General features: G+C 42.0%; 31 protein-coding genes, 1 tRNA gene and 1 pseudogene (1 of these 33 only partly in view). 22 read left to right on the top strand and 11 right to left on the bottom strand.

The genetic code is table 11. The annotated features are described in order from the left end of the window. The 5 genes and pseudogenes from kdpB to BACCELL_RS08700 all read left to right on the top strand — a co-directional run. Positions 1–1,271 carry the 3' portion of a potassium-transporting ATPase subunit KdpB gene (gene kdpB, locus BACCELL_RS08720; protein ID WP_007211344.1) on the top strand. It extends 781 nt beyond the left edge of the window, so only the last 1,271 of its 2,052 coding nucleotides appear in the window; its start codon lies beyond the left edge, outside the window; its stop codon occupies positions 1,269–1,271. A 12-nt stretch (positions 1,272–1,283) separates the two neighbouring features. Further along, positions 1,284–1,859, top strand: coding sequence for a K(+)-transporting ATPase subunit C (locus tag BACCELL_RS08715; protein ID WP_007211343.1), 576 nt, complete (start codon positions 1,284–1,286; stop codon positions 1,857–1,859). 128 nt (positions 1,860–1,987) lie between these two features. After that, positions 1,988–2,738: pseudogene (locus BACCELL_RS08710) on the top strand (TorF family putative porin). 117 nt (positions 2,739–2,855) lie between these two features. Further along, a complete protein-coding gene (locus tag BACCELL_RS08705; RefSeq protein ID WP_007211340.1) occupies positions 2,856–3,980 on the top strand; it encodes a sensor protein KdpD in 1,125 nt (374 codons plus the stop codon). Between the two features lie 21 nt (positions 3,981–4,001). Beyond that, positions 4,002–5,441 (top strand): ATP-binding protein, encoded by a 1,440-nt coding sequence (locus tag BACCELL_RS08700; protein WP_007211339.1) that lies wholly within the window; start codon positions 4,002–4,004, stop codon positions 5,439–5,441. 68 nt (positions 5,442–5,509) lie between these two features. Here the strand turns inward: BACCELL_RS08700 and BACCELL_RS08695 are convergent, their stop codons facing one another. From BACCELL_RS08695 to BACCELL_RS08655, 9 genes are all read right to left on the bottom strand, one after another. Then, positions 5,510–7,504: a beta-L-arabinofuranosidase domain-containing protein gene (locus BACCELL_RS08695; protein ID WP_007211338.1), complete on the bottom strand. Its 1,995-nt coding sequence runs from the start codon at positions 7,502–7,504 to the stop codon at positions 5,510–5,512. Between the two features lie 45 nt (positions 7,505–7,549). Continuing rightward, positions 7,550–10,315, bottom strand: a complete 2,766-nt coding sequence (locus tag BACCELL_RS08690; protein ID WP_225979546.1) for a DUF5695 domain-containing protein — start codon at positions 10,313–10,315, stop codon at positions 7,550–7,552. A 29-nt stretch (positions 10,316–10,344) separates the two neighbouring features. Next, the gene (locus BACCELL_RS08685) at positions 10,345–11,964 is read right to left on the bottom strand and encodes a RagB/SusD family nutrient uptake outer membrane protein (protein WP_007211336.1); all 1,620 of its coding nucleotides are present in this window, start codon (positions 11,962–11,964) and stop codon (positions 10,345–10,347) included. Positions 11,965–11,983: 19 nt separating this feature from the next. After that, on the bottom strand, positions 11,984–14,986 hold the full coding sequence (locus tag BACCELL_RS08680; RefSeq protein WP_044153723.1) for a SusC/RagA family TonB-linked outer membrane protein: 3,003 nt from the start codon (positions 14,984–14,986) through the stop codon (positions 11,984–11,986). Between the two features lie 208 nt (positions 14,987–15,194). Beyond that, positions 15,195–18,062: a two-component regulator propeller domain-containing protein gene (locus BACCELL_RS08675; RefSeq protein WP_044153721.1), complete on the bottom strand. Its 2,868-nt coding sequence runs from the start codon at positions 18,060–18,062 to the stop codon at positions 15,195–15,197. A 179-nt stretch (positions 18,063–18,241) separates the two neighbouring features. Next, on the bottom strand, positions 18,242–20,494 hold the full coding sequence (locus BACCELL_RS08670; RefSeq protein ID WP_007211333.1) for a S9 family peptidase: 2,253 nt from the start codon (positions 20,492–20,494) through the stop codon (positions 18,242–18,244). 13 nt (positions 20,495–20,507) lie between these two features. Further along, positions 20,508–22,913, bottom strand: coding sequence for a glycoside hydrolase family 127 protein (locus tag BACCELL_RS08665; protein ID WP_007211332.1), 2,406 nt, complete (start codon positions 22,911–22,913; stop codon positions 20,508–20,510). A 22-nt stretch (positions 22,914–22,935) separates the two neighbouring features. Continuing rightward, entirely contained in the window at positions 22,936–25,338 is a 2,403-nt protein-coding gene (locus BACCELL_RS08660; protein WP_007211331.1) for a family 43 glycosylhydrolase, read from the bottom strand. Between the two features lie 67 nt (positions 25,339–25,405). Next, positions 25,406–28,132 (bottom strand): retaining alpha-galactosidase, encoded by a 2,727-nt coding sequence (locus BACCELL_RS08655; protein ID WP_044153528.1) that lies wholly within the window; start codon positions 28,130–28,132, stop codon positions 25,406–25,408. A 917-nt stretch (positions 28,133–29,049) separates the two neighbouring features. On the opposite strand from BACCELL_RS08655, the gene BACCELL_RS08650 reads away from it, so the two are divergent. The 9 genes from BACCELL_RS08650 to BACCELL_RS08610 all read left to right on the top strand — a co-directional run bounded on the left by BACCELL_RS08650 (position 29,050) and on the right by BACCELL_RS08610 (position 47,913). Then, on the top strand, positions 29,050–31,485 hold the full coding sequence (locus tag BACCELL_RS08650) for a glycoside hydrolase family 127 protein (RefSeq protein ID WP_007211328.1): 2,436 nt from the start codon (positions 29,050–29,052) through the stop codon (positions 31,483–31,485). Positions 31,486–31,553: 68 nt separating this feature from the next. Then, positions 31,554–34,682 carry a SusC/RagA family TonB-linked outer membrane protein gene (locus BACCELL_RS08645; protein WP_007211327.1) on the top strand — a complete coding sequence of 1,043 codons (3,129 nt, stop codon included), beginning with the start codon at positions 31,554–31,556 and terminating at the stop codon, positions 34,680–34,682. Between the two features lie 25 nt (positions 34,683–34,707). After that, positions 34,708–36,489 carry a RagB/SusD family nutrient uptake outer membrane protein gene (locus BACCELL_RS08640; protein WP_044153527.1) on the top strand — a complete coding sequence of 594 codons (1,782 nt, stop codon included), beginning with the start codon at positions 34,708–34,710 and terminating at the stop codon, positions 36,487–36,489. Positions 36,490–36,580: 91 nt separating this feature from the next. Continuing rightward, entirely contained in the window at positions 36,581–37,909 is a 1,329-nt protein-coding gene (locus tag BACCELL_RS08635) for a DUF6055 domain-containing protein (RefSeq protein WP_007211325.1), read from the top strand. Positions 37,910–37,919: 10 nt separating this feature from the next. Next, entirely contained in the window at positions 37,920–38,831 is a 912-nt protein-coding gene (locus tag BACCELL_RS08630; RefSeq protein ID WP_007217238.1) for a DMT family transporter, read from the top strand. Beyond that, complete coding sequence (locus tag BACCELL_RS08625; RefSeq protein ID WP_007211323.1) at positions 38,828–42,802, top strand: hybrid sensor histidine kinase/response regulator transcription factor; 3,975 nt, start codon at positions 38,828–38,830, stop codon at positions 42,800–42,802. Before BACCELL_RS08630 ends, BACCELL_RS08625 begins: the two co-directional genes overlap by 4 nt. A gap of 80 nt (positions 42,803–42,882) precedes the next feature. Next, on the top strand, positions 42,883–46,131 hold the full coding sequence (locus tag BACCELL_RS08620; protein WP_007211322.1) for a S41 family peptidase: 3,249 nt from the start codon (positions 42,883–42,885) through the stop codon (positions 46,129–46,131). Between the two features lie 124 nt (positions 46,132–46,255). Then, on the top strand, positions 46,256–47,074 hold the full coding sequence (locus tag BACCELL_RS08615) for an MBL fold metallo-hydrolase (protein WP_007211321.1): 819 nt from the start codon (positions 46,256–46,258) through the stop codon (positions 47,072–47,074). Positions 47,075–47,160: 86 nt separating this feature from the next. Next, the gene (locus BACCELL_RS08610; protein WP_007211320.1) at positions 47,161–47,913 is read left to right on the top strand and encodes a NigD1/NigD2 family lipoprotein; all 753 of its coding nucleotides are present in this window, start codon (positions 47,161–47,163) and stop codon (positions 47,911–47,913) included. A 78-nt stretch (positions 47,914–47,991) separates the two neighbouring features. On the opposite strand, the gene BACCELL_RS08605 is transcribed toward BACCELL_RS08610, so the two are convergent. Both BACCELL_RS08605 and BACCELL_RS08600 read right to left on the bottom strand, forming a co-directional pair. Then, complete coding sequence (locus tag BACCELL_RS08605; RefSeq protein WP_007211319.1) at positions 47,992–48,843, bottom strand: urea transporter; 852 nt, start codon at positions 48,841–48,843, stop codon at positions 47,992–47,994. A 747-nt stretch (positions 48,844–49,590) separates the two neighbouring features. After that, positions 49,591–49,664 (bottom strand) — tRNA-Met (locus BACCELL_RS08600). A 487-nt stretch (positions 49,665–50,151) separates the two neighbouring features. Between BACCELL_RS08600 and BACCELL_RS08595 the strand changes: the two genes are divergently transcribed. The 8 genes from BACCELL_RS08595 to BACCELL_RS08560 all read left to right on the top strand — a co-directional run bounded on the left by BACCELL_RS08595 (position 50,152) and on the right by BACCELL_RS08560 (position 57,664). Beyond that, the gene (locus tag BACCELL_RS08595) at positions 50,152–51,183 is read left to right on the top strand and encodes a response regulator transcription factor (RefSeq protein WP_033160759.1); all 1,032 of its coding nucleotides are present in this window, start codon (positions 50,152–50,154) and stop codon (positions 51,181–51,183) included. Positions 51,184–51,312: 129 nt separating this feature from the next. After that, complete coding sequence (locus tag BACCELL_RS08590; RefSeq protein ID WP_029429197.1) at positions 51,313–51,549, top strand: NVEALA domain-containing protein; 237 nt, start codon at positions 51,313–51,315, stop codon at positions 51,547–51,549. Next, positions 51,518–52,591 carry a BF3164 family lipoprotein gene (locus BACCELL_RS08585; protein WP_044153525.1) on the top strand — a complete coding sequence of 358 codons (1,074 nt, stop codon included), beginning with the start codon at positions 51,518–51,520 and terminating at the stop codon, positions 52,589–52,591. The genes BACCELL_RS08590 and BACCELL_RS08585 overlap by 32 nt, the downstream gene beginning before the upstream one ends. Positions 52,592–52,853: 262 nt before the next feature. Beyond that, positions 52,854–53,135, top strand: a complete 282-nt coding sequence (locus BACCELL_RS08580; protein ID WP_007211314.1) for an NVEALA domain-containing protein — start codon at positions 52,854–52,856, stop codon at positions 53,133–53,135. Positions 53,136–53,251: 116 nt separating this feature from the next. Then, entirely contained in the window at positions 53,252–54,442 is a 1,191-nt protein-coding gene (locus tag BACCELL_RS08575) for a 6-bladed beta-propeller (protein ID WP_085961925.1), read from the top strand. Next, entirely contained in the window at positions 54,439–55,317 is an 879-nt protein-coding gene (locus BACCELL_RS08570) for a DUF1573 domain-containing protein (RefSeq protein WP_007211312.1), read from the top strand. Before BACCELL_RS08575 ends, BACCELL_RS08570 begins: the two co-directional genes overlap by 4 nt. A 282-nt stretch (positions 55,318–55,599) precedes the next feature. Next, the gene (locus BACCELL_RS08565) at positions 55,600–56,619 is read left to right on the top strand and encodes a BF3164 family lipoprotein (protein WP_007211311.1); all 1,020 of its coding nucleotides are present in this window, start codon (positions 55,600–55,602) and stop codon (positions 56,617–56,619) included. A gap of 160 nt (positions 56,620–56,779) precedes the next feature. Continuing rightward, positions 56,780–57,664 carry a hypothetical protein gene (locus tag BACCELL_RS08560; protein ID WP_157133895.1) on the top strand — a complete coding sequence of 295 codons (885 nt, stop codon included), beginning with the start codon at positions 56,780–56,782 and terminating at the stop codon, positions 57,662–57,664. Positions 57,665–57,671: the final 7 nt, after the last annotated feature.

Below are 57,671 nucleotides of genomic sequence, written 5' to 3'. Positions count from 1 at the left end.
TTGTTTGCCTGATACCGACTACGATCGGTGGCCTACTTTCTGCTATCGGCATTGCAGGTATGGACCGTGCGCTTCGTGCCAATGTGATAACGAAATCGGGTAAGGCAGTGGAAACGGCCGGTGATATTGATACGTTGCTGCTGGATAAAACGGGAACTATTACAATCGGTAACCGTAAAGCTACGAAGTTCTATGCAGCTCCCGGTGTGGACGAACGTGATTTTATTGAGGCTTGCCTGCTGTCTTCCATCTCAGATGAAACGCCGGAGGGTAAATCAATTATAGAACTGGGACGGGAAACAGGTCGCCGTATGCGTGACCTGAATACTACGGGTGCCCGAATGATTAAGTTCACTGCTGAAACAAAGTGTTCAGGCGTGGATTTGCAAAATGGTACTCAGATACGTAAAGGTGCTTTCGATGCTATCCGTAAGATTGCAGAGAGTGCCGGAAACAGTTTCCCGAAAGAGGTGGAAGATGTGATTGCTGCAATTTCAAGTAACGGCGGTACACCGTTGGTAGTGTGTGTCAACCGGCAGGTGGCCGGCGTTATTGAGTTGCAGGACATCATCAAACCAGGTATTCAGGAACGTTTCGAACGCCTTCGCAAGATGGGAGTGAAGACGGTGATGGTGACTGGAGATAATCCGCTGACAGCAAAGTATATCGCAGAAAAGGCTGGTGTGGATGATTTTATAGCTGAGGCTAAGCCGGAAGATAAGATGGAGTATATCAAGAAAGAGCAGCAGTCCGGTAAACTGGTGGCAATGATGGGAGACGGTACAAATGATGCTCCGGCATTGGCACAGGCAAATGTGGGCGTTGCTATGAATAGCGGTACGCAGGCTGCAAAGGAAGCCGGTAATATGGTGGACTTGGATAATGATCCTACGAAGCTGATTGAAATTGTGGAAATCGGTAAACAGTTGTTGATGACGCGCGGTACGTTGACCACGTTCTCTATAGCAAATGACGTGGCTAAATACTTTGCGATTATTCCCGCTTTGTTTATGGTAGCCATCCCTCAGTTGGCACCGCTGAATATTATGGGGCTGCATAGTCCTGAGTCAGCCGTCCTTTCAGCTATAATTTTTAACGCTATAATTATTCCTATATTGATTCCGTTGGCACTGAAAGGAGTACAGTATAAACCGATTGGTGCCAGTGCATTGCTTCGCCGCAACTTGCTGATTTATGGCTTAGGCGGTGTCATTGCACCCTTTATCGGAATTAAATTAATAGATATGATTGTCAGTTTATTCTTTCAATAAATAAAAACAGTAATGAAAACATTATTCAAATCCCTTAAAATAACACTTGCATTTTGCGTGTTCTTCTCTGTATTCTATATCCTTATCCTGTGGATATTTGCCCAGGTGGCAGGTCCCAATAAGGGTAATGCGGAAGTAGCGACTCTGGATGGTAAAGTTGTCGGTGCCGCTAATGTAGGACAGATGTTCACAAAAGACGTCTACTTCTGGGGACGCCCTTCCCATGCCGGTGACGGTTACGATGCTACCAGTTCTTCCGGTAGCAACAAAGGCCCTACCAACGAAGAATATCTTTCGGAGGTAGAAGCCCGTATCGATACTTTCCTCGTACACCATCCTTATCTGAACCGTAAAGACGTTCCGGCAGAAATGGTAACTGCCAGTGCTTCGGGGCTTGATCCGGATATCACTCCCGCCAGTGCTTATGTACAGGTGAAACGCGTGGCCCAGGCACGTGGCATGGACGAGGCACAAGTAAAGACTCTCGTAGACAATGCAGTACAGAAACCGCTTCTCGGCCTTTTCGGTACGGAGAAGGTGAATGTTCTGAAACTGAATATCGCACTGGAAGAAGCAAATAAGAAATAACTTTAGGTTGGTAGAGAGGCGGACAGATTCCATTCATATTTTGCCATGGTGATGTCTAAAACAGGGTGAATGGAACGCTGCCTCTCTTTTTTAAAGACAACCTTACTTTTAAAAAGATTGAATGAATTATGAAAAGATTAAGAAACAATATTTTTGCGACAGCAGCAGTTGCTGTTGCCTGTATTTTAGGAACTACAAGTGCAAAGGCTCAGGAATTTACTGTGCAGGGTGATTTAGTCAGCTCTTACGTCTGGCGTGGTGTTTATCAGACCGGAGCAAGTTTCCAGCCGACTTTAGGATTCAGCATAGGTGATTTTTCTGTGACAGCCTGGGGCTCGACAGACTTCGATGGTAATAAATCTTCAGAAGGACTGGCAAGCAAGGAGATAGATCTGACGGCTGCTTATACTTTAGGTGAATCAGGGCCCACCACTGTCCGTAGCAAGTCTATGGTGGGCAGGTCAGGGAGCCGGGAAGTACTTCAACTTCAAGAGCCATGAAACTGCTCACTTCTTTGAAGCAGGTTTGGCTTATACGTTGCCTTGTGAGAAACTTCCTTTGTCTATGGCATGGTATCTGATGTTTGCCGGTGCCGATAAGAATGAGGAAGGTAAGCAAAATTATTCTTCCTATTGCGAGCTGAACTATCCGTTCAGTGTGAAGTCGGTAGATTTGAATGCAACCGTAGGATTCGTTCCTTATAAAACTTATACAGTAGGATATGGAAATTCCGGTTTTGCTTTTACCAATGTAGCGTTGAAAGCTACCACGGCTATCAGGATAACAGATTCGTTTTCATTGCCTATCTTTGCGCAAGCTATCTGGAATCCATGTTTGGAGGATGCTCATTTGGTATTTGGTATAACGTTGAAACCGTGATAACTAAAGATTAGGCACGGATTACGCGGATTACACGGATTCTTGTTCTGTAATACAGCGTAATAGCGCAGCCTTTAATCCGTGTAATCCGCGTAATCCGCGCCTAAAAATGAAAGTATGAACAGAGAAGAAAGTGTACAGCACTTCCTCGACCTGATTAAGAAGTCCCGTCGTGGAAAATTCAAGATCTACATCGGCATGATTGCCGGTGTAGGTAAGTCGTATAGGATGCTTCAGGAAGCCCATGACCTTTTGGATAATGGTGTAGATGTACAAATCGGTTACGTCGAAACCCATGGTCGTGCCGGGACGGAAGTATTACTGGAAGGACTCCCTGTCATTCCGCGGCGGAAGATATTCTACAAGGCAAAGGAACTGGAAGAGATGGATTTGGAGGGTATTATCCGTATCCATCCCGATATTGTCATTGTAGACGAACTGGCGCATACCAACGTAGAGGGCAGCCGAAACGAGAAACGCTGGCAAGACGTGATGGATTTGCTGGACGAAGGTATCAATGTGATTTCCGCTGTCAACATCCAGCACATTGAAAGCGTCAACGAAGAAGTTCAGGGCATCTCCGGCATCGAAGTCAAAGAGCGTATCCCTGACAGTGTATTGCAGGAAGCGGATGAAGTGGTGAACATCGACCTCACTGCCGAAGAACTCATCACCCGCCTGAAAGCCGGTAAAATCTATAAACCGGAGAAAGTACCCATGGCGTTGAATAACTTCTTCAAAACCGAGAATATCCTTCAATTGCGTGAATTGGCTTTGAAGGAAGTAGCGTTGCGTGTGGAGAAGAAAGTGGAGAATGAAGTGGTCGTTTCCAGTGTAGGAGTCCGGCATGAGAAGTTTCTGGCATGCATCAGCAGTAAGGAGAAGACGCCTCGACGCATCATTCGTAAGGCGGCACGTCTGGCAACCCGTTACAATACTTCTTTTATAGCCCTATATGTACAAACACCCCGCGAGAGTGCTGACCGTATCGACCTGGCAAGTCAGCGCTATCTGTTGAATCACTTTAAGTTGGTCACTGAGTTGGATGGTGAAGTGGTTCAGGTACAATCCAAAGATGTATTGGATGCCATCATCCGTACTTGTAAAGAGAGACAGATCACTTCTGTTTGTATGGGCAGTCCTTCTTTCCGTTTACCTCAATCTTTGTTTATGGTGTTGAAATACAGAAAATTTGTGAATGATTTAGCTCAGGCAAACGTAGATTTGATTATACTTGCATAAAATTTAATTCATCAGTGCATTATGAATATTCGTACTAAATTAATACTCAGTGTAGGCATTCTGGCTGGTATGATCATTCTGCTGGTTGCTCTCTCCGTAGTGAATCTTCAGATACTGACAGCTACCGAACCAGACAGCCCTGCCGCCATGCCCGGACTGGAACGTGCTTTGCTGTGGATTTCCGTTACAGGTGCTATTTGCATTCTTGCCAGTATCGTGTTGCTGGTCTGGCTTCCCCGTTCCATCAACAAGCCTATTCAGGAATTGACGCGTGGTATCCTTGAAATTGCCAATCATAACTATGAGAAACGTTTGGATATGAGCGGACACGAGGAATTCCGTCAGGTGGCCGATAGCTTCAACAGTATGGCTGAGCGCCTGACTGAATATCGTGCCAGTACGCTGAACGATATTCTTTCTGCAAAGAAGTTTCTTGAAGCCGTTGTGAACAGTATTCATGAACCTATTATCGGCCTGAATTGTGAGCATGAAATACTCTTTATCAATAAAGAAGCACTCACCGTATTGAATCTGAAACGTGAAGATGTAATCCGCCACTCTGCCGAGGAACTGTCCTTAAAGAATGATCTCCTTCGTCGTCTGGTTCGGGAACTGATTACTCCGGGTGAGAAGAAAGAACCCTTGAAAATCTATGCGGATAATAAGGAAAGCTATTTTCAGGCTTCTTACATCACCATTATAAATACGGATGCCGATACGGATGAACCGCAGAACTTGGGTGATGTGATCCTGCTGAAAAATATCACCGAATTTAAAGAGTTGGATTCTGCCAAAACAACCTTTATCTCCACCATCTCCCATGAACTGAAAACGCCTATCTCAGCTATTCTTATGAGTTTGCAGTTGCTGGAGGATAAGAGGGTAGGAGCTTTGAATGATGAGCAGGAACAATTATCGAAAAGCATTAAAGAAAATGCCGACCGCCTGCTGGGTATCACTGGTGAACTTCTGAATATGACACAAGTAGAAGCCGGCAAGCTCCAGATGATGCCGAAGATAACCAAGCCTATCGAACTTATAGAATATGCCATTAAAGCCAATCAGGTTCAGGCGGATAAGTTCGGTATCCAGATAGAAGTAGAGTATCCGGAGGAAAAAATGCCGAAACTGTTTGTGGATAGTGAGAAGATAGCTTGGGTATTGACGAACCTTCTGAGCAATGCAGTCCGTTATTCAAAAGAAAACGGGCGTGTCGTTATTGGTGCCAAGCGTGAGAAGGAGTTTGTTGAACTGTATGTGCAGGATTTCGGCAAAGGTATCGATCCCCGTTATCATCAGAGCATTTTCGACCGTTATTTCCGTGTGCCCGGCACAAAGGTGCAAGGCAGTGGACTGGGACTTTCCATTTCAAAAGATTTTGTGGAGGCACATGGGGGAACACTGACGGTGGAAAGCGAATTGGGGAAAGGAAGTAAGTTCATTATGCGACTGAAAGCATAAACGAATAAGCCCCTACAACTATCATGGGAGCATTTCATGATTGTTTGCAGGGGCTAATTTATTCTTATTTACTTTGTATCTATGTTATACAGCCAGATTCCATACGTGAAAGCGTTAGCATATTTCTGTGGCTTTATTCCATCCGGGCGGAACCATTGCCCTATGTTTGCGAACGGAGTGAGAATCACATCTACCTCACTACCTTTATATAAGGCTTTCGTTTGATAAACCGGCCCTAACATATTGTTATCAGGCTTATTGATCAGTGTAGGTTTCATCGTTGTATTCATCCGTATATCCTGATCCATATTCACATCATCGTTGCAAAGCTGCTTATTCCATACCATGTCCAGTGAGTAAACAATCGGACCGCGTACAAAGGCATAAGGAATTCTATCAGTCGGTTCTTCCTTATACATGATTTCCCCACCTGCTAGTTTATAGGAAACATATTTGCTATGATGACTACGTGATACCCATTTCTCTTCCATAGGGAAAGTGATACTTACTTTATCCCCTTTTGTCCACTTGCGTGATAATTTCAGGTAAGCACCGGGCTTTACATCTGCGATGTTTTCACCGTTCACCTTTATTTCCGGATGTTCACACCAGGAGGGGATACGTAGGTTTAATGTTTTGTTTTTTGCTTTCTCTGAAACAATGGTCAGCTGCATATTTTCGGATTCCGGATAGTTTCCGGTGATTTCAAATGCGAAATCCTTTCCGGTATATTGCGAGGGGATGTATTGATTGATATAAAACTCTTTTCCTTTTTCTGCGTAAATGAAGGTGGGTAACATTGAGATAATCCGGTGTCCGCTTGCTGTGCAGCAATCCGGCCCATGGAAATAACCGTCAGGCTTACTTCCATTCGGAGCTGTATGATATCGACAAACTCCGCTTTCACAATCCTGGGCGGCAAATACATGGTTAATCATCAGGCGTTCCATGGCATCCGCATATTTGGATTCTCCGGTTAATTCCAACAACTGTTGTGTGAGTTGCATCCATGACATTGTGGCACAGGTTTCCACGATATTACCTGAAAGTGGTTTCACATAGTCGTGTTCATAATGTTCGGCAACACTTACACCACCGGTGATGTACATCTGGCGTTCATGAATGTCGTCCCATGCTCCGGACACTTTACGCAGCAATGTTTTATCACCGGTGATACGATACAGTCGCAAGAAGCCCATAAAGTTCATGTGGAAAGTATGCGAATGTACATAAGGTTGAAGTTTATCCACCCCTAAAGTACCGTCCGCAACGGAATCCAAACGGGAGAATGCATCCCATCCACTCCATTTGTCGATGTTGCTGACTACCCATTGGCTCCATTCCAGATACTTCTTCTTTCCTGTCAGTTCATATAGTCTTGTTATGGGGTCACAAAGTAAAGTACCTTCCCAAGAATAGTGTACACTATGCCCTGCAAAGTCTGAGTGTCCGTCCAGATGTTTTTGTTTGTTTTCAGGTGCTCTCAGATCAGAGGGCCAGAATTCCAGTTTACCCGGTCCGAAATATTGCAAGAAATAGTCTGCCAATTTCTCTGCGGCAGTTAGTGCTTTTTTATCTCCTGTTTCTTCATATACTGTGATAAAGGCATGGAAAACAAAATATAATTCGTAAGCGTCCATTCCTCTGACTGGTCTTTCGGGAGACCGGAAACTCTTGGCTGTGGCTCCTACATAACCGTTTGCTTCCTGTGAGTCAATGATGCGATTCAGTACGCTTTCAGCTTTAATTAGTAATTCCTTGTCATCACCCTGAACTGCCGACAGATAAGCTGATTCTATCCACTTTCCATGCTGTTCTGCCTGTGTCCAGTCCCAAGCCGAATGTTGCCTGTTTACAACAAAGTCCACATATTTATCTATTGGAAAGTGTTTCAGGTAGGCATTCCGGTTAACTTCCATACGATGTCCGAAGAATCCGGTTATATTTCTTACAGAAGAAACAGGTACCGGCTTTTCCAGTAATCCTACTTTATCGTGATTCTGAGCATTAAGCTTCGTCATCAAACTGGCAAATACTAAAATTGCAATAATCTTTGTTTTCATACTTTGATATGTTAATAATGAATTGTTTTTAATGGTTTATATGCATTATTTCCACCATATTGTAATTTCTTCGGTGATTTCACTTACTGGTAATCTCACTTCCCATCCGACAGTACATTTCTGCATCGTACAAACTTTCTTACCCACTTGTACTTTGTAAGGAACAATTTTGTCTGCTCTGATTTGTAATAATGTTGAATGCCCAGATTTAGATGGCTTAGTACCCATAGCAGTATTAATTTTATTTTCCAGCATAAAATGCGATTGTTTCCCCTTTCTTTCAATCTTTATTGGTGCTTCTGGTAGAAATCCGTCTCTTGACAAAGTGAGATGATAGCGAAATTCAGAAGTTATAAAACTGAATTGCTGTCTTACCCCGTCACGCGGAATAACAGACAGGGAAGTTTCCTCTTTGCTCAATACCCCACCATAGGCATGGAGACCAAAGATTGAATCCTGTATTACAATTGTGCGGGCAGTATGAAAGGCCGCGCCATATCCTAGGTCTATCTCTCCATCATAACGCCAAGGGCCACGCTTTTCATTTCTATGCAACCATGTATATCCATTCTTTGCACCTACAAAACACCATCCGGTGGCTCCGTCTTTTTCTTTTCCCGGATACCAATAGCCATAGTTGGATGTCTCGTTTCCTGTATTCATTAACGACCATGAGCTAAGGAAAGAGTTATATCCTAATTCGATCCAATCAGGGTTCTTCGAGTAAAGCAGACCATAGTCCAGTACAGACCAACCTCCCATCATGGCCATATAAGACATGTCGCCCGTATGTTGCTTGAATGCGCAATCTGTGCCGGACAGGTAATATTTGGGAGCTATCCACCCGCGTACGGACAAGCCTGCATAATGCTGTTGCTTCATAAATCTTTCAGCATCTTCTACTGTCACCTTCGGGTGTGAATGCCACGTTCTTTTATTTTTGTCATACCATAAGTCTTTATCCGGTTTCATCGGATGTTCTATCGCATATTTAGCCAGGGCATACGATGATTCAAAAGCTGTGCGGTCAAAACTATGTTCCGAACGATAAGGATATTTATCGTCATAAATAAAATACTTGGCTTTTTTCTCCCATTCGCCTCTCAAGTATGCAGCTTCATCGTTCCTGCCTCTTTGTTCCAATCCTTTTATAAGTTCAAGAACTACCCATTCGTTATACATACCCCATTTATAGATATCCAGCCAAGACCAAATTTCATACGGATACTTAAAGTAAGCCATAGCGGTCTGTACAGCTCGGTCGAAATACTCATCGGCAGTCAGGTAATGTGTCCATTCGGGAATCATTTCCGCTATTTGTGACATGTGATAATAAAGCTTGAAAATATGTGGATAATCATATGCTCTCCAGACTTTTATCCGATCTTTTGCATCATATTTGTATAGCTTTTGTAAGGCTGAATCACGGGCTACATGCCAGTTGGGTACCCCGTAGATAGCGAATGGATAAGGAGTTTCTTGATCTGTTCGTTGGAGTTTTCCCCATACAAAATTCTTCAGGTAGTATTCTAAGGAAGCTATTTCCGTAGAATCAGGATACACTACATTTTTAGCGGCAACAAAAGGTGCCTTACTCAATATCGGATCATCACATCCCCAGACGTATTCCCACCAACCATTAAATCCGTCGGTATCTTCCGGCCCTCGTAGTTTCCCATATTTCATATCATATACAGAATACAAGCCATCCCACCATTTGCCCGGAGCTTTATGTTGCTGTTTGTTGACAATGAAAGAGCTCCTTTTTTTGATAAGAACATCCAGAGGTTCCGTAGAAAAGAATTCCAGGAAAGACTTTTCACCATGGTTATAATTGACCCAAATAATATTCTCTCCAAGTTTGTGAAAACGTATGTCATACAAGTACCTGCCATCGGGACTTCTTCCAAGCTGTTTAATTTCTGTTTGTTGCGGATGTTCTGCTACAAGAGATTGAATTGTTCCTTTGAGACGAATGGCAACTCTTACAGATAAATCACTGGGAATAGTATATCCGGGGGCGGTACGAACATCCAGTAATCCATTTGTATAAATGGCGTTACGTATGTCCTCATATCGGGAAACGGAAGTGAGTAAAAAACTATAGTTTACTTTTTCTCCAGGTGTCAATACTCTTGTTGTATGAGGAATACGCCAGCTGCCTTCAGTTTTGGGACCAGTACATCCGGAATGAAGATATGCTGTATATACATTATTAGTAGTATCAAAGTATTCCAGTGGAGTGCCCTCACCGGTCATCATGATATAAAAGGGACCCACACCTGATGGTTTGGAAAGTATCTGAAATGAAGAATTCAGAGCTATATTGTGCTTATGTGTAAAGTTGCTCTCAAAGATTGTGCTTGGAGCGGCATTGAATCCTTCTCTCCACTTAAAGGGGAAAGCTATATCACCTAATTCTACAGAGCGGTTGGTAATATTTGAAATCTCGATTTTCAAATGCAGACCATCTTCAGCGAGAGTGTAATATCGCTTCATACATAAAGGCATATAGCACAACGAATCAGTATATACATATGTATTTTTATTTATACAAGTACGTCTGGTCAATCCCGTTTCAAGCATATTCCAGTCTTCTTGGTTAACACGATATCGTATCAAAATATCTCCCCACATCTGATTGTCTGCTATCAGGTTGACAGAATCTCTGTCAACCTGAAAAACAGACACGCCATCTTCTGAAAAATCAGTCCGAAAACAATCGTTTTTCACTGTTATATTTTGGGCGTTCAATCCTGATATTGAGTAGATACACAGGGCTACAAGTGTCCCGGTACATCTCTTTATCATTGCTTTTGTCATATAATGAATTAAATCTTTTAATTTGCGTAGGCAGGATTCTGTGTTAATTTTGGATTGGCATCTACGGCTCTCTGAGGTATTGGGAACACAATACGATGATCGCCCTGCGGTTTATGTGACAACCAGCTTTTCTTACAGAATATGCCAAAGCGTATCATGTCTCTCCGGGTATATCCCTCCCATACGAACTCCCAACATCTTTCATCAAACAGGCGTCCGAATTCTATTGGATCTTGGTTGCCGGGATCTGTGATCTGATATTTTTCAACCACTCCCCATTTGTAACTGGAATTCTCTTTCAATTCATCGTCTGTTACGATTGCTTTTGATGGGTTTGCTTTAAAAGCTCTTTTTCTTACTTCAGTTACTAATTCACCGGCTCCGGGCTGATTTGTCCTTAACAAGCATTCGGCTTTCATCAATAGTACTTCCGAATAACGTAAAAGTGGAATATCTGTGCTACAACTCCATTCTGAACCGGCAGGAACTTCTTGTTTATTATACCTGTATCCTTCCATTTCGTTTGTATAATTTCCGTCAGGAAGTTCTTTGGAGAATATTAATAGTTCTCCTTTCTTGTCATAAACACCGTATAATGGATTTCCTTCTGCATCAAATTGCTGGCCCATCAACCAGGTGTCTTCAAGCCTGGAATCACCTTCCTGATAGGTGTCAATGAATTGTGTTGTACCTTTCGGCCCACCGGCTGCATTGGGTACTGCGTTCAAAAGGAATTTCTTTTGCAGCTCACTATGCCATGAATTCATGAAAAGGTAGTTTCCTACTACTCCCCTATTGTAATCATAAGGGATTGTAAACAACACCTCCTTTGAAGATTCCACACCTTGAGCCCTGAAGGAGTCTTTAAACTCTGGTGACAGATCGCATTTTCCGCTATTAATGATATCGTTGCATTGTGACAGACATTCATTCCAGCGGGCGGTACCCGTATAGACTTCTGCATTCAGATATACATTGGCTAATATAGCTTTTCCTGCCCATCTATTAATGCGTCCATACATATTACCCCCTTGTTCTTCGTTCAGGGAAGGTATCACTTCACTTAGTTCCCTTACAACGAAATTGTAAACCTCTGCTCTTGGCGTTTTCTCCGGAAGATCCTGAGACATGGTCGTTACCAATGGGATATCACCAAAATTATCAAAGAGAATCCAATAATAATAAGCTCTCAATGCCCTTAATTCAGCCAGACCCGTTTGCTTTTCTGTAACCGATGGAGAAGGTATCAAGTCGCGTTCAAGTTTATTAATGGCGCTGTTGCACAATATTACACCGGTGAAATAGTTGTTCCACAAGTCTGAAATCTGTCCCAGTTCAGAATTCCAATTGTGGAATTGCAAGCGTTTATAGATACCCCCGTCATCCCAACCGCTTGCATTAGCAGGGGTTGATATACAACATCCCGTTAATTCCTGAGTTTGCCAATACGTGCCCACATAACCATAATTTAACGCTGCATAAGCTCCTGCGATATTAGGTCCGAAATCTGCAAGAGTATAATTATAGGTTTCTTCTGTAACAGATGAAAATACTTTCTCATCCAGGTTGGTGCAATTGATAGTACCTATCGTCAATAAAAACAAAGATATATATTTAGTGAAAGTTCTTTTTTTCATAATAATTCGTTTTAATAGATTAGAAATTCAAATTTATGCCTAAAGAGAATGTGCGGGCAGAGGGGTATCTGTATCTGTCATCTATACCGGGAGTCAGGCCTGTAACTCCGACTTCCGGGTCAATCCCGCTATATCCGGTTATTGTGGCAAGATTTGATATACTACCGTAAATTCTGAAACTTTTTACCCATTTATTCTTTCCAATCTTCGGAGTGTATCCGATTGTGATATTGTCAATTTTCCAATAATCACCATCCTGAACGAAGTAGCTTACGTACTGCAAGGACTGGTCGTAAGCCAATGGTCGTTTGCCATATACATTATCAAATGCTTTTTCCATAACATTATCTCCTCCTAATAATGAAACAGGAGCTGCGTAATGCATCTCTGCCATATTTAATATCTGAAAGCCGAATGCTCCTCGCATAGTGACAGAGAAATCAACCTGTTTATATCTGATTGTATTATTCCAATTCAGGTAAAATTTGGGAAGACCATTACCCAGAACTTTCTTGTCGGACTCCTGTTGTTCTGAAATCGGTTTGGGCTTGCCATCTGCGCCTTCTATTATCCAGTGTCCGTTTTCGTCTATATCGATAGTTTTATAACCATAAAAGTTTCCAACGGGTTCTCCTTCTTGTATTCTGTGAGTCGGCTGCTGAATGGGGGCAAGCGTGTTTCCTTTATTTTGATGGGAGTCGGAGAAATACTTGTCACTGGATAATGATAGGAGTTTGTTTTTATTAGTTGAGAAGTTGATGCCTGAATCCCAAGTGAAATTCTTGTTTTGGACAGGAACTATATTGAGAGAAACTTCAAGACCTGTGTTCCGTATCGAACCGGCATTCGCTTTAATCCATGGACTAAAATAAGGCGGCACGGGGACTTGATAATCTCCAATCAGGTCTTTTGTTTCCCGGTTATAGAAATCAATACTTCCGGATATCCTGTCGCTAAAGAAACCAAAATCAAGACCGATATTCAATTCTTCTTTTTTCTCCCATCGTAAATCTGGATTAGGATTTCCATCCGGTCGCAACAGATTCGTCCATTTACCATTGTAATAACCGTAACCTCCCATGTTCAGTTTATTTAAGGAGAGATAGGGAGTACCCGGTTCAGTGCCCGTTATACCAAAACCGGCTCTTAGCTTGAGAGTGCTAATCGCTTGGATATTATGAAGGAACTGTTCCCCTTTTATATTCCACGCCAAGGATATTGCCGGGAAGTTACCCCATTTGTGATCTTCACCGAATTGGGAAGAACCTTCATGCCTTATGCTGGCGGAGACAAAATACCTGCCTTTGTAATTGTAATTCACTCTTGCAAAAAATCCTATGAGCTTATTCTCGTTTTGATAAGAAGCTTGATTAGCTTTCCCTTCTTTCAAAGCATTGCCCAATCCCATATTATTGTATGAATAGTCGTCGGACGGAAAGTCATAATTATCCATAGAAGCGGATTGATAGTTCCATTTATTCCAACTATATCCGACTAATGCATTTAGATTGTGAGAATTGCTGAACAGTTTGTTATATTGGGCGGTTAATTCCATCATGGTATTTTCGCTGCGGGCTGTTGAACGTGAGGCATATCCGTTCTTTTTGCTTATAGTGGTTGATTTATGCTTCTTTGTCTCATAATATCCGGAAAAGTTGTTGTTGGTTTCGTTTGAGATCAGATACTTAATGTCCAGACCTTCGATTGGGATAAAAGTGATTGAGGAATACGCCCTTAAGTTAGTTGTCTTATTTTCCCCTTTTGTTTCGTTTAAAAGGGCAACTGGATTAAAAATCATATCACGTGCTATTTCGGTCCAGTTACCATTTTCATCTTTAATAGGACTTGTCGGATTAAAAATCAAAGCACTCTGATATACATCATTACTGTATCCGATGTCGTACTTCCTTTGATAACCATTCAGATTTGCCTCTACTTTAAGTTTGTTGTCGAACATACGGTGAACGATGTTAATACGAGGATAAATCATATCTACTTTTGAGCGTTTTACAATTCCCTCATTCGAGGTATAATCGAAACTGGCGATATAGCTGGTATTTGCCGATCCTCCCCTGAGGTTAATACTGTATGTCTGATTAAACGGAGTTTGTAGTATTTCGTCCATCCAGTCGACTTTGGCTCCACCATCCATTGCACCGGGAATTCCTTGCTGAACCTTTTCAAGGTATTGATTGGCATTCATCATAGGAAGTTTCTTATTTATTTTCTGAAACGAAATATAACTATTGACTTCGATTGAGGGTTTCATTTCGGTTTTACCACTTTTGGTGGTTATCAGTATTACACCATTAGTTCCTCTGGTTCCGTAGATGGCTGCGGCCGAACCATCTTTCAATACATCGATTTGTGCAATATCATTCGGAGAAACGCTGTTGAGATCTCCCTGGACACCATCAATGATGACCAAAGGAAAGGTGCCTGAATTGAGCGTAGCAACACCACGCAACGAAACTTGTGAAGTGGACAATGGATTGGCATCAGGCGAAACTACAGCTAAGCCTGCAACCTTACCCCTGATTAGCCCTGCTACATCCGGTTTTGTTGCTTGTACAAACTCACTGGCTTTCACACTCATCACCGAGCTTGTCAGTTCCTCCTTGCGTTGTGTGCCATATCCTATTACCACTACTTCATCCAGCCGCTTGGCATCTTCTTTTAATACCACTTTTACAGATGCTTGTCCGTTTGTCTGCACTTCTTCTGTAATGTAACCTATATAAGAAATTACCAATGTACCTTTAGCTGCATTTTCCAGCGTGAAGTTACCGTTAAGGTCTGTAATAGCTCCTTTGGATGTACCTTTCATCATTACGGTAGCTCCGATGACGGGGTCTCCGTTTTCATCTACTACCTGTCCCTTTACAGGGTTGGATTGCATGACTGCTTGTACTTCATTTACCGTTGCAAAAGCATCCTGTGGGTAGCCCGCATAGAGAGCGGATACCATCATCACGGAGAGGAGAGTTTTCTTTGATGATCTTTTAAAATGATAGTTCTTCATGAATTTGAATTTAAAATTAAAGGTTTCTTTTTCTTTCGATAGAGGTGAGCTCATCCATCTTTCGGCAGCAAAGGAAAACAAATAAGAGTAAAGCTGTTAATGCTTATAAATCAAATCATAGGGGGTAATTAATCAACTCTAAATTGACTAATTACCCCCTATGATCTGAGCAAAATTACCTGAAATAATCGGGTGCTTTGCTGCTTAATTAAGATGGATGAGTACTTTCTTCTTTCTTCTCTTTTATCTGTTTCTGATATTCACCGGGCGACACACCGAACGCTTCTTTAAACGACTGGGTGAAATTCTTATAATCACTGTAGCCCAATGCTGTGATAACATCTGCCACAGTTGCTGTTTTATTTTCCAACATCCGGCAGGCATGTTGCATCTTTATATCCTTTATAAAATCCAACGGAGTTTTGCCAGTGATTACTTTTATCTTCCGAGAAAGTGTGGAACGGGACATATTCATAGCCTCTGCCAGTGATACCACATTGAATTCCGGTTCATTCAGATGTTCTTCTACCGCTTTGGTCGCCCGATCCAGAAGTAACTTATCTATCTCGGCAAATTCAGAGGTGGAAATGCTGTCTTTGGTATCCAGGTATTGATGCATTTTCACCAACTCGGCACTGTCCGCCCATTTCTCGTCGTTCTTGCGTTTCATCCGTTTCAGATAGGCATAAATGCTATATCCTATGATGCCCATAACTAGCAGGGTATAAAAGAGATAAGCCCACCAGGTTTCGTACCAGGCAGGTAGGCGGTGGATTGTTATCTCCGTCACTTCATTACTCCATAACCCGTTTTTATCGGTAGCTTTCACCTGGAATGTATATTTTCCCTTGTCCAATCTGTTGTAGAAGGCGGAATTCTTCCGGTCATTTAGGTAGATCCAGTCGTTGTCTATACCCACCATCCGGTATGCATAACGTATCTGGTCTAAGTTATGAAAATCTAATGAAGAGAATTCGATTTCCAGATTCTGATCATTGGGTGACAGGCGGATAGGTGTATTTATAGGGTATTGCTTCAACTGGTCGTCCCAAATGCTCTTTCCCATGATCTTGATGTCACTGATATGGGTGGTTACCTGTTCGGGTATGCTTTCCAGTTGCTGGGTTGGTGAGATGGACACAATGCCTGAGATTCCGCCGAAATAGATTTCTCCTTTCCGGTCGTAGTAGACGGCTTTGGATAGCAGACGGGTAAGGAGGAAATTCTTATCCCTGGTGCTGTAACTCCGGTAAGCGCCATTGCGCGGGTTGAACTCTTTAATCATCTGATTGGTAGTGATCCATACATGATTGTAGACGTCTACAGTGATATTATTGATGATATCCCCCTTCATGCCGCAACTGAAACTGTAGTCTTTCAGTTTCTCCTTTTGTCTCGGGTCGAACAGTAAGACTTCCCCTTCGGTAGTACCCATCCAGAGGTTTCCGTCACTCGTGGCATCTATGCATACAAAGTCTTTATCGAAGGGATAAGATTCGATACCTTTATCCTGCTCAATCCGGTAGATGCCTTTGTTTCGGATGACAGTCCATATCCGGCTGTCGGCTGTTTGGGTGATGCCGGCAACCGGACCCGATACTTCCGGAATGCTTTCAAGAGTTGCACTCATAATCCGGTATACGAACAATCCTGTCGTAGTACCTATCCATAGATTATTCTGAGGGTCTTCGAATAGTGAGGTAATCAGTCCCGGATTATTTGTGACGTTGCCAAGTTCTATCCGTACATCTTCTTTCATTTCCATATTCTGCTGGCTTAGGCCGAAGACGGTGGGGCCATACGAAGTAGCCCATATCCAGTTGTGGTTATATGATCTGGCTATGTTGGTGACATCTCCAAATGGTAAATTCCGGGTTCCTTGACATTGTGAATAGTGTTTGAGCTTTTCTTTCCGGCTGTCATAAATGCATAGGCCGTATCGGTCTTGTGAGAACCAGAAGATACCGTCTTCATCTTTGCACAGTGAATTTATGGCGGGATTCGCCTTTAACTGGTTTCTTAAATCCGGCAGGGGATACTTCTGGACAATGTAATCGCGGATATCGATAATAAAGCTTTCTACATCGAAAGCCGATACCCATAGCTTCCCGTCTTTATCCTTATATATTTCATAAAGTATTTTGTTGCCAGGGGTAAGGAAAGAGGAAGTGTCCACTTGTTCTAAGTGTCCCTCCTTTGTGATGCGGAAAGCAAACAAGTCTTTCCAGGAAGTGACCCATATATAGTGGAATACATCATCCTGCACCATGTGGTAGATAGCTCCCGTAGCATTTCCTGTGATATCTACAGGGAGAGGCTGGGGAATATATTGCGTTTCCGGAGATTTACTGTTCGGGTCGAAGCGTACGATTCCTTTTCCCCAGGTGCCGAGCCAGTAATATCCGTTTGTTTCGTCCCAGATGATCCGTTCAATGTCCATATAATCCCTGTGGTGGAAGTAGGCTTCAAAGTTGTCCGTATCTTTATTGAGTTTATACATTCCGCCTCGGGTGAGGGAGATTATTAAATCCCCGTTCTTGTCTTCGTAGACGATGTACACAAATTCAGGAGAGTGGTTGTATTCGGTTTTATACCGCTTTATCAGAGTGCCGTCAGCCTTGAACCGGAATAATACGCCATGCATGCTTACCCATATACTCCCGTCCCGGGTTACGTTTATAGTGAATACATTCTTGTCGGAGCACTCCTGCAAATCCATGGGAGTGATCCGGCAGGTAGCCTTATCCAGTATATAGCCTCCTTTCATGGTTCCGAACCAGATTTTTTTGTCGTGGTCTTCGGAGATATAAGTAATATAATTATCCGATAAGAGTCCCGGGTGATACAGATCGGAGCGGAAAACGCGGATATTGTATCCGTCGTTTCGGCAGAGACCGTTGAAAGTGCCGTACCACATGTAGCCATCGCTGTCCTGAAATATACGATGGATGGCATTCACCGGAAGTTTATCTAAGGAAGGTATTTCTCTGACCACGATATCCTGAGCATGCAGCAAGGGGCTGAATATTAAAAGACACAAGAGCTGCATCAGGTAGACTTTTTGTCTGATAATCATATTTGAGATGGCTTTTATCATAGTATCTTTTATATATCGATACACAAAGATATGAATAAAAACTCAGAAATCTTATTACCTGTAATGAATGAAAAATTATTTAATTGATAGTTAATACAATAAAAAGTAGAGTCAGACCTAAATCCGGCTCTACTTTTGAGGTATACATTATATAAATCCTAGCGATATGTTATTGCATTCCATTCCGGTGGAATTCCTCCTTGTAAATGGCGTACAAAGAAATCATAGCGTTTATGTTCCCCGAAATCTTCTCCCATCGTGTGGTGTGCACCGGGAATCACTACCAATTCAAAATCTTTGTTGGCTTTTATCAGTGCGTTCACCACCTGCATGGTTGAGGCAGGATCTACATTATCGTCCAGTTCGCCTACCACCAGCATCAGGGGACGGCTCAGCAAATGGGCATTCTCTACATTCGATCCTTCCTTATATTGATCTCCTACGGGATATCCCAGCCAGAGTTCGTTCCACCAGATTTTATCCATGCGGTTGTCGTGGCAGCCACAGGCGGAATAAGCGGCTTTATAGAATTCGGGATGTAGCAGCACGGCAGTGGTGGATTCTTGGCCACCGGCGGAACAGCCGTAGATGCCTACACGATCCATATCCATATACGGATACTTCTCTCCGGCAGCTTTAATCCAGGCGATGTGATCGGGAAGTCCTGCATCTTTCAGATTCTTATAACATACATTCTCAAATTCACGTGAACGGAAAGAAGTTCCCATTCCGTCTACCATGACGACGATAAAACCGAGTTCGGCAAGGGAAGTCATGTACCAGTTGTACGGGATGAAAGTCTTTGGTACATACTGGTCGCCGGGACCTTGGTAAATGTATTCGATAACCGGATACTTCCGGTTCGGGTCGAAGTTAGTGGGACGAACAATCAGTCCCCACATATCCGTTTTGCCGTCACGCCCCTTGGCGGTAAATACTTCCGGTGCTTTCCAGCCTTCTGCTTCCAGACGACTGATATCGGCTGTCTCCAGCGGCATCACCACCTTGCCATCTTCGGCACTGCGCAATACGGTAACAGGAGCTTTGTTTACCATAGAGTGAACGTCTACCAGATAATTCATATCTCCCGAGAACCAGGCACGGTGCATTCCTTCTTCCGGAGTAAGGCAAACCAAGTCTTTCCCGTCAAAACCAATGCGGTAATAGCGGATGAGATAAGGATCCTCACCGGGTTGTACACCATTTGCGGAGAAATAAATCTGCCGGTTGTCCTCGTCTACGCGGAGCACTTCGCGCACATACCATTTGCCGCGGGTTATCTGATGGACGGGTTGTGCGGTAGAGCGGTCGTACATGTACAGGTGGTTCCAGTTATCCCGTTCGCTCATCCAGATGATGTGCTTGTTATCCCTTAGGTCGTGGCGGAAACGGCGGGTATAATTCACGTATTTGTCGCTGGTTTCTTCTATCAGAGGACGTACGGTGCCTGTCTCGGCAGAGAGTTCAAGTACACGATATGCCTGATGTCCGCGCTGGTTGTACTCGAAGGTAACGGAACGGCTGTCCGGGTTCCATTCGGGACCGTATATTTCATACTGCCGGTCGAAGAGGTCGGTGCTGGGGATGATGCCTCGTCCTGTTTCAACTTCATAAATGCAAGGTATCTTGAAAGGAAGTTCGTCTCCCGGTTTGGCATATTCCTGCTTGTGCAGTTTCGGTTGGAGCTGATCTGCCGGAGAAGACTCTACATAGTACACATAGCGTTTCTCTACTGGGCGGATTTTGCAGGATACCACCTTCTTGCTGTCCGGAGACCAGCGGATATAAACTGAGTAATAGTTGCTGAGTGTACCGTCAAGGCTCAACTGCTTCTCTTTTCCCGTGGCAAGTTCCTTCACATATACATTCTGATTTTTGATATAGGCGGTATACTTTCCATCGGGTGAAGTTACGGGAGCGGCTTCTTTTTCGTCATCCCGTTCCATCCAGTGTTTTTGTGGTGCATTGCGGTCGGGCAGGGCACCTTCATTTACCAACTGATTTTTGCGGGTGGCGTACATCCAGCGCTGATTACCAAAAACAAAACGAAGCGTATCTAAGCTCGGGTTCACTCGTAGCCGTTCCAGTTGGATTGCTTCGGGCTTTACTTCTTTGCCGGATGCGTTGCTCAGTGCGCTTGCCAGACGCTTGTGGTCGAACAACTCCTTTCTGTTTTTCTTGTCTGCGTTCACCGATACGTAGATACGGCCTTCGGGCGTATTGCGTACATACCAGAACTGATGTGTGCCTTCTATCCACTGCGGCGTGACGTTGGAGTAGAAAACTTTGTTGGCACTGAATTTCTCTCTCAATGCGTAGGCACGGTTATAATCGTCCACTGTGCCTTGTGCGAAAGCCATGCCCCCGCTAAGGAGCATGGCTATCGACAAACCTAACTTACAAACATTCATATCTAACTAACCTTTATTGTACTTCCCATTCATAAACACCTGCTGCATTTTTGTCCGGCAGGGTGATTTCCAGTTTTACTGATTTGGTCTTCACGGGATCAAAGTTTACGGTGTTTCCCGCACCTTTTACAACGCCATATTTGTCGACACCTGTGACGGGTTGCCACTGGCCTTGTGCATCTTTATAATATATCTTCCAGCTTTTCGGTACACGACAACCGCCCCAGGGAGCATCGTCGAACCAATATACGGTGGAACTTGATACGGTAGCTTCTGCCGGGAACTCATACGTGATCCATTCCGTAGTTCCCTGTTTGGGCCACCAATGGTAGTAGGGCAGGGAACGGTCGTTCTCATCTTTCGGAACCAGGCGGTCGTTGATGGCTGAAATGGAGCTTGCGCGGTGGGATGCGTCTATTTTACTTTCCGAAGCCAGTGTGGCAGGCATGGCGGGGCGGGATGCGCTCAGCTCTTGTGGCAACCATACTTCCATAGCTCCCGAACCACGGTGGGCCCATGCGTAGTAAGGTATCAGTGTCAGGTTCACATCGGTAGTGGTCAGGCGACCCTGATCGTCATAGCCAAGTGTCTGTGCGCCGGTCTTCAATTGGTTGATGCCATACAGTAGATCGGGCTTTTCCACCACTTCAAACTTCGGGTTACGGTTCATGAATACGCTGAAGATGTCGAAGTTGTTATCCGGGAATTCTGCACAGTATACAATCGGTCCGCGTTCTACGGCAATGCGTCCACGGTCGGCTTCCACCTTATTGTTGGCTTTCACGGTGCGCGGTTCCATGTCGAAGTGTACTTCCACCTTATCACCCTTTTTCCAACGGCGGTCGATGCAGAAATAACCATCTTTCAGTTCATTCTGTACGGCTTCTCCGTTTACTTTCACTGTGTATTTCAGACGCTTGCCGTCACTATAGGTATACAGGTCACTGGGGACTACCTGACCCCGAACCCATCCGGGAATACGGACTTTCAGGTTGAACTGTCCGGCGTTATTCTTGTTGATGCCGATGGTAATGTCACCGTTCCACGGGTATTTGGTGGTTTGCTCGATAGAAACAGCTTTGCCACCCACTTTCAGGTCGGAAGTGTTGGACATGAAGAGGTTGACGTAAACGTCCTTATCCTTCACAGCGTAGATATATCCCGGCAGGGACGGGATGAAACGGCAGATGTTGGACGGGCAGCAGGCACAACCGAACCAGGGCTGGCGTTGATGCTGTCCCATACTTTCCAGCGGGTTGGGGTAGAAGAAACCGCCGCCATCTAAGGATACGCCTGAAATCAGGCCATTGTATAAAGTGCGTTCCAGTACATCGTAGTATTTGGATTCACCGTGCAGGAGGAAAAGACGGTAGTTGACATACACGTTGCCGATAGCAGCACAAGTCTCGCAATAGGCTGACATGTTGGGCAATTCGTAGTTCTTGCCGAAAGCCTCTCCGGCTGCTGTAGCTCCGATACCGCCGGTGATGTAATATTTCTTGCCAACGATATTGTCCCAGATGCGGTCGATGGCATGAATGTAGGCGGTGTCTCCCGTCAGGGCGGCTACGTCGGCCATACCTGCATACATATATGCGGCGCGAACGGCGTGTCCCACAGCTTCATCCTGTTGAACCACCGGCTTATGTGCCTGGCTGTATTCATCGGTACGACTGGTATATCCACGCTGGTCGAGGAAGAACTTGGCCTGGTCGAGGTATTTCTGGTCTCCGGTAACCAGATAAAGTTTGGCAAGTGCCATTTCGGCAATCTGATGTCCGGGGACACGAATTTGCTGCCCTTCGCCTGTACCGATTTCACGGCATACGCAGTCGGCGTATCGGATGGCGATATTGAGGAAGTTCTTCTTTCCGGTGGCCTGGTAGTGGGCGATGGCGCCTTCCACCATGTGCCCTAGGTTGTAGAACTCGTGGCTTAGGTCTTCTACCTTTTCCCAGCGTTTGCTTCCCGCCCATTCATGGGGATGTTTCGGATTCATGGTTCGGCTGGTATAAAGGTATCCGTCCGGTTCCTGTGCGGCGGCTACAATGACGAGCACGCTGTCAATGTATTTGGCCAGTTTCTTATCGGGATACGTCTGCAACAGGTAGCTGGCACCTTCGATGGTTTTGTATACGTCCGTATCGTCGAAAGCCAGTCCGCCTACTTTAATGGTATCACTGGGATGGGCTGCGTTGACGAAGTTCTGGTATCTTCCGGTTTCCTCGCATTTGCTGAATGCCAAGGGGATGGTTACCTCTCGGCTCGCGTTGAGACGTTGTCCCCAGAAGGAGTCGGTTACTTTCACCGAGGTGAAAGGTACGGGATCGATGGGATACCCGTGCGATTGGTTTTTCACTTGCGCCTGACTGCCTACGGTGGCGGCAACCAGCAGGGTGGTAACTAATACTTTTCTCATGGTTATTATTCGTTTTATGGTATTATTTCTTGATTGGAATATATTCGTCCCATAGTTTCAGTGAATGCAGGTAGCCCGTGAACGGCCAGTTGTGTTCTGCATTCCGCCCCAAAGTTACGTATTGTGATGGTTTTATTAGCAATTGAATATCTTTTTCGCTAATTAATTTACCATTGATATATACTTGTTCCATGCGGCCGTCGAAACAAATATAGATATGCTGCCATTTGCCGGTCAGCTCTTTCATGTCCTTGTATCCGGCATCTTCGTACCAGCCGTAGTGGTTGATGACACCGCATCGGGGCTCCGTGCCATTGACGAGCATAATCTTTTCCAATTCGTCATGCGAAGTCGTGAAGTCGGCTACACATTCGTTTTCGGCAATAGAATCATTCAGTATCCAGGCTTCCAATGTATAGGGGGCATTGTCCAGCAAGGTTGCAGGCAGGGAGAAGTTGGACTGGAATACCTGATGACCATCAAAACTGAAACTCTTTTTTCCTTCCACTTCCTTAATGATGGAGGGGGCTTTGTGGGCTTCGAAGTATCCTTCTATTCCATGATTGGAAAGATAATGTACGGTGTCGCCTGCGGCGAAGTCATCAGCGGTGATGCTTACTACTAGGCCACGCTTTCGCTGATCAGCAGCCGGTAAGCGGACGATATCCGTAGTGGTATCATATTCCTGTTCGGCAGGTGCCTGTTTCCAGTTATAGTAACGCAGATTAGTGATGATTAAGGGTTCGGCTCTGCTTTGAAGCGAAATCACACCGGATGAAAGGGCAGGTTCCGCTTCGTAGCTTTGCCATCTACCTAACCTATGAACTAACCCACTAATTGTATGCTCTTTGGAGGGAGAAAGTAACGGATGACGGTATTCTAGCGTAGTGCCCGGTTCGAGAACCAGTGCGTCGCGTCCGTCAATGCGCTCGGTGCGAGCTGATCCTGCTTTCAGGATAAAAGCACCTCCTAACATTCCTTCATTATTCTGCCATTGGCGGCCATTCCAGTCGGCGGCTGTCAGTCCGAGCCATTGTTGGGGAGCGGAGTCTTCGATACCGGAAAATACCTTGAGGTTCCAGATAGCGCCACCGAAGCCATTCTTCTGTCCGCCGGTATAGGTGAGGCGCACGAAGCGGGCTTTGGCTTTTCCGAAATCTACCATTGGGCTGCCTGCCAGATGATTGTTCCGCTTGTCGGCAAAGATAGTCCAGCGTTTACCATCTGTTGAAGTTTCAATCAGGTATTGATAGAACTGAGTGCCATATTCAAATTGTGTCCAGATCGTTTGTATCTGTTGGGGGCGTCCCAGGTCTATTTCAAGCCATTCCTGTCCCATGCCGCGCGGACGCCATAAAGTTCCGTTGTTATCATCTACGGCATATTCAGGACGGAAGTTGTCATCATAAGAGGAAGAGGCACGCACGCTTTTACCAAAGGCGAGGTTGTTTGATTTAACAACGGAGGGGGCCAGTACACCTACGCCGTCATGAGTAGGGATGATTTTCTGAATCGTCCCGTCTGCATTGAATGTCATGCGGTCGATGGAAAGCTGGCGGTGGAAACCACGGTTGGAGTGTGGATTATCGTGGCGGTGATAAACGATATAGTAATCATTGCCTTCCTGAAGGATACTGTGGTGCCCGGGACCGTGAATGGTTCCGTCAGCATTGGTTTCGAGGATACAGCCACCATAGGTGTAAGGACCCAGGGGCTTGTCTGAAGTGGCGTATTGCACACGGTATGTGTGGTCGTGGCAGGAACCGGAGGAATACATAAAGTAGTAGGTTCCATTGCGTTTGATTACAAAAGGTGCTTCGAAGAAATCGGTAGCTTCGGTATTGGGGATGAGGCGGGTTTCGGTAAAACTCTTCAAATCGGGAGCTAATTTTCCGGCACCGCAACCGAAACCTTTGTAAATGCCCCAGGTTCCCCAGTACATATAGACTGAACCGTCATCGTCCACAAATGTTTGTCCATCCAGAGTGATGGCATTTGTTACGAAGCGGTCGGGGATAAGGACCGCTTCGCTATTGCCCAGGATATTCTTCCACGGACCACGGGGAGTTTCACTGACTCCGCAATGGATGATACAGGGCTGGCAGTAAAAGTAGTAGTACTTCCCATCAGAATGCTGCATCACATCAGGTGCCCATATCCAGTGACTGTCGGGCCAGTTCATGGGCATCAAGGTCCAGTTTACGAAGTCCTTGCTGGTCCATACTTGTGCGGGGCCAAAGCCTGCACCACTGCCATCGGTAGTGGCGTACATATAATAAGTATCACCAAACTTTTTGATAGTAGGGTCGGCGAAATATCCGGGAATCACGGGATTACCCGTCCCCGGAGCATTGAAAGCGGCCTGTGCAAAGGCAGAGACAACTCCTATTAAAAAGGAAGTGATTAAAAGGATGGTTCTATTCATATTGTTACTTTATTGTTAGAAAAATTACTTGCACCGCGCAGCAAACTTTGCTCCAGCACTACGCTGGTCATTTATGTATTTCATTATTAATCGGTATCTCTATTTCATAAAAATATTCTTTCAACAGCTTGTACATTTCCGGATCGTAAGCTTTCAGCTTTACGCGACGATTCATAGAATTGTGTATACCATTGGCAGGATCAGCATAACGGTTACAGTTAAAGAAAGACTGTACACATTCAGCAAAATACTCTTCTTTGTTACTTAATGCATAAGTACCGGCCCATAGTCCTTTTTCTCCAGCACTTTTCCACAATACTTCCAGTCGGTCATTGAAATCCGGTTCCACACCTGCAATTCCTACCATATGTATCAGATGGGCAAATTCATGAATCAAAATATTTTCGCCTGTATATTTATCTTGTGGTAAAGCCAACAGATTCTCTTCTCCGCAACTGGCGGAGAACTCATCTTCCGGTGCCCCACCGAAACCACGGGCACGCCAGTTCCAGTATGCAATGCTGTCCGGCGAATTACAGATGTGTGCAAACTCCGGTAAATCACAAGTTTCTTCGTCTTTACCGATAACCATCACGTGGCAACCTTTTTTCACCATATGCGCTTTTACATCCGGACGTTTTGATAGCATCAGACTGATGATATCACATGCTTTTAGCAACGCTTCATCACTTACCTTTTCGGAGGAAGTGACATACAATCCCTCAGTTTCAATGTATTTCTTATAAAAAGAAGGAATATTCTTTCTCTCGGGTATGGACGTTACTTCACCCCGCACCGGATATAACTCAAGCTTCATCGCGAATCCCCCGCCCGAAGCTAAATGTATCTTTATCCGGCTGTTTTTGTCTATAATCAGTTTCTCTGTACGATAATCTTCCGCTTGCTTGTTCGCATTAATACCATCAGCAAAGAGTGTGGCTGTATAGCGAACATTGGAAGGCAGGAACGAAAAGTCAAGTTCTACATCACGTTCATCCCAGTTTGTCATCCCGCCAATGTACCAGTTGATATCTTTCTTTCGTACACTGACGATATATTCTCCCATTTTACCTGCGGCGATAAAGGTAGAATCCGTCTCCACGGGAATTGAAGTGATGAAGTCCACACATTCCTGTTCATTCAGATAATTCGTCGGAGCATCGCACAGCATGGTGAGCGGGGAATCGTGTACAATATAAGCGGCCAACTGATGACAACGGGTTCCCATACTCATCGGTGAGTAATAGACGGCACGCCAGTCGGCTTTCGTTGCATTGCGCATGGCACCCGGAGTATAGTCTACCGGACCTGCCATCATACGGATATAAGGGAAGGTCACATCGTAAAGAGGCATGTTATTCTTGATATCCGTCCACTTCACCTCTTCCATACCGAACAGGCTCTCAAAGTTGATGATATTCGGATAAGTGCGATTGATACCTGTAGGTTTGTAAATGCCATGAAGGTCGAGTGTCAACTTATGTTTTGCCGTAGCATCAGCGATACGATATACCATTTCAACGGCAGTCTGATCGTCACGATCCAGAAAGTCTACTTTGAAGCCTTTGATACCCATTTCGGAGTACTTCTTGCAGGCGGTTTCCAGTTGTTTGTCGAGTACATTGAATACTGTCCAAAGAATGATATCAACTCCTTTCTGTTTTCCGTAGGCAATCAGTTCCGGAAGGTCCAGTTCCGGAATGACAGTCAGCATATCACCGCTTTTCGGGTTATACCAACCCTCGTCGAGCACTATAAACTCTATATCATTCCTGCTGGCGAAATCTATGTAATATTTATAGGTATCCATATTGATACCTGCCTTAAAGGGGACACCTTTCAGATTCCAGTCATTCCACCAATCCCAGGCTACTTTTCCGGTCTTTATCCATGATGTGTCACCTATGCGATTGGGAGATGCCAGTGCATACACCAGATTATTAACAGGCATATCCGTATCCTTTTCAGTAACAGCCAGTATGCGCCAGGGATAAGTACGTGCACCACTACTGCGTGCTATGAAATCACTGGTTTCTGTTACATACTCCTGCATACGCCAAGGATAGAAATCTGTTTGGGTAGGGTAGGAAGCAAAAACACCTTTTAGCCCATATCCATCTTTCTGAGATTCTACAAACATTCCCGGATATGCTTCAAGATCAGATTCCAGTAGAGTTAATTTGGTTTTACCGCAGTCCACTGTAACGGGTAGGAAAGCTACTTTCGGCTGTGCCTTCGATAGTGGGGTAACATCGTATATATTTTGAAAAGCCATTGCCATCGGCTTTTTGTCATTCGTCGTATAAGGAAGATAAGCTGTATAATCTTGATTAAAGTTGAAATCAGCTATTTCATCTTTGACTGTAACACCTGCTGTACGTGTAGTATAGAAACGGTAGGCTACTCCATCATTATAAGCGCGGAAAGTAACTCCAAAACCATCTATCAACTTCAAGTCGAGTTCATTGCATGCAGCAACGAACTCCTTGAAGCGGTAGAAAGGGGATTCTACATTATCCCTGATCTTTTTCCTTTTTATACCAGTTACCTGAGAGTTGTTTCCTATTTCGGTTCCGTCAGCCAGAACCAAGCCTATGTTAGAAAGAGAGAGAATTGTATCCTTTTCGTGCATTATCTGATAAGATAATTTGTCTCCGGTACTGATTTCTACTTTCAGTTTTCCGTCGGGAGATGTCAGTGCGTATTTCTTTCCGGATGCTGCTTCGAGTGAATTATTTCCGCAATACAGAAATAGGGAAATAATGACTAATTTGAAAGAGAGGTTGTTTTTCATAATTCGGTTAATTCTTATTTGTCTGTTTGCAAAGTAAAAGAAAAAAGAGCGAACGGAAAGACTGAATAATATAATGAAATAAAAGAATAGTCCAAAAGATACCTTTCTGTGGCCTTCTGAATGGCTGTTTGTAGTATTCTTGTATTCGATTGGACTATTTTTTTCATTCATTTGCATGTACTTATCTGATTCTTATTTATCTCGTATTTAGGGCGTAGCTTCTTTGTACCTTTAAAATGATAGTTCTTCATGAATTTGAATTTAAAATTAAAGGTTTCTTTTTCTTTCGATAGAGGTGAGCTCATCCATCTTTCGGCAGCAAAGGAAAACAAATAAGGGCAAAGCTGTTAATGCTTATAAATCAAATCATAGGGGGTAATTAATCAACTCTAAATTGACTAATTACCCCCTATGATTTGAACAAAATTACCTGAAATAATCGGGTGCTTTGCTGCTTAATTAAGATGGATGGGTACTTTCTTCTCTTTTATCTGTTTCTGATATTCGCCGGGCCGAACGCTTCTTTCTCCTTGTATAATAAGAAAGAGTAGATAGGGAGTAAGTAAGGAGTAGGTGCATTCCGGATATCTGTCTGGTTGGGTGTAGTTTTTGAATGATCATTATATGCGATGAATATGAGAAGCACTTCCTGTAAAATATTGCAGATTCAGTTAATAATTGGTGTTCCGTTCCCTTTTCGTTTGTCATTTATGGGCTTATTGTGTATAGTACCTACAGGTATGAAAAAATAATCCAATATATGAAATGATTGTCTAAATCCCCTTCTGAGGCTTTGTGACTCGACTATTTTAGCATTCATATAGATTATTGTTTTATCCTGTTAAAAAAGAAATCCATTACTTTGTAATACGCTAATTGCAAGAAGAATTATGAAATCCATATCTTTATTACATATTATGAATAGAATAACTAAATACTTTTTCGGTAGTGTTGCCCTTTTTAGTATGAGTGCTTGTAACGACTCGTATGTTCAGCCCGATGCACCGATAAAAGAAGTTCCCTTTACTCAAGTCCACTTGGATGATAACTTCTGGACTCCACGCATTGAAACCAATCGTACTGTTTCCATACCTTCAGCATTTAAGGAATGTGAGAAGAATGGACGCTTTGATAACTTCGCCATAGCTGGTGGTCTGATGAAGGGAGAACATCGCGGTGACTTTTCTTTTGATGATACTGATCCTTATAAGATTATAGAAGGAGCCTCTTATTCGCTGGCTGTGAAATATGATAAAGCGCTGGATGCTTATTTGGATAGCGTTATTACCTTGATTGCTACTGCTCAGGAACCGGATGGCTATCTTACCACTTGTGTTACTAATAAATGCTATCGCCTTTCCGGTTGGTGGGGAAAGAGTCGTTGGGAAAAGATTAATAGTCATGAACTTTATAATAGCGGTCATTTGTATGAAGCTGCCGTTGCTCATTATCGTGCAACAGGGAAGCGTAATCTCCTTGATGTGGCTATCAAGAATGCCGACTTGGTATGTGAGGTCTTTGGTCCGAATGAAGGACAGAAGCATGTTCCTTCCGGGCATCCTATCGCTGAAATGGCCCTTGCTAAGTTATATAAGGTGACAGGTGATGAAAAGTATTTGAAAATGGCTAAATACTTTGTAGAGGAAACCGGTCGCGGAACAGACGGACATCGTCTCAGCGAATACAGCCAAGATCACAAACCCATTTTGCAACAAGATGAAATAGTAGGTCATGCCGTACGTGCGGGATATCTTTATTCCGGTGTTGCCGATGTAGCTTCATTAACTCAGGATACAGCTTATTTCAATGCTTTAAGCCGTATCTGGGAAAATATGGCAAGTAAGAAGCTTTTTATCACTGGTGGTATCGGTTCACGTCCGCAGGGTGAAGGATTTGGTCCTAACTATGAATTGAATAACCATACCGCATACTGTGAGACTTGTGCTGCCATTGCCAATGTATATTGGAATCACCGTATGTTCCTGGCTACGGGTAATGCCAAGTATGCCGATGTACTGGAGCGTGCTCTTTATAATGGAGTTATTTCGGGTGTTTCACTCAGTGGCGATAAATTTTTCTATGATAATCCGCTTGAGTCTATGGGGCAACATGAACGCCAGCAATGGTTTGGTTGCGCTTGCTGTCCGGGTAATGTAACGCGTTTCATGGCTTCCGTACCTTTTTACATGTATGCTACTCAGGGCAATGATATTTATGTCAATCTTTATATCCAGAGTAAAGCCGAATTGAATACGGAAACTAACAATGTAAAATTGGAACAGATCACAACCTATCCGTGGGATGGCAAAGTCAGCATTTCCGTTAATCCCGAAAAAGAACAGGAGTTTGCTTTGCGCGTTCGTATTCCGGGATGGGCACAGGATGCTCCTGTACCTACGGACCTTTATTCGTTTACTGATAAGGCAAAGGCTTACACTATCTCTATTAATGGCAAGAAAGTAAATGCCACGCAACTGGATGGTTATGCTACGATTCTCCATGACTGGAAGACTGGAGATGTTGTGGAAATTAATTTCCCGATGGATGTCCGCCGTGTGAAAGCGAATGATAATGTAGAAGATGACCGTGGTAAGCTTGCTATCGAGCGTGGCCCAATTATGTTCTGCCTGGAAGGTAAAGATCAGGTTGACAGCATTGTCTTTAATAAGTTTATTCCTGACGGAACTTCAATGGAGGCAACTTACGATGCTGATTTATTAAACGGTGTCATGGTGTTGACTGGTACAGCTAAGGAAATAGAAAAAGATGGTAGTGTGAAAGAGGTCCCTTTCAAAGCCATTCCTTATTCCACTTGGAATAATCGTGGTGCAGACCAGATGGCGGTATGGATTCCTGAAGCTGCAGAGTATGCCCGTCCTACTCCGGAGCCAACAATCGCCAGCAAGGCACATACACTGATGATACAAGCACCTATCCAGAAAGATGCTCCTGAATCTGCTTCGGTTGAAACCTGGGCATGGGGTGTGAATGACCAGTGGGAACCAAAGCGCTCATCGGATATTTCCAAACCTTATCACTACTGGTGGTTGAGAAATGGAACACAGGAAACTTTGGCTTATCAATTTGATCAACCTTATACGATTTCAAACGTAGAAGTGTACTGGTTGGATTTCGATCATTATGACGGGGATTTCCGGGTGCCGGAAAGTTGGATACTCTACTATAAAGATGGTAAAAGCTGGAAAGAAGTAGAAGCTTTGAACGAATATACGGTAAAGAAAGACTGCTACAACAGCCTTGATTTCAAACCGGTGAAAACGACAGGACTGAAAATAGCTGCCCAATTGCAGAAAGGTGCATCGGGTGGGGTTATTGAATGGAAAGTAAACTAATAGTTTTATCTTGATTTAGTGAATTATAACTTGTAATAAAATATTAACCTTTAAATTAAAGATGTAGTATGAATACACATGAAAATCGAGCCTTGTTCAGCAAAGCTGTCCTAAAGGCAACAATCTGCCTTTTCCTTGCAGCAGGTGCCAGTGTAAGCCAGGCATTTGCATTCTCGGAAGTGACAGAGACTATGAGGACGGAAATTGTACAGCAAACAGGTACTATAACTGGTAAAATTATAGATTCCAATGGTGAAGCTATTATTGGTGCCAGTGTAGTGGTGAAGGGTACGTCCAACGGTACAATAACAGATATTGATGGAAATTTTACATTAACTGTTCCTGTAAAGTCAATCTTGACTGTTTCTTATGTGGGATATGAGACCGTGTATGTTCCGGTAGATGGAAAAAAAACATTCAGTATAACTTTAAAGGAAGATACTGAGATGCTTGATGAGGTAGTGGTTGTGGGATATGGTACCCAGAAAAAGGCTACTTTGACAGGATCTATATCTCAAGTGGGCGGAGATGAAATTAAAAAACTTGCTGCTGCCAATCTAACGAATACACTTGCAGGTAAAACAGCCGGTGTTATTGCTAATACACGTTCTGGTGAACCTGGCGAAGATAATGCTGATATCCTGATTCGTGGTAAGGGAACCTTGGGAAGTACTGCTCCGCTAATTGTAGTAGATGGTATTGCCGACCGTTCATTCAGTCGTTTGAATCCCGAAGATATTGAATCCATCTCCGTATTAAAGGATGCTTCTGCTGCTATTTATGGTGCACGTGCTGCTAATGGTGTTATCTTGGTTACCACCAAACGTGGTGCTGAAGGGAAAGTGAAGGTTAATTATAGTGGTAATGTATCATTCTCTCAACCGACACGCATCCCTGAAATGTTAAATTCTTATCAGTATGCTACTTATGTCAATGAGTTCGATGCAGCACAAGGTAATACACCTACTTATTCGGAAACAGCTATGGCTAAAATCTTGGACGGAAGCGATCCTATCAGCTTTCCTGATACGGATTGGTGGGACTCTGTAACGAAGAATTGGGCTACTAATACCCAACATAGCCTTTCGGTAAGCGGTGGAAATGATAAACTCTCATTCTATTCTTCGGCACAGTATGCCTATCAAGATGCTATTTATAAGAATACTCCACAGAATTATAATCAATATCAGTTCACTACTAATATTGATGCGAAGATTAATAAATCCATTAAATTCAGTATGGATATTCTGGGGCGCCAGGAAGTACGTAATCGTGGTATTTACTCTACGGAAGATTTATTCGGATACTTCCTTACTACCAATCCGATGTCGGCGCCTTACTATCCGAACGGATTGTTGAGAATTGGATATGACGGTATCACTAACAATGCGCTTTTGATGGTATCTGATACTCCGGGAACCAATAAGACTAATTATCATACCTTGAATCTGAAACCTAAGGTTCGCATTGATCTGGATGCACTTACTCCCGGATTGTATGCTGAAGGTTACGCAGCATTGGATTATTCATTCAATGACGGTAAGAGTATAAATACGCCTTATGATATTTATTCTTATAGTTCTGCTACTGATGAATACACTAACCATAAAGATGCGACGGGTGCTATCAGTGTAAATTCATGGTCAAATAAGAGCAATACTATTACATTGAATGCCCGTATAGGATATACACGTACTTTTAATGAAGCCCATCGTATCGATGCTTTTGCTTCTTACGAACAGAGTAAATATAATTATAGCTCTTTAAGTGGCTACCGTACTAATTATCTGTCTTCTGCATTACCAGACTTAGACTTTGGTAGTAAAGTGGATGCTGATAAGGACAATGGTGGAAATTCTACAGAAACAGCACGACAGAACTGGTTCGGACGTATCAATTATGGTTATAAGGATAAATATTTGGCAGAATTCACTATCCGTTATGATGGTTCCATGAACTTTGCCCAAGGTCATCGTTGGGGTGTTTTTCCTTCTGTATCGGCTGCATGGGTCATTTCTCAGGAAGACTTCTTTGAACCTTTACTGAATGTTGTCAATTTCTTCAAGATTAAAGGATCATGGGGTATGATGGGTAATGATAATATTACCGCTTATCAATATTTATCGATGTATTCTTTTAATAGTAGTGCATCGTATGCGTTCGGTACGGACCCAAGTTATGTGCAAGGTGTTTATGAAACACGTACTGCCAATCCGTTAGTAACCTGGGAAAAGGCTAAGACATGGAATGTAGGTTTCTCAGCACAATTCTTGAGCGGAAAGTTGGGCTTGGATTTTGACTACTTCCAATCACGTCGTAATGATATTCTAATTACTCGTAATGCTTCTGTTCCTACTTATTCAGGATTGTCTTTGCCGGCGGAGAATCTGGGTAAAGTTAAGAATCATGGTTTTGAGGTAGTTGCTACTTATCGTGATAAGGCAGGTGATTTTGAATGGGGAGCAACAGGTAATCTTACTTATGCCAATAATGAAGTGGTTTATATGGACGAAGCTACAAAGACTCCCGAATGGCAGCGTGCAACGGGACATCCCATTGATGGTATCACAGTATATAAGGCTATAGGTATTTATCAGACACAAGAAGAAATCGATGCTACTCCGCATCTTCCGGGTACTAAACCGGGTGACTTGATTTATCAGGATACAAATGGTGATAAAAGCATTACATGGGATGATGCAATCAGAATAGATAAATCGACCACTCCGAAATGGATATTCGGTTTGACATTGAATGGTGCATGGAAGGGAATCGACCTGAATGTATTTTTCCAAGGACAGGCTGATGCAGAACAGTTGGTTATGCCAGCTATGAATATGCCTACTGATTTTTATGAAGGTCGTTGGATAGAAACCAATACTGCCGAAGAGAATGCGAGTGCTAAGTGGCCCCGTGCTTTTATGAAAGCAGCTGCCGTAGATAATCGTAATTCCCTTTCATCAACTTGGTGGCTTCGTAATGCTTCATTTGTCCGTTTGAAATCAGTGGAATTGGGATATACTTTCCCGAATCTTATGGTAAAGAAATTGGGTCTTGAGAAGTTACGTATCTATGCTAATGGAAATAATCTTTTCACGATTGACAGTATGGGCATCTTCGACCCTGAAATGACAGCTGGTATCAAGGGCTATCCTATCCAACGCACCTTGACTTTTGGAGTAAACGTTACATTCTAATTATTAACCTTTAATGAGAAACAATATGAAAAGAAATATATTAAAAGGAGCTTTTTGGGTTCTGCTGAGCATTAGCACGGTATCTTGCTCAGACTTCTTGGATATCAATCCGCACGATTCTATAAGTGATGCGGCTGTATGGGAAAATATGGATTTGGCAGAAGCATTCCTTAATAATTGCTATACTTATGTGGAAGGAGAAAATGAAAACGGTGTACCTTTCTGTAGTTATACGGATGAATTGTTTCATCGTACCGGCTATGCAACGGAAGTTTATACATTAGGAAATGTTTCTTGCGATAATTACAATGTCGGTTTTTCGGAAGCCAGAGGTAATACATGGAACTTTTATTATAGTGGTATTAAAAAGGTGAATCAGTTGCTTGAGAATATAGATAAGGTACCTGCTGTTTCCGATAGTGAAGAGACCCGAAAAGCAGAAATTATCGGGCAGGCTTATTTTCTACGTGCTTTTTTCTATCATCAGCTTTACTCACTTTACGGGCGCATTCCTTTGGTAGACCATACGTTTGATATTGATTCCGATTGGGTGGAGACACGTGCTGATATGGATGATGTAGCAGATTTTATCGTAAAAGATTGTGAGAGTGCAATTGAAAAGTTACCTTTAAAATATGAAAGTAGTGATGATTTTGGACGCGCTACCCGGGGAGCTGCTATGGCAGTGAAAGCTCGTACTTTGCTCTATAAGGCAAGTCCTTTGTTTGGAGAACCTTCTACGGAGAAATGGCAAGAGGCTGCTAAGGCAAGCAAGGATATTATTGATTTAGGAGTATACAGTTTACCTACTGTCAGCAGTAGTGAAGAATATGCAGCTCTGTTTTACAATACGCAGAATCCCGAAATAATTTTCGAGAAACTGTATAACAATAAAGGTACTTATGGAAGTGCTCTACACTATTTGTTCCAGTCTCCTAATGGCCCTTACAATGGCTATAATGGTTGGGGAGTATGGTTGCCTACTTATGATATTGTAAATGCTTTCCAGAATGAAGATGGTAGCAAATATACGGTGAAGGGCTTAGCTTCTTATAATATTTCATTACCTAGCGTTGATCCGGAAACAAATCAGATTATTTATAAAGATGCAACTATTGAGGCTACTGAGATCAAACCTTGGGAAGGTCGTGAAATACGCTTTTATGCTAATATTTTATATGATGGAGCCATGTGGGGGTATGGAGATGATAACCATGCTATAGCTATTTACGAACCAGGGGAAGAAGGGGTGCTTCCTGGAGAACAGTCACCCAGCTATACGGATGGAGAATATTGGAATGCAACTCAGACTGGTTATTATATGCGCAAATTCCTGGATCCAACTTATGACCAGTATAGTGAGACCATTATGGATACAACACCGTGGATATTCTTTCGTTTGGCAGAATTCTATTTGAACTATGCGGAATGCCAGATTGAACTTGGTAATAAGGATGAGGCTCTGAAGTATATTAACTATATTAGGAACCGTGCTCTGTTGCCTGATGCTCTCGGAACAGATATTCGCGCTGAATATGAATATGAACGTATGATTGAGCTGATGTTTGAGGGACAGCGTTTCTTTGATCTTCGCCGTTGGAAGAAAATGGAAACAATTTATTCTCAGGAGAACTGGCCTACTGGTTTAAAAATTTATAAACTGAAAGATGGTACATTGCTTTATCAGCATAATGAGAATCCTTTGCAACAACGTAAATTTGTTTCTCCACAAATGTACTGGATGCCTGTTCCTCGTTATGAATTAAATAAATGTCCTAATCTGGATGGAAAACCTTATGAAAATTAATAGAGAGCATTATTAATACTATAAAGGGTGAGTAACTGGAAGCGATGTATCAAAGTTTTTAGTTACCACCCTTTACTTAATTAAAGACTGTATGAATAAATATATTTTTCTTCTATCTACCTTCTTATTGGTTAGCTGTTGTTCTGAAGTTCAGAGTGCCACTGAAGTTCCAATGCCTTCCGGTAAAGAAATTTATATCCCTAAAGATTTGCAGGGTATGGATCTTCAAAATCCTGATAGTAAATGGAGTTATCACCGCATGGCATATACTGATAATTTCGTCATCTTCTGGGAAAAAGGTTTTGGAAATGATCTGTCTAATCCTCCTCAATTGGAAGGGCATGATATGAAAGTGGATTTGTCGAACTTAACGGAAAAATTGGAAAGTTTCTATCATTTCTTCCGAGATACCTTGAAGTTTTCCAAACCGGGTTCAAAGTGTGATAAGTATCGTATGATGGTCATGCTAAACTACTCTTTGGAAGGCACTGCCTATGGTGGTGATTATGATGGAGAAATCGGTGCATTATGGATTGCTCCCAATCGTGTGCAGGATAAGAAACTGAATTGCATTGCCCATGAATTGGGACATAGCTTTCAGGCTCAGATCAGTTGTGATGGAGAAGGAGAGGCTTGGGGAGGATGCGGTTTCTTTGAAATGACCTCGCAGTGGATGTTATGGCAAGTAAATCCCGAATGGATCACTGATGAAAAATATCATTGGGATGCTTTCATGAAGCTGACTCATAAAGCTTATCTCCATTTGGAAAATATCTATCACTCTCCCTATGTACTGGAATATTGGGGTATGAAACGAGGATTGCCTTTTATTGCCGAACTCTATCGTCAAGGTAAGCAGGGAGAAGATCCGGTGATAACTTACAAGCGGATGGCCGGATTAGATCAGAAGCAGTTCTGTGATGAAATGTTTGATGCTTATCGTCATTTTATCAACTGGGATTTTTCTCGTGTATGGAAAGAAACTCGACCGTATGCCAATAAATATACTACCAGCTTAACCACTCTATCGGACGGGTGGTATGGAATCGCACTGGACAACTGTCCCGAGAATTATGGATTTAATGCTATTCCGTTAGCTTTACCTGAACAGGGAAAGAAAGTAAAAGTAGAGTTCTGCGGAGAAGCAGGAAAGGAAGGATATAATGCAATTCATACGGATAAAGCCGATTGGCGTTATGGTTTTGTAGCCATAACGGAGGATGGTAAATCTATTTATGGGGATGTGAGTGATAATAGCGGAAAAAGTATTATTTTTACAGCTCCAAAAGTAAATAATTTGACTCATTTGTGGCTGGTTGTGATGGGTGCCCCTACTGAACATTGGATGAATCCCAATCCGGAGGAAAAAGATGCCCAATGGCCATATCGCATCAAAGTTACAGGAAGTAAACCTTTATAAACAAAATGCTATGCTTGCAAGGGCAACTTATGTAAATAGTCGTAACAATACGAGGGCTATCATTTATGCCTGTATTGCGGTGCTTAGTTGGTCTACTGTTGCCACCGCTTTTAAAATTGCTTTGACGCATCTTACTCATTTTGAGATGTTGTTGATAGCCAGTTGTACTTCATTACTTATATTTGCCCTTTTGCTGACCTTCCAGAAGAAGTGGAAACTACTGTCTGCATTGCCTGCCCGGCAATGGGGATATTTTGCATTATTAGGCTTACTGAATCCAGTGGCTTATTATCTGGTGTTGTTTAAAGCTTATGATTTGCTGCCTGCACAAGTGGCTCAACCTATCAATTATGCATGGCCTATTGTGCTATTAATTTTGCTGGCCCTATTTGCCCGTCAGCCCATACCTCCGAAGAAATATATCGGTATGTTTATTTCTCTGGGTGGAGTAGTACTTATTTCTGTAGGAACCGGGCAGTCGGGTGGCATGGATATACCTGTTCATGGGTTGTTGTTGGCAGCATTGAGTGCCTTGTTGTGGGCTATGTACTGGATGATAAATAATAAATTTAAGGATCGGACAGATGGTAGCGTTGCACTGTTTATGAGCTTTTTGTTTGGTACGGCATATTTACTGGTTGGCGCAATGATAGTGGGTGTTCACTTGAATACTTTGCCCGGTATCTTGTCAGGAATGTATGTCGGCGGATTTGAGATGGGTATCCCTTTCATCTTTTTCAGTCTTGCCATGCGGAAAACTACGAATCCGGCACTGGTCAATCAGCTTTGCTACCTGTCTCCTTTCTTGTCTTTGTTCTTTATTGCAATCATATTGGGTGAACAAATTGTGTTTACAACGTATATCGGCCTCATATTGATTGTACTGGGAATTATGTTCAACCAATATCTGGTAAAGAAATGAAAAAGATTATCCTTGCGATGGTAGCTGTTATGGTTCCGCTGATGCTTTCTGCCGGTTCTACTGATTTTTGGTTTCGTCATTTTTCAGTAGAAGATGGATTATCCTCCAGCGCTGTACGTGCTATTATGCAGGATAAATATGGCTTTATGTGGTTAGGTACGGATGATGGTCTAAACCGTTATGACGGTACCACTATTAAAATATACAGATTGAATCCGGAAGGAGTTAATGATTATATTTCATTTTTATACGATACTACAGATAGGATTTGGATAGGAACAGGGGACGGAGTTTATATTTATGATTATGAAACAGAGAACTTCGAGCCGTTTAAACTTCTGACTGCCAAAGGAGATAGCATTAAAACCAATGTGAATCATATTGCTGAAGACAGGGATGGTAATTTGTGGTTTTCAACCGTAGGTCAGGGAATCTTCAAATATAATGTATCCAAACGTTATCTGGAGCGTTATGAGTTTAAAGATGCTGATGGATTGATGGCCAGCGTGTTGATTGATAGTGAAAATCAAATATGGGCTGTTACTAATTGGGGAAACCCGACCGTTTCTAAGTTGAATAAAGCGGAGAATAAATTTGAGCCTTTCCATATTACCTACGACACGGGTGGGTATGATTCCAACTCTTTGGTTATGCTGGAAGATTCTGAACATGCACTCTGGTTGGGAACCTGGGAGTGCGGTTTGCAAAAGATAGACCGGTATACCGGTAAGGCAACTACTTACTTGCACCCGTCGGATGGTAAAGGGGCAACGCATATTCACTCTTTGATGGAATATGCTCCCCATCAACTACTGATAGGTTCGGATGACGGGCTTTTACTGTTTAATACCCTTACATGCGAACACCAATTATTTACAGAAGATGAAACGAATCCTTATTCTTTGTCCAATCGTTTTGTTTATCCTATTGTAAAAGACCGTGAAGGTGGAATCTGGATAGGAACTTTCTATGGAGGTGTGAATTATCTGTCACCCAATACCGGGCAGTTTGAGTGCTTTGCTCATTCTCGTTTTTCCAATTCTGTCAATGGAACTGTTATCGGACGCTTTTGTGAAGACACTTACGGGCATATTTGGATTGCCTCTGATGATGGTGGTTTGAGTTGCTTTTCACCTAAAGATAAACACTTTACTCATTATCTACCCGATGAGCACGGAAATAGTCTTTCTTATCATAACGTACATGCACTTTGTATGGATGGTGATGATTTATGGATTGGTACTTATACGGGGGGAGTTAATGTGTTGAATACAAAGACAGGGGTATTCAGGATTTATACAACTAAAGCGGGAGATCCCACTACCCTTGATAGAAGCAGTTCTTATGCTATCTTTAAGGACCGTGAAGCACGTATTTGGGTAACTTCCATGTCGGGAGTAAACTTGTATAACAGGGAAGAGGATAACTTTACCCGAATAAGAGATCTTGGTTCCTGGATCATGGACATAGATCAGGATGCCGATGGAAATATCTGGTTCTCTTCTCAGGGAAACGGGCTGTTCAAGTATGATCCGGATAAGCAGGAATGGACGAATTATGTACATAGCAGTGCCCCCGGTGCATTGATTAATGATCAGGTGAATTGTGTATTGATAGATGGAAATGGGGAAATGTGGATTGGAACGATGAACGGACTTTGCAAATACAATGCAAAGAAAGACCAATTTGAATTAATTCCATTGGATATTCCAAGCCGTAATATTTGTGCTATTATTGAAGATCAGCGTGTCTTATGGCTGACTACTACAAAAGGGCTGGTGCGATATGTTCCCGGAGAAAGTTGTCAGGTATTTACACGAAGCGACGGATTGCAAAGTGAGCAGTTTCTGGTGAATGCTGCTTTGAAAGCTTCCGATGGGAAAATCTACATTGGTTCTGTAAATGGGTTTAATGCTTTCTATCCTTATCAGATTAAAACGAACAAGGTACTCCCTCCGGTAATTATTACGGGACTGGAAGTATTCAATAAAGAGATCCGGATAGGTGATAAGTTGTTGCCGAAGGCTCTGAACCATATGGAACAGTTGGAATTATCTTATAAAGATCATGTCTTCAGCTTGCTTTATGCTTCATTGAGCTATTGTACGCCCGAAAAGAATCAGTATGCCTATAAACTGGAGGGTTTTGATAAAGAATGGAATTATGTAGGTTCTCAAAATAAGGCTACTTATACCAATCTGCCTGCCGGAACCTATACTTTTAAGGTGAAAGCTACTAACAACGATGGTATCTGGAGCGAGCAGGAAGCAAGCCTGAAAATAGTTATTCATCCGCCTTTCTATTGGAGTCTACCGGCCAAATTGCTTTATTTCCTGTTGCTGTGTGTGGCATTGACTTTCTTCATCCGCTTTCTGCTGAAAAGGAGTGAAAAGAAACATACAGCAGAAATTAAGCAACTGAATGTGAATAAAGAGAAAGAGGTGCATGAGGCTAAGATTAAGTTTTTCACAATGATAGCTCATGAAATCCGTACTCCGGTTTCGCTTATCATTGGTCCGTTGGAAAAGATTATGAGATCATCCATACCTATGCCGGCGATGCTGCGTGATGACCTTAATATTATAGACCGTAATAGTCAGAGATTATTGTTCCTGGTAAATCAGTTGTTGGACTTCCGCAAAGTGGAACAGGAGGGGATGACCATGAAATACACCTCACAGAATATTCGTCAATTGCTGGAGGCTGTTTGTGAACGGTTTAATCCTTTCATTACCCAACATGGTGCCCATCTTACGGTGGAGTATCCCGATGCGAATTTTACGGCTATGGTGGATAGCGAGGCAGTTACAAAGCTTATCAGTAATTTGCTGACGAATGCAAGTAAGTATACAAAAGATGAAGTTATCCTTTCGTGTGTGGTGCAACCGGAACAGCATACATTTGTAATCAGGGTAACGGATAATGGAATCGGTATAAGTAAGGAGGATCAGAAGAAGATTTTCAAACCTTTCTATCAGGCCATGGACAATAAACCCGGTACAGGTATTGGACTGAGTATTGTGAAAAGCATTGTGGAGTCTCATAATGGCTGCATAGAAGTGGAGTCTGAAGTCAATAAAGGATCGTCCTTTATAGTAACATTGCCCATCGAACAAAGTCAGGAAGCAATTCAGGAAGGGGAAACGAATGGATTGAATCCGGCAATTCCCGAGGATATTTTGTCGGAAAGCTTACCGGCGGCGGTCTCTAAGGATAAACCGGTCATGCTGATTGTGGATGATAACGAAGAAATGCTGAACTTCCTTTCCGGCAATTTCTCTAATCAATACTCTATTCTTACGGCTGAAGATGGGATAGAGGCTTTAGAAAAGTTGAAAGAGAATGATGTGACCCTGATTGTGAGCGACTGGATGATGCCGCGCATGGATGGAGTGGAACTTTGCAAGGCTTTGCGTGCCGATCAGGCCATCAGTCATATACCGTTTATTTTGCTGACAGCTAAAACGGATACGAATTCAAAGATAGAAGGTATGGACTGCGGGGCGGATGCTTATATTGAAAAGCCTTTCTCGGTGCAGTATCTGGAAGCATGTATTAAGAATCTGCTTGATCTGCGTAATTTGTTGCGTCAGAAATTCTCTAAAATGCCATTGGTACCGTTGAACAGTATTGCCAATAACTCTATGGATAATAAATTCCTTACCCGTATCAATGAGATTATAGAGCAAAACTTCTCAAATTCGGAACTGTCTGTTGATTTTCTGGCAGAAGAACTTTGCATCAGTCGTTCCGGATTATTTGCCAAGATAAAAACGCTGGCTAATGTTACTCCGAATGAACTGATTCAGATTGTGAGGTTAAAGAAAGCTGCTGCCTTGCTTTCAGAGAATAAATACCGGATCAATGAGATTTGCTATATGGTAGGTTTTAATAATCCATCTTATTTTGCCAAATGTTTCCAAAAGCAATTCGGTATCAAACCCGGAGAATTTGTTAATGGAAAAGAATAATTCTGTCAACAAATTCGTTCTATAAATTTGTACTATCTTTTTCTTTTCATACTTTTGTAAGTCAATTAATTTTTAAGAGTATGAATAAGAAATTACTTTTATCCTTATTTGCCCTTGTAGGTGTATCTGTCTGTCTTTCGGCAGCAGATGAAGCGCGTTTATTGCGTTTTCCGGCAACGAACGGGAACGAGATTGTTTTCTCGTATGCAGGCGATTTGTATAGAGTGCCTGTCACTGGAGGAGAAGCGCAGCGCCTGACTTCGCATGTGGGTTACGAAATGTTCCCTCGTTTTTCACCCGATGGCAAAACGATTGCTTTTACCGGTCAGTATGATGGAAATACGGAAGTATACACCATCCCGGCAGCTGGTGGAGAACCGCAACGCCTGACGTATACTGCAACGAATTCCCGTGATGACCTGGGCGATCGTATGGGACCTAACAATATTGTGATGACCTGGACACCGGATGGTAAACAGATCATTTATCGTAACCGTATCAGTGACGGTTTTGCCGGTAAGCTTTATTCTGTCAATCAAGAGGGTGGTATGCCCGAAATTATCCCTTTGCCCGAGGGTGGATTCTGTAGTTATTCTCCCGACGGCAAGCGACTGGCTTACAACCGTACCATGCGTGAATTCCGTACTTGGAAGTATTATAAAGGCGGTATGGCGGATGATGTCTGGATATACGATCCGGCAAAGAAATCAGTGGAAAATATAACGAATAATGTTGCTCAGGATATCTTCCCCATGTGGATCGGCGATGATATATTTTTCCTTTCCGACCGTGACCGCACCATGAATATCTTTGTTTATAATACGAAGACCAAACAGACGTCGAAGGTTACTAACTTTACCGAATATGATGTAAAGTTCCCGAGTGCTTCCGGCAATACCATTGTGTTTGAGAATGGCGGATATATCTATAAGATGGATGCTGCCACCCGTCAGCCCGAGAAAGTCAATATCAGTCTTGCTTCGGATAATATCTATGCACGCAGCGCCATAAAGAATGGAGCTAAATATCTGACAGCCGCCAGTGCATCTCCCGATGGAGAACGGGTAGTGGTGACTGCTCGCGGAGAGGTCTTTAATCTGCCCTCGACCAAGGGTGTGACGAAAAATATAACCCGCACTCCGGGTGCCCACGAACGTGATGCACAATGGTCTCCTGATGGAAAATGCATTGCTTATATCTCGGATGCTACCGGAGAGACAGAACTTTATCTTCAGGATGCAGTAGAAGGTAATCCGGTGCAGCTGACCAAGAATAATGATACGTATATCCGCTCTTTCGAATGGAGTCCGGACAGTAAGAAGATTGTTTATACCGACCGTCAAAATCGTATCAATCTGCTGGATGTAGCTTCACGACAGGTGACTATGTTATTACAAGACCCGATGGGGGAACCGCAGGATGTGACTTTTTCACCGGATAGCAAATGGCTGACTTATACCCGTGATGCAGATAATGAAATAACTGTTGTATATGTCTATGATATTGCCGGAAAGAAGGAATATCCGGTGACGGACAAGTGGTATAATTCTTCTTCACCGGTATTCAGTACGGATGGTAAGTATCTGATTTTCTCATCTGCCCGCGATTTCAACCCTACATACGGCTGGTTGGAATGGAACCATGTCTATAATAATATGTATGGAGTTTATCTTGCTTTGCTCTCGAAAGATACCCCGTCACCTTTTATACAGAAAGATGCCGGAATGAAGAACGACAGTGAGAGTGAGGCCCCGAAGGCTACTGAAAAGACTGCCGGAAAGAAAGACGCGAAACAGGAAACTGCTTCTGCGTCACTCGTCAAGTTTGATCCGGAAGGTATCACTGACCGTATCATCAAGCTTCCATTGTCGGCTTCTTATTATACTAATTTCTATTCAAACGGAAAGAAAGTATATTACTGGGGCAATGGCGGAACGAAGTTCTTCGATCTTGAAGGTCAGAAAGAAGAAACGGTTGCCGATGGTGCTATGATGACGGTTACTCCGGGTAGTCAAAAGGCTTTGTTCTACAAGGACAACAAGCTTTATGTAACCGCTATACCGGAAGGAGCGGCTAATCTGAGTACACCTGTCAATATGGATAATATGTCCATTACGATAGATTATCCCAAGGAGTGGGCGCAAATCTTTGATGAGGCTTGGCGTGCTTATCGTGATGGCTTTTATCTGGAGAATATGCATGGTGTGGATTGGAAAGCAATCAAACAGAAATATTCTGTTCTGCTGCCTTATGCAAAGACGCGTCTCGACCTAAACTATATCATTGGAGAGATGATTGGTGAGCTTAACTGCGGGCACGCATACGTCAATCCGGGTGAAACGGATAAACCGGCACGTATCAAGACTGGTTTGCTGGGTGCTGAGGTATCGGCAGATAAGAGTGGTTTCTTCCGTTTGGATAAGATACTTCCCGGTGCTTCCTGGAGTAAGGAACTGCGCTCTCCGCTTACTGAACCGGGTATTGAGGCTAAGGCCGGGGAATACATTGTTGCCATTGACGGTATACCGACGAATACGGTGAAGAATATCTATGCTTTACTGGTAGGAAAGGCTGATGTACCGACAGAAATCTCGCTGAACAGCAAACCGCAATTGGCAGGTGCAAGAAAGATTGTCATCAGTCCGCTGGAAAATGAGTATCCTCTTTATCAGTATAACTGGGTACAGGATAACCTGAAGAAGGTGGAAAAGGCATCCAATGGACGTATTGGTTATATCTATATTCCTGATATGGGTCCAGAGGGTCTGAACGAGTTCTCCCGTTATTTCTATCCGCAGCTCGACAAGGAAGGTCTGATTATAGACGACCGTGCTAATGGTGGCGGTAATGTATCTCCTATGATTCTGGAACGCTTGTCTCGCGAACCTTACCGCTTGACGATGGGACGTGGTACGAAGCGTGTCGGCACTATACCCGATGCTGTACAAGTGGGGCCGAAGGTTTGTTTGATTAATAAATATTCTGCTTCTGATGGTGATCTCTTCCCGTGGGGCTTCCGTGCACTGGGACTTGGTAAACTAATCGGTACCCGCACCTGGGGTGGTATTGTAGGTATCAGCGGACCGTTGCCTTATATGGACGGTACGGATATCCGTGTTCCTTTCTTCACCAGTTATGATGCGAAAACAGGCCAGTGGATTATTGAAAATCATGGTGTCGATCCGGATATCTTGATTGATAACGATCCGGTGAAGGAATGGAACGGTGAAGACGAACAGCTCAATAAGGCTATCGAAGAAGTAATGAAGGAGTTGCAGAACCGTAAACCATTGCCGCCTGTTCCGGCTCCAAGAGATTTCAGTAAGTAATTATATACTTTACTATACTGTTATAAATATGCCATTCTATAAGGAGAGTTTTGATCTTTCCTTATAGAATGGCATATTCTGTTTATCTTTGTGGCTCAGATTTCGTAATTATAGAATTAAGAGGATGAAGGATACTCAGATTATTATGTTAGGTACAGGTAATGCAGGCGTTACCAGATGCTATAATACTTGTTTCGCAATCCGGACAGCTGAAAATGTGCTGCTTGTGGATGCCGGTGGAGGGAATGGAATATTGGTTCAGTTGGAGAAAGCCGGTATCGCCATTGAGCGTATTCATGATATGTTTGTGACACATGCTCATACGGATCATATATTGGGTGCGGTATGGGTAATCCGGATGGTAGCACAGCAGATGCAAAGTGGGAGATATGCAGGAGTCTTCCGGCTGTATGGACATGATAAAGTATTACAAGTTCTGGATTGGATCTGCCGGATGACGTTACCTAAGAAAATTGTACAGTATTTGGGAAATGGCATTGAACTTTGTGAGGTTAAGGACGGAGAGAGATTTAAAGCAGGGGAGTTAAAACTACAATCTTTTGATATAGGATCGACCAAAGAGAAACAATATGGTTTTCGTACCACATTGCCGAATGGCCAATCGCTGGTTTGTCTTGGAGATGAACCTTATAATGAGAAGAATCGTCCCTATGTGGAAGGGGCTGACTGGTTGTTGTGCGAGGCTTTCTGTCTGTATAAAGACCGTGATATATTCAAACCTTATGAGAAACACCATAGTACGGCACTGGATGCCGGGAAGCTGGCGGAAGAACTAAAAGTGAAGAATCTGTTGTTATATCATACGGAAGATAAGACGCTGAATACGCGTAAAGCGTGTTATACGGAAGAAGCTGCTCAGGGATTTTCCGGTGTGGTACACGTGCCGGATGATTTGGAAATAATAGACATTATTGTTAATTAACAATATGCTATGCAGTCTTTTTTCTAATTTGTTATTTCTCTAATACAAAGAAGTTATTTTGAATATTTAATTAGAGGAAGTACATTATGAAAATTAATTCAGTATTTAGTAAAGCACTTGCCGTGGCAACAGTAGTAGCCACTTCTATAGGTTTTCAGTCCTGCCTGGACGACGACGACAATAACGCTTATTACCTGAGGTATCCTAATGCCCTTGTGACAGTGAAGGAAGCTGCCGATGGAGCATTTTTCTTGCAGTTGGATGATAAGACGACCTTATTACCGACCAATGTGAAAACCTCTCCTTTTGGAGATAAAGAGGTCAGAGCATTGATGAATTACAGTGAAGTGGACGAAGCCAGTGGTGAATACACGAAAGCAGTGCACATCAACTGGATAGATAGTATCTTGACAAAGCCTATCGCTCCGGATCTGGGAGAAGAAAATGATAAAATATATGGTACAGATCCTGTGGAAATAGTAAATGACTGGGTGACTCTTGCAGAAGATGGCTATCTGACACTCCGTTTCAGAACTGTATGGGGAGGTTCGCAGAAACATTTTGTAAACTTATTGTTAGGACAAAATCCGGATAATCCTTATGAAGTGGAGTTCCGGCATAATGCGTACGGTGATACGTATGGAAAAACGGATGATGGCTTGGTTGCCTTTAAGTTGGATGAATTGCCTGATACGGAGGGTAAAACTGTTAAGTTGAAACTGAAATGGAAGTCATTCAGCGGTGATAAATCAGCCGAATTTGATTATTGCACCCGGAAATCCGTTGCACCGAGTGAGCCCGCTGCTGCGGCTGTAAGAAGTAATTTAAAGTTGAAATAGTTTTTGTATGACTATGATTGATTGATAGAAGGAAGGATACCATTAACTTTGGTGTCCTTCTTCCTTTTTTACGATATACTATACAGTTTTCTCCAGGCTTCTCTTTAATATAATGGTTATCCATACGGAAAAGACAAAAGGGGCAGTCAGGGTTGTAATTCCCCAATGCATACCCAGCCATTGTAATAAAATGGATATAAGGATGGAACATACACACCATACTCCGGAACGTATTGTTTTATCACCCAAAGCAATGGCGCACAATACACCGTTATAACCGATCAATCCGGCATTTAGTATGGCATGATCCATACCGCTTAGCACAGCCACAACTATTGGAAGGATGGAACCTAAAGCAGTATAGAAAGTATTGATGCGGGAATTAACTGCAATGGCAATCAGAAAGAATAATCCTGATATACTATTCCCCTGAAACATTACTTGACCTATATTCAAACAGAAAGCGCGGAGGAAATCAGAGGATGGCTCTGCCCCAACAGGTGTGGTGGATAATAATAATGAAGGAAATATCCAGTGACATCCAACCAGTAATATCCATACAGATAAAATAAAGGGAGCCGTATATCCGGATAAACGATGCTGAAGGCTGAAGAGATAAGTGATCCAGGTGGATAGGGCGGAAGTTATTAGCAGAAGCAACATTGATAGCCATGTTATCTCTATAAATACTCCGATGGCGATACCTACTAAAGTACCATTGAATCCGTATAGTCCATTTTTTATATCCTCACGGCTGTAGCTGCAAATCCAGGCAGTTGCAGTACTTATTATATTGCCAATAATAGCTAATAAAGCCAATTGCCAGGAACTGTACAGAATTCCTGATAGCATTAATATACCTGAAAATGCATTGTTTTGGAACATCACTTGGCCGATGCCACGGCTGATAACAAATAATCCCTCGCGCATAACTCTATTGCATATAGAAAAAAGTTTGTATTCTTGTCTTGCCTTTAAAGGCTTTATATATGACGTGTTGAACGAGTTTGGTTTCTTTTTCGATCATTGCAAAGATAGGTAAAAAGCTTTATGGCATCAAAAATGGAGGTGCTTTTTCAATATGTAACCTTTAATTTTCCAGCAATAGCTATGAACTTTTCGAATGAACGGCTGTCCTGCATCCCTCTGTTCATCGGCCTTAACGGATGGAAGGGGTAGAAACGGGTGCGGTGAAGGCAATATGTGGATATAGTATTCATTCGTTTTGCTATAGGAATTATTTGATGTTGACTACCTTCAGTAAGTCTGCTGACTATAGTCAGTAAGCTTGCGGATTATAATCAAACAACTTACTGACTATAGTCAAACGATTGACATGCTTTATGTAAAGCAATGTCAAGCCTTATGCAAAACAGTATAATGTATTCTATAATTGGCGTAGTATATGGCGTATTGTAATAGGAAAATGCTTATCTGTTATGTTGTGGAAAATACGTAGATTATACCTTTCCACCCGATAAGGCGGATGAATAGAGGGGATGCAGAGGTGTGGAAGGGTAATCTGTTGAACCTTGCTACATTAAATTTGAGGCTGGCTTTTACATTGATCCATCCGTTTTTACGTTGATCCTTGTAAACCATAGCGCAAACCGAGGGTAAAAAACAAAAAAGACCGCCAAGAGTGGAAGCCTCCTAACAGTCTAAATCTTAATCTTGTAGCGGGACCCGGGATTGAACCGGGGACCTCATGATTATGAATCATGCGCTCTAACCAGCTGAGCTATCCCGCCATCATTTCCTGTTTGCGGGTGCAAAGATACAGCTTTTTTTGAAACTGCCAAAATTTTTGCGTTTTTTTTCTATGTAGCATGTAAATAGTAACTTGGCGTATAAATGGTAATGCGCACAATTATTCTACGACAGAAAAAACAAGTAATATGTAGGATCTATATATCCAATGCGCAGGACATATAGAACTGACTTGCAGAATATGTAGATCCGTTACTGTGGACTAAATAGTTAGTTCATAGAGCCGACTATTTGTTTTTTTGTCTGTAAAATACTTTATTCTGATGATCCAAAATATTTTGTTTAGCATATTGATACGCCGTGTTTCAAGTAGCGATACGAAGTGCACTCATGCAAGGGTGGAGGATAAGTTTAGTTTATAACAGAAAAAGCAAGTGCATAATTTATTAGATTAAAAGTATACATCGTTGGATGTAATTGATGTTATTTGTTAATTTTGTAGCAGAAGTAAACTTGATAGAAATGGCGATGAATAAAAAACTGTATAGGTCGATACTATGTGGATGGATTGCCGCTTTGGCTTGCATGGCATTGTTGTGGTGCGTAGCTGTATGCCACAGTGCCAGGCAAGGGAAGGCAGCTGTGAAAGAAGTTGCAAAGGAGAATTTATGCGAGGCGGTGGAGCTGGAATTGGACAGGGAGTTTGAAAGAATGAAGATTCCTTATTCGAGGTTCTTTGGAGAGAAGAAACATACTAAAAGGCTGTCTGTTACCGAAAAAGGAATGTTTGAAGTGATGATTGATTCAGTGAAAGAGACTCAAGCTTTGTATTCATTGGAGGTGATGGGCGCCAAGGTTGACGTTTTGTTTTCTTTAGATAGTTTTCCCTTGGAACGGATTTACGATAATTGGCAAGAAAGAATAAAAAATAGTCAAAATGGTGTTTCGTCAACTTTATTTTTGAAGAGAACCCCGTTGGGAGAAGATGCCGCACAAGAATCATACTTGGGAGATAGCACTATTTGTTTCCCGCAAAATGAACTGGGGACTTATTATTTGGACTGCATGTATACCACGGTGCTGACAGCATACCTGTTACCCGCTTTTTGGCAAAGTGTTGATTGGACCTCCACTTGGGTTTTGCTGTTATCTTGTGTTTGGCTTATTCTGTTTTTTAGTTTACTAGTCTGGTTTATGATACTGAAACTGCGAAAAAGGAGAGCTACCGGTACATCGGTTCAGGATACCTATCAGATTGGAGAATATGTTTTTAATATACTAAAGCATACATTGACCTGCCAGGGTATTGAGAAACCTTGTTCTTTACAGAATAGTAAGTTGCTTTATGCTTTTCTGACGGCTCCTGACCACTTTCTTACATACGATGAGATAGCCAAGGTGTGTGGTTGGTCTTTGGATAGTGCCGGTTTAGGAGAGCGACGCCGGAATGCAATTCGGAATTTACGGGAGTTATTTGATAATAAGGTGGATTTTCTATCGCTTCCGGGAAAGAAAGCATGCCAGATGGTAATCCCTAAACAAGAACACGCGAAAGGATAATTGCCTGAAAATAAGGCGTGATATTTTTGTCACGGCATGGTGGGAAAGAAAACGATAAAATTTCCACCTTCTTCTATACAACGTTTCCTACCTTTACTTGCATTAAACAATATAAAATGTAAAGGAACTATGAGAAACAAAATGAAATTTATCGGAATTGCTATGATCTTGGTTGTTGTGGCCTTAGGATATAGTAAAAGTCGGCAACCTGAGAATTTGGACACTCTATTATTAGATAATGTGGAAGCTTTGGCTGCCGGCGAAGCAGCAGATGGCGGAGATTGTATAGGTTCAGGTTCTATAGTTTGTCCCTTTAATAATACTGAAGTTGCTCATGTGCTTGTTTATTATAGCCTGCCTCATTAGCTTGTTCTCTTTTTCGCTTTCTTCTTGCCGGCAAGAAGTGCAGAAGACAAATGTCGCTTATGTGGACTTTCCGCGAACTATTGAACTGAAGGCGAGGGTGATTCCGCAGGATAGTATTCTATTCCGCTATCCTTTCCGGGTACATGTGCAGGGTGATAAAGTTGTAGTGATGGATTTGCATGCCACAGAATACTTCTTTCATGCTTTCCGTTATCCGGATTTCCAATACCTGACCTCTTTTGGCAAGCGGGGAGATGCTCCGGAAGAAATACTTTCTGCTGAAAATTTCCGATGGAATGGGCAGTTTTTATGGACACTTGATTCCAATAAGTCTGAATTAACTCGGTTCGGTTTTGCTTCATCCAGTGACTCGTTGCTTAGTCTGGAGGTAGTGAGCCTGGATGAAGAACTACTTCGGGCACTGGACTTTGTGCAATATGACGATTCCACTTTTATCATTCCTGATTATTCGGGCGATAGCCGCTTCTGTTTGGTAAGTCGGCAGGGTAAATTACTTCGTAAAGTAGGGAATATTCCCACTACCAATGAGGATGCTTTGGAGAGTGCCCGTCCTGCTTTAGCGCAGGCATGGCGGAGTTTCATTGATTACAATCCTCATAATGGAATACTTGTGGCGGCTACTCAACTGGGAGAAGTGCTTGAAATATATAATTTGAAGGATAGTACGCATATAGCTTGTATTGGGCCTAATGGCGAACCGGAGTTTCAGATTTCCCAAGGTTATGGCATACCGACCGGTATCATGGGGTTTAGCGATGTACAAGTGACCGATACTGCTATTTATGTTGTCTTTCAAGGACGTGCATTTAAAGATATTGCGCAGAAAGCACGGCAAGGTATTAATTTACCGGATGGTGGAAAATATATTTATGTATTCAGCCTGGAGGCTAAACCGCTTCGGAAATATGTGCTTGATCACTATGTTCATGGAATTTCAGTAGATGAGCAGAAGAGCATTATAATAGCTACGGATGTGAATAAGGATGAACCGATATTAGAATACAGCATCAACTGCATGTAAAGTGATAGTTAAATTATAAAAGGAGCAGACGATAAACGACTTGTTGGTGCAATAGAATACCGAATGCTCCGTAACCCCTAAAAATTAGAAGCCTGGCAAAGATATGTATTTTTAAGCAAAAACGGAAACTGGTTTCAGCTGTGACGATAGTGCAGTGTGAACAATATTCCTATAAGATATGCTGTATCTTAAATCTCGACTGCACAATATATGTGCTTAATATTAATTATAAAAATGAATTCTCATTTTAAACAATGTAAAAATGAAGAAGTTTACGAAAATTGCTTTTGTTGCAATATTTGTGGCAATTGCGGGATATGGAGTTTATTCTAATCAGAAAAATGACTTCATTTCTGATTTAGCTTTAGCTAATATAGAGGCCTTAGCTAGATATGAATTGCCAGAAGTTGAAATAACCTGTGATGACTATGGTGGAACTTGTTGGACTACATCAGGAGATTGCTATGTGAGCTGGTTTATCCATTATGATGATTGTAAGTTTAGCGGTTATATGTCGGATTCGTGCCTTTCTCCTTGTATGTAATTAATAGAGTTTGTATCGAAAGTTTCTACTCAAATCATTCCTTTTATACAGCTTGTAATGAAAGAAAAAATTGGGAGCGTTTGAAGCTTTTGATGCAAACTTATAATTTTTGTGTTATGAGTAAAATTTTGAAAATAGTTTTGATGTTGATTTTTTGTGCATGTTCATCTGAGCATTCAAAAATGGCTGTTGATATTGAAAGAATCCCTGTTGAAGTGCACAAAGTAACCTCTGATGCTTCATTATTCATTGAGAAAATTGAAATCGTACCTTTAGAAACGACAGACTCTTCTTTAATAAGTGGTTATAAGAAGACGATATATGATAAGAATATGGATATTTATGCTATATATGGTAAAAAGCAAGTGGTACAAACATTTTCTGGAAAGGGAGAATTTATTGGCAGTTCAAGAAAAATGAAAGGCGAAGGACCACAGGAATATCATATGGCGGTAGATATTAAATTCAACCCTTATTTGAAAGGTATTGATTTACTAAGCCCTTATGGTATGATATATACTTATAGCCCTACATTTGAGTTGATAGCTAAAAGAACAATAAAGACAGAGTTCTATTTTGATGCTCTTATGGCTTTAAGTGCTGATGATTATGTGTTTACGGTTCCATCAATTTGGACGGATCAAGAGGTTACTTTTGCAAATTTGAAGACACAGCAAGTGGAAGTCGCCAATTATAGTGGAACAATCTCTTCTGATAATACAATGGATAGAGAATGCTTTTACAAAAATGATGATAATTTGTATTTTGTTCCCAGAGGCGTTAATTATAACTTCTATCAAATAGATGAGAAAAAGAAAGAGTTAATCCCTATTATTTATCTTGACTTTGGTGATTCTGAAATAAAAGAAAAAGGATTGCCTGGAGTAGCAGTAGGAAAAAGGACGGGAACAGAAAAAACAAAGACAGATAGTGAAAGGAATAAATTGTCAAAAGAAATAAGACAAAGAGCTCAATTTATACGGGAATCTGCATTTGTAGTTCCTTTGGTGAAATTTTTTAATGATGATTATGTTTACATCTATTTTGCCAAAGGTAAAACAGGTTTTGGAGGAAATTATATTTATAATAGGAAGAAGAAGAAGGGATTTCTATTGAATGAAGGAAAGCCTTTTATAATGCAACCTTGCTTTGGCATTGTTGATAATGTATTAATGTCTATTGCGGATCCTTATTATGTATCGAGGCTGGTGGATACTCGTTTGATGTCGCCCGAGGAAATATCTAAAATGGAGCGGTTAAATGAAGATGATAATCCTGTAATTCTGAAATATTATTTACGTAAATGAAAAAGCTTATTTATGTTATTGTGATATTCTTTATCTGCTCTTGTGAAGATTCGGAAAGAAAGAAGATGGCGCAAGTTGTTTCATATTGGCAGAGTCGTGAGATTATTTTCCCAAAAGATACATCCTTCGTTAGTTATAGTAGGAAATATAATGAGCGAAAGGTGCATTTGCAAAAAGGAAAATATGCGATTCTTAGTTATATTGATTCAACAGGATGTATGAGTTGTAAATTAGAGTTACCTAAGTGGAGCGAATTTATATATGTGGTAGATTCTATATCAAATGGATCTGTTCCTTTTGTTTTTGTATTTCAGTCAAACAAGAAGAAAGATTTAATTCACTTTCTTAAAAAAACAGGATTTGATTATCCTGTGTATATTGATGAACACAGCAGTTTTGACAGGCTGAACAGATTTCCTAAAGAAATGCAACTGCAAACTTTCCTGTTAGATTCCAATAGCCATGTTACTGCAATTGGTAATCCTATACATAATTCGAATGTAAAAGAACTATATTTGAGCATTATTCAGGGAAAGGAAGTGGTGAGTAATACGAAGAATAAGGCTATTGAAACAAAGGTCAAAGTTGATAAAGCTTCTGTGTTTCTTGGTGATTTTGCATGGCAAAAAGAACAAAAGACCATATTTGTTTTGACCAATATAGGTGACAAACCTTTAGTCATAGAAGACGTAAATACTTCTTGTGGCTGTGTGTCTGTGGGCTATTCAAAAGAACCTGTGCCATCAGGTAAGGATATAAAGTTAGAGGTGGGCTATAAAGCTGATAATCCAGAATATTTTGATAAAACGATAACAGTATTTTGTAATGCGAAATTTTCTCCTATTCAACTTCGTATAACGGGAAATGCCAGGTGACCCTCATGTAACATTAGATATATGAAGCTGCTTGTTTTTTGATTGAAAATATGTTAGGGCATTTTTCTAGTCAAGGACTGGCGAGATAGTCTGATACAAAGTTATATTGGATATATTCGTGGTGTAACGGAGGTTGATTTTAGATTGTTTCCTGTTTTTATAAGTGAGATAATGAAATACTAAACGAATAGAGATGTTGAATGATTATAGAAGTAATTTTGAATTAATGTGTTGAATGTTTATGAGGAAAATTTAAATAGGCTTTTTAAATAATAAAGAATAATGAAAGCAGGACTATTCCTTCTATTAGTACTATTAAGTGCTTTTATATCATGTTCAGATAAGGTGAAAACTGAAGTAAAGGAAACAAAGTTAGAGTTTGAAACTTTGTTTGTTGATGGTCTCATGATTGGAAAGGCTACTGAAATGTTGCTAGTTGACTCAAATTTGTTGATAGCAGACCGTCAGGCTGACTCCTTGTTTCATTGGGTAAACTTGAATAAATTAACATCTAAGGATGTTGGTCAGATAGGACAAGGTCCTGGAGAGTTTCTGCATTTTGATAATTTCTATCATATAAATAATAACTGTGGTTTTTATGATCGTAGATTGAGAACTTTTAATGATATAATATTTTTAAAAGATAGAATTCTATTAAATAAGAATGTTCGCTATGAGTCTATACATTATAGGCTTGTTCCGACTGCTTTCAATACATTCGTTGGGATAGGCCCTTATGAAAAGGGGTTGTTTCATATTTTGGACATAAAAGGGACTGCCGTAGATACGATAGGAGAGCAGCCATATAGAGATGAAGCAGAAAGAAATGTTCCGGAATTGGCGAGAGCTATGGCGTATCAAGGGAAAATAATTATATCACCTAAGGGGAATTCTTTGGTTCATGCTATTTTTATGTCACCGATTATATCATTTTACAAACTTTCCCTTGCTAATATTGAGTTGTTGAAATCGCATGTTGATTGCTATCCGACATATAAACCGGAATTGGGCAATAATTCTTATGCTTCAGCTATGAGCAGGAGTAATATATTAGGTTTTATTGATGTTGCAGTAACAGATAGGTATGTTTATGCATTGCTATCAGGAAAGTCAACTAGAGAATCTGGGCTATCTGCTTTTACAGGAAATGTAATTCGCGTATATGATTGGAATGGGGATTTGCTGAAAATATATACATGTAATACTGACTTGACGGCATTGTGTGTTTCTGCCGATGATAGTATAATGTATGCGATAGGACTTGTTGAAGATTATGAATTATTGGTGGCAAATCTGAAATAGAGTATCGTTTTATAAATCTGTGTAAACAATGAACCGCATATCAAATTATATAGCATTTATTTCTCTTTTTTTTGTAATTGTTTCCTGCAATAGTCACTTGAATGGTGTCTCTCAAGGTGTTAATTATGCATTAAAAAAATCAGGAAACAACTGTAATGAGTTGGAAAAGGTACTGTTATATTATCAGAATGATTCATTAAGATATGAAGCCGCCTGTTTTTTGATTGAAAATATGGTAGGGCATTTTTCTAATCAAGGATCGGCAACGGATTTCTATAAACAGAAGTTGAGAATGCGGTTAAAACCTTTTAGTCGTGATTTCTTGGATAGTCTTTGGAAAGAAACTTCTGTGAGATATTCAGATGAAGACTTTGTGAAGTCTTATGATCTTGAAGTGATTGAAAGTTCTTATCTTATTGAAGACATAGACAGGGCATTTCAGGTTTGGGAGACTGCCCCTTGGTACAAAGAGGTAAGCTTTGAAATGTTTTGCCGGTACATTCTGCCTTACCGGGTTAGTGACGAACAGTTGGTTGAGCACTGGCGGGATAGTCTGATACAAGACTATGCCGGATGCATTCGTGGGGTAACAGATATGAAACAGGCTTTTGCCTTACTTGCAAGGGCTGTAGATAAAGAACTCCGTTCGGCTTCATCAAAATGTCCGTATTTACTGGATGTTCTGACAATGCGAGATGCGAGATTTTCCCGTTGTGAGCAGCGTTGCATAGTAACAGGAAACGTTATGAGGGCGTTGGGGATTCCGATAGCTTATGATTGTGTTGAAAGATGGGCTAACTATAGTAAAAATGGGCATTCTTGGATTGTGCTGATGGGAACAGACGGAAAAACATATACTTTGTATGAGGGAGATTCCATACCCCGTCCGGCCACGTGGATTGATTCCTCATTTTTCAAACCGTTGGCTCTGCCGGATTCGAATTATTCATATCGGGTAGATTCTCTGAAACGGGCTGCAAAAGTCTATCGACAGAATTATTTCAGAGAAGAAGATCGAGATTATTCGGTGAGTTGGAAACCGTAAAGGGTTT

The sequence above is a fragment of the Bacteroides cellulosilyticus DSM 14838 genome (genome assembly GCF_000158035.1).
GTDB classification, from domain to species: Bacteria; Bacteroidota; Bacteroidia; order Bacteroidales; family Bacteroidaceae; genus Bacteroides; species Bacteroides cellulosilyticus.
The sequence above is the reverse complement of the archived record's forward strand: the minus strand, read 5'-3'. Positions and strand labels throughout refer to the sequence as shown.

Coding starts and splice junctions, on each gene's coding strand:
- BACCELL_RS08715 (WP_007211343.1), top strand. CDS start 1,284: ATGAAAACATTATTCAAATCCCTTAAAATAACACTTGCATTTTGCGTG.
- BACCELL_RS08705 (WP_007211340.1), top strand. CDS start 2,856: ATGAACAGAGAAGAAAGTGTACAGCACTTCCTCGACCTGATTAAGAAG.
- BACCELL_RS08700 (WP_007211339.1), top strand. CDS start 4,002: ATGAATATTCGTACTAAATTAATACTCAGTGTAGGCATTCTGGCTGGT.
- BACCELL_RS08695 (WP_007211338.1), bottom strand. CDS start 7,504: ATGAAAACAAAGATTATTGCAATTTTAGTATTTGCCAGTTTGATGACG.
- BACCELL_RS08690 (WP_225979546.1), bottom strand. CDS start 10,315: ATGATAAAGAGATGTACCGGGACACTTGTAGCCCTGTGTATCTACTCA.
- BACCELL_RS08685 (WP_007211336.1), bottom strand. CDS start 11,964: ATGAAAAAAAGAACTTTCACTAAATATATATCTTTGTTTTTATTGACG.
- BACCELL_RS08680 (WP_044153723.1), bottom strand. CDS start 14,986: ATGAAGAACTATCATTTTAAAAGATCATCAAAGAAAACTCTCCTCTCC.
- BACCELL_RS08675 (WP_044153721.1), bottom strand. CDS start 18,062: ATGATTATCAGACAAAAAGTCTACCTGATGCAGCTCTTGTGTCTTTTA.
- BACCELL_RS08670 (WP_007211333.1), bottom strand. CDS start 20,494: ATGAATGTTTGTAAGTTAGGTTTGTCGATAGCCATGCTCCTTAGCGGG.
- BACCELL_RS08665 (WP_007211332.1), bottom strand. CDS start 22,913: ATGAGAAAAGTATTAGTTACCACCCTGCTGGTTGCCGCCACCGTAGGC.
- BACCELL_RS08660 (WP_007211331.1), bottom strand. CDS start 25,338: ATGAATAGAACCATCCTTTTAATCACTTCCTTTTTAATAGGAGTTGTC.
- BACCELL_RS08655 (WP_044153528.1), bottom strand. CDS start 28,132: ATGAAAAACAACCTCTCTTTCAAATTAGTCATTATTTCCCTATTTCTG.
- BACCELL_RS08650 (WP_007211328.1), top strand. CDS start 29,050: ATGAATAGAATAACTAAATACTTTTTCGGTAGTGTTGCCCTTTTTAGT.
- BACCELL_RS08645 (WP_007211327.1), top strand. CDS start 31,554: ATGAATACACATGAAAATCGAGCCTTGTTCAGCAAAGCTGTCCTAAAG.
- BACCELL_RS08640 (WP_044153527.1), top strand. CDS start 34,708: ATGAAAAGAAATATATTAAAAGGAGCTTTTTGGGTTCTGCTGAGCATT.
- BACCELL_RS08635 (WP_007211325.1), top strand. CDS start 36,581: ATGAATAAATATATTTTTCTTCTATCTACCTTCTTATTGGTTAGCTGT.
- BACCELL_RS08630 (WP_007217238.1), top strand. CDS start 37,920: ATGCTTGCAAGGGCAACTTATGTAAATAGTCGTAACAATACGAGGGCT.
- BACCELL_RS08625 (WP_007211323.1), top strand. CDS start 38,828: ATGAAAAAGATTATCCTTGCGATGGTAGCTGTTATGGTTCCGCTGATG.
- BACCELL_RS08620 (WP_007211322.1), top strand. CDS start 42,883: ATGAATAAGAAATTACTTTTATCCTTATTTGCCCTTGTAGGTGTATCT.
- BACCELL_RS08615 (WP_007211321.1), top strand. CDS start 46,256: ATGAAGGATACTCAGATTATTATGTTAGGTACAGGTAATGCAGGCGTT.
- BACCELL_RS08610 (WP_007211320.1), top strand. CDS start 47,161: ATGAAAATTAATTCAGTATTTAGTAAAGCACTTGCCGTGGCAACAGTA.
- BACCELL_RS08605 (WP_007211319.1), bottom strand. CDS start 48,843: ATGCGCGAGGGATTATTTGTTATCAGCCGTGGCATCGGCCAAGTGATG.
- BACCELL_RS08595 (WP_033160759.1), top strand. CDS start 50,152: ATGAATAAAAAACTGTATAGGTCGATACTATGTGGATGGATTGCCGCT.
- BACCELL_RS08590 (WP_029429197.1), top strand. CDS start 51,313: ATGAGAAACAAAATGAAATTTATCGGAATTGCTATGATCTTGGTTGTT.
- BACCELL_RS08585 (WP_044153525.1), top strand. CDS start 51,518: ATGTGCTTGTTTATTATAGCCTGCCTCATTAGCTTGTTCTCTTTTTCG.
- BACCELL_RS08580 (WP_007211314.1), top strand. CDS start 52,854: ATGAAGAAGTTTACGAAAATTGCTTTTGTTGCAATATTTGTGGCAATT.
- BACCELL_RS08575 (WP_085961925.1), top strand. CDS start 53,252: ATGAGTAAAATTTTGAAAATAGTTTTGATGTTGATTTTTTGTGCATGT.
- BACCELL_RS08570 (WP_007211312.1), top strand. CDS start 54,439: ATGAAAAAGCTTATTTATGTTATTGTGATATTCTTTATCTGCTCTTGT.
- BACCELL_RS08565 (WP_007211311.1), top strand. CDS start 55,600: ATGAAAGCAGGACTATTCCTTCTATTAGTACTATTAAGTGCTTTTATA.